Source organism: Pseudomonas gingeri (genome assembly GCF_013386115.1).
GTDB lineage: Bacteria > Pseudomonadota > Gammaproteobacteria > Pseudomonadales > Pseudomonadaceae > Aquipseudomonas > Aquipseudomonas gingeri.
In genome coordinates this window covers 368,706-426,376 of the sequence record NZ_JACAOR010000001.1, presented here as the reverse complement: position 1 = coordinate 426,376, position 57,671 = coordinate 368,706, and the positions used below count along the sequence as shown (strand labels likewise).

The window sequence follows — 57,671 nt, the reverse complement described above, 5'->3', positions numbered from 1 at the left end:
CACGCTGCTGCGGGCGGCGGTCAGCCGTGGGCGGATGAAGGCGGCCGGCACGACATTGCGCAGGCACAGCTGCGACAGGCGTCGCCGGCCGTGCTCACGCAGGCTGATATCGAAAATGAAATGCTCGTCGAACAGCTCCCCGACCCGGGTGAATTGCAGGAGGTCGAAGTAGAACGCCTGGAGTTCGGCGTCCACCCCTTGGGGGTGTTCGTTGAGGTAGTCGCCCATGGCCGAGATACACAGGGACATCGCCTGCAGCAGCCGGGTCGGAGCCTGGGCACTGGCCTGGTAGATCGCGACCTGCTCCTTGTGCAGGGCATTCCACTCGCGGTTGAGCCGTTGCAGCGATTTCTTCAGGGGTTCCGGCGCGTTCTGACGCAACTGGCCGAGGTGGTACTGGTCCAGGCTGGCGCTGTACATCTGGCGCCCGCGCTCCACCAGGTTGTGCGCCTCGTCCACCAGCGTCGCCACCCGCCACTGGTTGGCCTGGGCCAGGCCGAACAGCAGTGCGCTGAAGTCGAAGTAGTAGTTGTAGTCGGCGACCACCCAGTCGGCCCAGCGCGCCATTTCCTGGCTCAGGTAATACGGGCAGATGCCGTGGGCCAGGGCGATCTCCCGCAGGGCCTGGCGATCGAGCAGCGCCACGGCGGCCGCGGCCTGGCGCGCGGCCGGCAAACGATCGTAGAAACCCCGCGCCAGTGGGCAGGCATCACCATGACAGGCCTTGTCCGGATGTTCACAGGCCTTGTCCCGGGCCACCAGTTCCAGCACCCGCAGCGGCAGGCCGGGACTGCTGTCGTGCAGGACCCGCGCCGCATCGAGGGCGAGCTGGCGCCCCGGGGTCTTGGCCGTCAGGAAAAACACCTTGTCCAGTTGCTGTGGCGCCAGGGCCTTGAGCATGGGAAACAGCGTGCCGATGGTCTTGCCGATACCGGTCGGGGCCTGGGCCATCAGGCAGCGACCGGTACTCACCGCCTTGTACACCGTTTCCGCCAGGCTGCGCTGGCCGGGGCGGAAATCGCCATGGGGGAACGCCAGCGCCTGCGCCGCCTGGTCACGGGCACTGCGATGGGCCGTTTCCTGGTCGGCCCAGTGCAGGAACAGCGAGCATTGTCGCTCGAAAAAGACCTTGAGGTCGGCCGCCGTCCAGGTTTCGCGCAGCAGGGTCTCCTTTTCGCTGAGAATGTCGAAATACACCAGCGCCAGGTTGATTTCGGCCAACTGCAGGTGCTCGCAGGCCAGCCAGCCGTAGATCCGCGCCTGCGCCCAGTGCAACTGGCGATGGTTGGCCGGCTGGCTGGCGAGATCGCCGCGATAGGTCTTGATTTCCTCCAGCTGGTTTTGCGCCGGGTCATAGCCATCGGCCCGGCCCCTGACCCGCAGACCCAGGTAATGCCCTTCCAGCGCCAGTTCGGCCCGATAGCCCTCGCTGCGGCGCGCAGCCACGATGCGATGCCCGACGATGCCCTCCAGGGCGGTCGGCGACGGGGTGAAGCGCAGGTCCAGGTCGCCGGTCTTGGCGGTGAATTCGCACAGGGCGCGCACGGCAACGCTGTAGCTCAAGTGACCGGCTCCGACCATTGCACATGGCACACGGCGACCGGCATCTGGTGCTGGTGACAGAATTCCAGCCAGCGTAGCTGGTTGTCCTGCAGGCGATCGCCCGGCCCTTTCACCTCGATCATCCGATAGGTCTTCTGCGCCGGCCAGAACTGGATCAGGTCGGGCATGCCGGCACGGTTGGCCCTGATATCCAGCAGCAGGCGTTCGAACCAGTGTTTCAGGTGAATCGCCGGCAGGCATTCCAGGGCCTGCTCCAGCAACTCCTCGGTCAGCACGTTCCAGAAGACAAAGGGCGATTGCAGCCCCCATTTGGCGACAAAGGTGCTGCGAATGGTCTGTTTGTAGCGCTGGTCCGTCAGTTGCTCCAGGCATTGGGCAAACAGCTCGGCCCGACGCTGGTGGAAATCTTCGCTGTGCAGGTCGGCCGGCCCGCTCTGGAACGGATGGAAAAACGCGCCCGGCAGCGGCGCGAAGATCGCCGGCCAGCACAGCAGGCCGAACAATGAGTTGATCAGGGTATTTTCCACGAAGTACACCGGTGCCTGCGCTTCGTGCAGGTACCGGGCCACCCGTTGCTCGACCGACTCATCCGGTTCATGGACCAGGCTGAAATCCAGCCGTGTCACCGGCGTCGGCGCCTGGCGCGCCAGCGCCGGCAACCCGAGCCGGCGTCGCAGCCGTGGCAGGATCCGTTGCAGGTGCTGTTGTTCCTCGGCACTTTCCGGCGCCGCCTCGGCCGCGCCAGCCAGCGCCATGGCCTGCTCATGCTCTCCGAGGCGTTCCAGCACCCGGATGCTGCGCAGGCGCGCGCCGGGGTACTGGCACCCGCCGTAGATCGCCAGGGCGCCGGACAGATCCTCCAGGCGCTCGCTGTATTGTCCCAGCTGAAACAGCAGCTTGCCTCGCCGCCGCTCCAGCCAGGGGTTGTCGGTCTGCAACTGCCGGATATGCGCCAGCACCCGGGGAATCTCCACTCCCGCCTCCAGGGCCTCGCGGGCCGTATGCAGGTGCAGGTAGCCGTCCACGTCGGCACGGCTGCGCAAGCCACGGGACTCGGCGCAGAACTCGACCTTTTCATAGCTGAAGATGCCCAGGTCGGCCAGCACGAATTCCGACCAGTCCTGATAGAGATTGCCGAAGAACATCAGCCGCAGGCGGTCGCACAGCGCCATGACCTGCAGGCTGTAGAGCCGGTCGGGGAGTTGCGGGCACCACTGGGCAAACGACCGTTGCTCGTCGGCGAACCGCGCGGCAAGGGCCTCCCGCAGGTCACCCTTCCTGGCCCTGGGTTGCGTGATGACGGTCGCGAAGGCCTGCACGACCTCGGCCTTCTGCAATACCGCGAACAAGACGTCCAGCGTCAACGGGCTATCGTCGCGGACCCAACCCAGGGCCAGCAGGGGCAACACCGCCGCGTCGCTGCCGCCGATTTCCGCATAACTCAGCTTGCTGGCGCGAAAGTGCTCGCCCTTGCGCATCACCATGCGCACCAACAGCGCCCGGGAAGCCTTGGGCAAGCGCGAGAACTCGTCGATGAACGCCTGCTCCTGCCCGCTCAGCAGGTCGGCATAACGCTGGGCCAGCCAGTCGAGCACGCGCTGGAAGTTGTTCAGGTAATAAAACGGATCGTCGAGGGGCTGAGTTGTCACGGGCAGGAAGGACCACGGTTATCGAATGCTGGTTATGCATACAGATAACAGCCCTCCCCGCGCCTGGCAAACACAATTGGACAAAAGGCCTGTCGGGCGCCTAGGTCAGGGGCTCGACTCCAGGCGCAAGGCATCGGCCAACGTCCCCAGGGCCTGCTCCAGATGGCGATGACCGTTGGAAGTGGTGCTCAGGCGCAGGCAATCGCGGTGCAGCCCGTGCAGGCTGAATAATTCGCCGGGGGCCATGACGATCTTCTGCTCCAGCAAGCGCTCGAACACCTTGCGCATGTCCGTCGAGCGCGTGGCCCGCGCCCAGACGGTCGCACCGCCCTGGGGCGGGATGAAGTCCAGGCTGTCGGCCAGGCGCTCGCGCAACAGCTGGCTGACCTGCAGCATGCGTTCGTTGAGCAGCCGCCGCAGTGTGGCCAGGTGCTGGTCGATACGCCCGCTGCTGTACAGGCGGGCAATCGCCTTCTGCCGCGTCGGCGACATGCGGAACGAGCGCAGCAGGAAATGCCGCTGCAACTCTACGCCGAGATGCCGGGACAACAGGTAGCCGAATGGCGCTTCGCACCCCATGAAGCGCTCGAAACTGGCGAACACCAGCAGGCGATCCGGGTCGACCAGATCACGCATGCACACGCCCCCGGCCTGGAAGGCCAGTTCGCCATGGCTGTCGTTCTCCAGCAGCCAGACACCGAAATGCTCCAGCAACCGGGCGATCTGCTGGCGCTGCTCCAGGGGCATCAGGCTGCCGTGGGGCATATTGATCCGCGAAGACATCAGCAGCAGCTTGACCGACTGCGTGCGCAGCAGGTGTTCAAGTCCCGCCAGGTCAAAGGCGCCCTGCCCATCCAGGGGCAATTCGATTACATTCACCCCGCCGGCCTGCAACAACCGCAGGATCACCCAGTCGCAAGGCGACTCCACCAGGACCGTCGCCTGCTTCAGGGACAGCGCCGCCATCAGGGTTTCCAGCACACTGCGCAGGTCGGCGCCGATATAGACGTCGTCGGCATGCCAGTAGCGCTGTGCCGAGGTGGTGTAGCGCACCGCCAGTGCCGTGCGCAGCTCCAGTTCGCCAAACGGCTGGAACTGCGGCTGCTGCTGTCGGGGATACTGGCGCACCAGTTCCCGTTCCAGCAGCAACAGCGGATTGTCCAGCGACAACAGCAAGGCCGGTTCATCGCTGCCCAGCACCAGCGTGCCGGGGCGGCGCGAATGCACATACATCTGCTCCAGCAGGTCGGCACCGCCGCTGACGAACGCGTTGCTGGAAACCGGCAACGCGTAATAGCCCGACTTGGCCTGGGAATAGACCCGGCCCTCCTTCTCCAGCAAGGAGTAGGCGTACTGGATGGTCGAAATCGACACGTTCAGCCGTTCGGCCAGGTGCCGCAACGAGGGCAGCTTGACCCGGGCATCGGTTTCCACCTCGTTGATCAGGCTGACCAGGTAGCGGTAGACCGACTGATAGGCGAAGTCCGAGTGCTTGCGTCCTCTGACCGTTCGTGGAACCGCGCCGGGCTCGGTGGAGGTCGAACCGGGTTCGGAAGTTTCTGAAGCTATCAATACCAATCCTTTTAACGTCCCGACAGGACTTCTTTGCAGACTTCACCGTTGTCGGGATTGATGATGTCAACTCGGTGTTTATCCGGATCGCTGGCCCGCACCCGGGCAATCAGCGAGACAGCGGTGCTGAAATCGACCCGGGGCTTCTGATAGAGGTCCTGCAGCAGTTCGAGTGTCAGGCCGCTGACGTCGGTCAGCCATTGCTCGATCTGTTCGTTGCCCGGTTGCGCCGACAAGACCCGGTGCAGGTCGGGCAAAGCCACCAGCATGCCCGGATGGCAGTGGCGCAGGAAAATCTCCAGGCCACGCCCCTGGTTGACGAACGGCGCGAACAGCAGGCAGATCAGTTGTTCTTCGCGCAGGCCATAGGCTTCCTGGGCGTACACCCCGGCCAGGGCCCTGCGGTTGAGGAGTTTTTCCGGGGTGTCATAGGCGGCCACGGCCTGCTCGATCAGGCGCGTCGACATGAGTTTCTTGCGCATCATCACCACCGCCAGTTGCAGGTACTCGGTGATGCCCGCCTGGTAGCTCAGGCCCCGGACGTATTGCGCCTGCAAGCCGCGCATATGCGCCATGAGCAAGGGGTTGGCGCAATCCGACTCGCTGAAGTGGAAGGCCAGGTCGTCGAAGCGGAAACCGAGGAATTCGGTCAGCAACGGCCAGCGCTGCTCGATGTTGCTGCCCACCAGGTCATAGACGCTCAGCAGCATCGGCGTACTGGCGTGGCCGATGGCCGGTCCCGGCGGTTGCGCCGGGGTATCGCCGTAAAGCTCGCGATAATATTCCAGGCTCAGCTCGTTGCAGGTCCGCACGGCCTCGTCGAACTCCAGCGGACCCGCGCCCTGGCGGTTGCGGTCGGGACGTTCGGTCGAGCGCAGCAGCCAGGTCAGGTACTGCTTCTGCTCCCGGGGCGGGTCGCCGATGACCAGCGCACTGATGCCCTTGTCCCAGGCACTGGCACGCTCATGGAAATCCGCCATCGACAGGTAGCAGCTGTTGCAGAACGTCGCCCGGCCATCCCCTGCCGTCAGGTGGCCGTTCATCAGCAGGTTGCGCCGGTTGAGGTCGCGGTTGAGATCGGACATCGGCGTGCGATGGTGAAACGGGCGGACATGTTTATTGTCCACCATCAGCAGTTCCACGCGCGGGTCGTCATAGACGAACAGCGCGCAGTAGCCGCGATGGATATTGTTCATGACGGTGGCGGTCACGCCGGCATGACGCAGGGTGGCGATACGCAGGTTGAACGTGGCCGGCGAACGCCCGGCGATGCTCAACTGGGCGGCACGCAGGAAAGCCAGCGTATAACTGCTGTCCTTGCCGCCACCATGGGGCACCATGACCTTGAACTCACCGATACGCTCGATGCCGCCCGCGGCCACGATCAAGCGCTGGATCAACAACTGCAGTGCGATACGTTCGGCACGGCTGAAGTAACTCATCAACCGCTGTAGAACCTGTTGATATACATAGTTCATTGCCTGCTCGTGAATAGAGCTCATAGCCTTTACACCTGGATTGGGTTCAGTGTCGGGCAACCGGCGCTCGTCATTATCAACGCGTGCTATGTTCAGGAGCGTATTCGCCGTCCGCTATCGAACAGGTCGAACCACAACAAGAGTATTACCCCAGACCTGTAACATCCACAGCAAGGATAGGTGAGTGTGACCTGAGTCACTGATTGCCGGTCAACTTTGGGAGATCCTTGCGGCGATAAGAACTTCCTAGGAATGTTCTTACACTTACCTACAACTATTGATCACACAAACAAATTCAATGAGAAAGAGCCCCTCACCGTGAGCCCCCTTGTTTGCGCCAACTCCCCGCGAACGCCCTGACTGAAGCTTGTGCAACTGCATCGCACCGGTACAACAACTGAAACTCGACCATGACTCATTCCTTGAGCTGAAAGTTACCCGTTAATTATCAGTGCTTACAGGGCGATTAACAGATACAGAATTTGGAAAAAAACCGGTTCAGTTGGTGAAAGACTCAATTTCCACCGGCAACTTTCGTACAAAAAGTTCAATAATTTGTTGGACAAAATAAAAAGCCCCGTATCAGTCGACTGATACGGGGCTTGATGATTGCGCGGGTTGAATCAGGCGGGATCGACCTGCAATGCCACCCGTCCACGGCATGGACAAGCGTCCATGTAACGATGCGCCTCGACAAACTCGTCGAAAGGAAATGCGCGGATTTCCAGCGGCGGCAGGACACGGTCCGCCGTCAATTGGTTGATGTCCCGCAGTGCCCGTTGCACCGCTGCCTCGTCCTGGACAATGCCCAGTTCCGGCTTGCCGGTGAAGTTGCCGATGCAGTGCACGAAGAACTGGATGTTCTTCTGGAACGCCGCACAAGCCGGGAATGGCGTCTGGTTGCCACCCTGCAGGCCATAGAGCACCAGGCTGCCACGCGGCGCCAGGACATCGCCGAGCATCGACATCTGCGGCCCGCCGAGGCCGTCGAAGACCATGTCGACGCCACGACCGTCGGTGTACTTGTTGATCTGCATGAGCAGGTCCTGCTCTTCGGTGACGATGACTTTCTCGGCACCCAGGGCAATCAGGAAATCACGCTCTTCGGCAGTCTTGGTCGCGGCGATCACTTTCACGCCCAGGGCCTTGCCCAGTTGCACGAAGGACGGCCCGGCGCAATGGCTGGCGTCGGTGATCAGGGCAAACTGCCCCGGCTTGACCCGCGCCAGGTCAACATAGGCAAAATAGGCGATCAGCAACGGCGTGTAGTGGACACTGGCCTGGACCGGCGTCAGGACATCCGGGTAGCGGGTCAGGGCCGAACGCGGCAGGACGATCAGTTCACCGTATACCGGGTAGTCGTTGGGGCTCTGTGCCGGGAAGCTGGCGACCTTGTCACCGATCGACAGATCGTCCACGCCATCACCGACGGCCGTGACCACACCGGCCATTTCATGACCGATACCGGCCGGCAGGCGGGCATGGGACGACGCCAGGTTCTGCCGCCAGAGGACGTCATACCAGCTGATGCCAATCGCTTCGACACGCACCTGCACTTCGCCCGGTGCAGGCAGAGTGGCCGTATGCTCTTCGCATTTGAGCACCTCGGCCGGACCAAACTTGTGAAAACGGATCGTGCGTGACATCGCAAACCTCGCCAAATGAACCTCTAATGACACGAACTCTATCCGGGCTTTCCCCTGAAGACTATCCGTGCCCATTAATAGTCGACATGCCTGTCATTGATTGGGGGGGCATTGTACACAATGTCGGCAAGCGGGGCTGAAGACGGCAGGAAAGGCGGTTTTTTCCCGCAGAAAAAAAACCGGACCCCGGGTTTCAGCGGCTGCCATGGCCCTGACTCATAAAAGGAAAGTTCATTTTTCCAGTGCGAATCAGGCGCCTTTGCCCGTAAGATTCACCTCATTCGTTATTGACCGACCTGTGAAGCGAGCCCGATGAACCGTAACGACCTGCGCCGCGTCGATCTGAACCTGCTGATTGTCTTCGAAACCCTGATGCACGAACGGAGCGTAACCCGGGCGGCGGAAAAGCTGTTCCTCGGTCAGCCGGCCATCAGTGCGGCCTTGTCGCGCCTGCGCAGCCTGTTCGATGACCCGCTGTTCGTGCGCACCGGCCGCAGCATGGAGCCTTCGGCCCGCGCCGTGGAGATCTTCGCCCTGCTCTCGCCGGCGCTGGATTCGATTTCCACCGCGGTAAGCCGCGCATCCGAGTTCGACCCGGCGACCAGTACCTCGGTGTTTCGCATCGGCCTGTCCGACGACGTCGAGTTCGCCCTGCTGCCGCAGTTGCTCAAGCGCCTGCGGGCCGAAGCCCCGGGCATCGTGCTGGTGATCCGTCGCGTCAACTACCTGCTGATCCCGGCCAAGCTGGGTTCCGGCGAGATCTCCATCGGGGTCTGCTACACCACCGACCTGCCGGCCAACGCCAAGCGCAAGGTGCTGCGGCGCAGCTCGCCGAAACTGCTGCGCGCCGACAGCATGCCCGGCCCGCTGTCGCTGGACGACTTCTGTGCACGGCCTCATGCGCTGGTATCCTTTGCCGGCGACCTGAGCGGCTTTATCGATACCGAACTGGAAAAACTCGGGCGCAAGCGGCATGTGGTGCTCGCGGTCCCGCAATTCAACGGCCTGAGCACCCTGATCAGCGGCACCGACATCGTCGCCACCGTGCCGGACTACACCGCCGACGCCCTGACTGCCGCTGGCGGGGTGCGCGCCGAGGACCCGCCGTTGCCGGTGCAGAGTTTCGAACTGCACATGGCTTGGCGCGGTTCCCAGGACAACGACCCGGGCGAACGCTGGTTGCGCTCGCGGATCCAGATGTTCTGCGGGGATCCGGACAGTCTCTGACGCTAAGGTGCTCGCCCACCCATGGAGGATACGCATGACGATTCGCGCAGTGGTTTTCGATTTCGGCGGTGTCTTGTTCGACTGGAGTCCGCAGCACCTGTACCGCCAGCTGATCGCCGATGAACAGGAAAGGCAGTGGTTCCTGGACAATATCTGCACCCAGGAATGGAATACCGAGCAGGATGCCGGCCGCACGCTGGCCGAAGCCACCCGCACCCTGATTGCCCGACATCCGCGACACGAACCCCTGATCCGGGCCTATTACGACCGCTGGCACGAGATGTTGCGCGGGCCGCTGCCCGGCGGCGTGGCTATCCTGGAAGCCCTGCATGAGGCAGATATGCCATTGTTCGGCCTGACCAACTGGTCGGCGGAAACCTTTCCCTATGCCCGCGCCAACTATCCCTTCCTGCAGCGCTTCCGTGACATCGTGGTGTCGGGCGAAGTGAAGCAGATCAAGCCCGACGCGCGGATCTACCAGCTGAGCCTGGGTCAGGTTCGTGCGCATCTGCCGGATATCCAGCCGCGAGAGCTGGTGTTTATCGACGATGTCGCGACCAACGTCGAGGCCGCCATCGCCCTCGGCTGGCAAGGTATTCATCACGTGTCCGCAGACGCCACCCAACAGCGCCTGCGGGAACTGGGCGTGCAGTTCTGAAGCGATCCGTCAGGCGACACTGCCGATAAACGGCAATGCCAGATACAGCTTGATCACGATGGCATTGGCGATATCGATAAAAAACGCCCCGACCATGGGCACCACCAGGAAGGCGATCCGCGACGGGCCGTAGCGCTGGGTCACCGCCTGCATGTTGGCGATCGCCGTGGGCGTTGCCCCCAGGCCGAAGCCGCAGTGCCCGGCGGCCAGGGCCACGGCATCATAGTTGCGGCCCATCACGCGGAAGGTGACGAAGATGGCGAACAGCGCCATCAATACCGCCTGGGCCGTCAGCAGGATAAAGATCGGCAAGGCCAGCGCCGCCAGGTCCCAGAGTTTCAGCGACATCAGCGCAATGGCCAGGAACAGCGACAGGCTGACATTGCCCAGCACCGATACCTCGCGCTCGAAAACCTCATGCCAGCCCAGCGCCGACAGACCGTTGCGCAAGACCACGCCGACAAACAGCACACAGACGAACGTCGGCAATTCCAGGGCCGTGCCCTTGATCAGATCGCTGAGGAAGGTACCGGCCAACAGGCTGATGGCAATCAACGCCAGTGTCTCTATAAAGGAGCCCGGCGTGATCATCCGCTCGCGCTCGGGCTGCTCGAAGCCCTTCGGCACGCCCAGGACCGCCTTTTCCTGGGGCACCCCCTGGGTCTTTACGCGCTTGAGCAGCAACCTGGCCACCGGTCCCCCGATCAGGCCACCCAAGACCAGGCCGAAGGTCGCCGAGGCCATGGCCAGCTCCGCGGCGGACATCACGCGATATTGCTCGGCGAACACCGAACTCCAGGCCGCGCCGGTGCCGTGACCGCCCGACAAGGTGATGGAACCGGCCAGCAAGCCCATCAGCGGATCCAGGCCGAGCGCGGCGGCCAGTGACACGCCCAGGGCGTTCTGCACCACCAGCAAGCCGACGACCACCAACAGGAAAGTCCCGAGCACCCGCCCGCCTTTCTTCAGGCTGGTGAAATCGGCGTTGAGGCCAATGGTGGCGAAGAAAGCCAGCATCAACGGGGCCTGCAGCGAGGTATCGAAGCCCACCTTGAAGTCGAACGCTACCCGCAGGAGCAACAGCACCAGCGCCACCACCAGGCCGCCGGCAACGGGTTCGGGAATGTTGTAGGTGCGCAGGAAACCGACGCGGCTACAGAGTCCACGGCCCAGCAGCAACACCAGGGAAGCGGCCACCAGCGTGCCGTAGAAGTCGAGTTGAACCATATGGAGAATCCTCGGTAATTATTTTTGTCTGCCCCTGCCGCGGGCAAAGTCGGGCCCTCCCGACAACTCGCGTGTCGGGGTCTGAATCAGCATTTTCGTGTCGCTGAATTGTACTGACCCGTATCGCCAGCGATGTAGGCCGTGTTCCCATCCATCATCGGATAATTCTGAATATTCGGATCGGCCGGCGTAGGATCAGCGCCGTGACGCGCTGTTGCATTCCCGGCAACAGTGATTTGCGCTTTCTGTAATGGATAGGCTGCTAACGGAAGGCGCATGCTAGTGGGCTGGATTCGGTTTGATATCATTCCGGATGATAGTTACCTTCGCTTCATTCGATTCGTGTGCGATCAACGCCCACAGCATGATCCGCCCATCTCAATAGATTGGCGGACTCCCCCCATGGAACAGTCACTTAAACTTTTGCGCTTCCCCCTGGCTGCCCTGGCAGTCGTCGTGATGAGTGCCTGCGGCAAAGCGCCCGTGGCGGCAGGTGGTGCGATGCCGGCAACCAAGGTCAGCGTGGCCAAGGTCATCGAACAGCCCGTCAATGAATGGGACGAGTTCACCGGGCGCCTCGAAGCCCCGGAAACCGTGGAAATCCGCCCGCGGGTTTCCGGCCAGATCGATCAGGTGGCCTTCACCGAAGGTGCGCTGGTCAAGAAAGGCGACCTGCTGTTCCAGATAGACCCCCGCCCCTACCAGGCTGAAGTCCATCGCCTGGAAGCCCAACTGCAGCAGACCCGCGCCACCGCCAGCCGTACCGCCAACGAGGCCGAGCGTGGCAAGCGCCTGCTGACCAGCAACGCGATTTCCGCCGAACTGGCCGACACCCGCACCAGCACCGCCCAGGAATCCAAGGCCGCGGTCGATGCGACCCAGGCGCAACTGGACCTGGCTCGCCTGAACCTGAGCTTCACCCGCGTCACCGCGCCCATCAGCGGCCGTGTCAGCCGTGCCGAAATCACCGCCGGCAACATCGTCACCGCCGATGTCACGCCGTTGACCAGCGTGGTTTCCACCGACAAGGTCTACGCCTACTTCGACGCCGACGAGCGGGTCTACCTCAAGTACACCCAGCTAGCTCGCCAGGGCAAGCGTGGCGCTACCACCCCGGTCTACCTCGGTCTGTCCAATGAAACCGGCAACCCGCACCTGGGTCAGATGAACTTCGTCGACAACCAGGTCAACCCACGCACCGGCACCATCCGCGGTCGCGCCGTGTTCGACAACACCGACGGCAGCTTCACCCCCGGCCTGTACGCCCGCCTGAAGCTGGTCGGCAGCGGCACCTACGCCGCCGTGCTGATCAACGACGAAGCGGTCGGTACCGACCTGGGCAAGAAGTTCGTGCTGGTGATGGACGCCGACAAGAAGACCGCCTACCGCTCGGTCGAGCTGGGTCCGAAAATCGAAGGTCTGCGGATCGTGCGCAGCGGCCTGAACAAGGATGACACCGTCATCGTCAAAGGCCTGCAACGCGTGCGTCCGGGCTCGCCGGTGGATCCTGAAGTGATCCCGATGGCCAGCAAGGAAACCCTCGCCGCTCTGGCAGAACAACGACAAGCCCTGGAAGCCAGCAACCTGCAGCAGGTTGCGCCGGCCAAAGGCGCTCCGGCCCAGGCTAACAAGCTGGCCGCAGCGACTCCACGCGGTTAAGGGATACACACGATGAATTTTTCCCAGTTCTTCATATCAAGACCGATCTTCGCGGCGGTACTCTCGCTGCTGATCCTGATCGCCGGTGCGATCTCGCTGTTCCAGTTGCCGATCAGCGAATACCCGGAAGTGGTTCCGCCGACCGTGGTGGTACGCGCCAACTTCCCCGGCGCCAACCCCAAGGTCATCGGTGAAACCGTGGCCGCGCCCCTGGAACAGGCCATCACCGGCGTCGAGAACATGCTCTACATGTCCTCGCAGTCCACCGCCGACGGCAAGCTGACCCTGACCATCACCTTCGCCCTGGGCACCGACCTGGACAACGCGCAGGTACAGGTGCAGAACCGCGTGACCCGGACCGAGCCGAAACTGCCGGTCGAAGTGACCCGTATCGGTATCACCGTCGACAAGGCCTCGCCCGACCTGACCATGGTTGTGCACTTGACCTCGCCGGACAAGCGCTACGACATGCTCTACCTGTCCAACTACGCCTTGCTCAATATCAAGGATGAGCTGGCCCGCCTGGGCGGTGTCGGTGACGTGCAGCTGTTCGGCATGGGCGACTACTCCCTGCGGGTATGGCTCGATCCGAACAAGACCGCCTCGCGCAACCTGACCGCCACCGATGTGGTCAACGCCATTCGCGAGCAGAACCGCCAGGTCGCGGCCGGTCAACTGGGCGCGCCTCCGGCGCCTACCGCCACCAGCTTCCAGATGTCGATCAACGCCCAGGGCCGCCTGGTCTCCGAAGAAGAGTTCGAGAACATCGTGATCCGTGTCGGCGACGACGGCGAAATCACCCGTCTCAAGGACATCGCCCGGGTCGAGCTCGGCTCCAGCCAGTACGCCCTGCGCTCGCTGCTGAACAACCAGCCGGCGGTGGCGATCCCGATCTTCCAGCGTCCAGGCTCCAACGCCATCGAGATTTCCAACGAAGTGCGCGCCAAGATGGCCGAGCTGAAGAAGGACTTCCCCGAAGGCATGGACTTCAGCATCGTCTACGACCCGACCATCTTCGTGCGCGGCTCCATCGAAGCGGTGGTGCACACCCTGTTCGAAGCCCTGATCCTCGTGGTCCTGGTGGTGATCCTGTTCCTGCAGACCTGGCGTGCCTCGATCATTCCGCTGGTCGCCGTACCGGTATCGCTGATCGGTACCTTCGCCATCATGCACATGTTCGGCTTCTCGCTTAACGCGCTGTCGCTGTTCGGCCTGGTACTGGCGATCGGTATCGTGGTGGACGACGCCATCGTGGTGGTGGAAAACGTCGAGCGGAACATCGGCCTGGGCCTCAGCCCGATCGAAGCCACCAAGCGTGCCATGCGTGAAGTGACCGGTCCCATCATCGCCACGGCGCTGGTGCTCTGCGCGGTGTTTATCCCGGCGGCCTTCATCTCCGGCCTGACCGGCCAGTTCTACAAGCAGTTCGCCCTGACCATCGCCATCTCGACCGTGATCTCGGCGTTCAACTCCCTGACCCTGTCGCCGGCCCTGGCCGCGGTATTGCTCAAGGACCACCACGCCCCGAAAGACCGCTTCTCGAAGGTTCTCGACGCGCTGCTGGGTGGCTGGCTGTTCCGTCCGTTCAACCGCTTCTTCGACAAGGCCAGCCATGGTTATGTCGGCACCGTGACCCGTGTCATCCGGGTCAGCGGCGTCGCCCTGGTGCTGTATGCGGGCCTGATGGTCCTGACCTGGCTCGGCTTCTCCAGCACCCCGACCGGCTTCGTGCCAGGCCAGGACAAGCAGTACCTGGTGGCCTTCGCCCAACTGCCGGACGCGGCCAGCCTGGACCGTACCGAAGACGTGATCAAGCGCATGTCCGACCTGGCCCTGAAACAGCCTGGCGTGGAAAGCGCGGTGGCCTTCCCCGGCCTGTCGATCAACGGGTTCACCAACAGCCCGAACGCCGGCATCGTGTTCGTCACCCTCAAGCCGTTCGACGAGCGCAAGGACCCGAGTGAATCGGCCGGCGCCATCGCCGGTGCCTTGAACGGCAAGTTCGCCGGGATCCAGGAAGCCTACATGGCGATCTTCCCGCCACCGCCGGTACAAGGCCTGGGCACCATCGGCGGGTTCCGACTGCAGATCGAAGACCGGGGCAACCTGGGCTATGAAGAGCTGTACAAGGAAACGATGAACATCATCACCAAGAGCCGCAGCGTGCCGGAGCTGGCCGGGTTGTTCACCAGCTACACCGTCAACGTGCCGCAGGTGGATGCCGCCATCGACCGCGAGAAGGCCAAGACCCACGGCGTGGCCGTCAGTGACATCTTCGACACCCTGCAGGTCTACCTGGGTTCGCTGTATGCCAACGACTTCAACCGCTTCGGTCGTACCTATCAGGTCAACGTCCAGGCCGAACAGCAGTTCCGCCTCGAGTCCGACCAGATCGGCCAGCTGAAAGTACGCAACAACAAGGGCGAGATGATCCCGCTGGCGACCTTCATCAAGGTCAGCGACACCTCCGGGCCGGACCGCGTGATGCACTACAACGGCTTCATCACCGCCGAAATCAACGGCGCCGCGGCACCGGGCTACAGCTCCGGCCAGGCCCAGGCGGCCATCGAGAAACTGCTGAAGGACGAACTGCCCAACGGCATGACCTACGAGTGGACCGACCTGACCTACCAGCAGATCCTCTCGGGCAATACCGCACTGCTGGTGTTCCCGCTCTGCGTACTGCTGGCGTTCCTGGTACTGGCGGCACTGTATGAAAGCTGGAGCCTGCCGCTGGCGGTCATCCTGATCGTACCGATGACCCTGCTGTCGGCGATTGCCGGGGTGATTGCCTCCGGTGGCGACAACAACATCTTCACCCAGATCGGCTTGATCGTACTGGTGGGCCTGGCGTGCAAGAACGCGATCCTGATCGTCGAGTTCGCCAAGGACAAGCAGGAAGAAGGCCTCGATCCGCTGAGCGCGGTACTGGAAGCCTGCCGCCTGCGTCTGCGGCCGATCCTGATGACCTCCGTCGCGTTCATCATGGGTGTGGTCCCCCTGGTGTTCTCCAGCGGTGCCGGTGCCGAGATGCGTCATGCCATGGGTGTGGCGGTGTTCTCCGGGATGCTCGGCGTGACCTTCTTCGGTCTGCTGCTGACCCCTGTGTTCTATGTATTGATCCGCCGCTCTGTCGAGCGTAGTGAAGCTCGCAAGGCAGCCCGGGCCCTCAAGCTGGAGGCGCAACAATGAGCAGTATGAAGGCCTTTCTCCCGAGCCTGCTGGTACTGGCGCTGAGCGCCTGTGCCGTCGGCCCGGACTACAAGACTCCTGACACGGCGGCGGCGAACATCACCGCCGCCACCGATGGCAGCGCCGGCCAGAAGAATTTCGACCGCGCCCGCTTCGAAGGTATCTGGTGGCAGCAGTTCGACGATCCGACCCTCAACAAGCTGGTGACCCAGTCCCTGGCCGGCAACCGTGAGTTGCGCGTCGCCTTCGCCCGCCTGAAAGCGGCGCGGGCGATCCGCGATGACGTCAGCGATGACGCCATGCCGACCATCACCAGCCGGGCCAGTGCCGATCTGGGCAAGGGCCAGGTACCGGGCCAGACCGAGAGCCGGGTCAATAGCGAACGCTATGACCTGGGCCTGGACATGGCCTGGGAGGTCGACCTGTTCGGCCGCATCCAGCGCAGCCTGGAAGCCGCCGACGCCGACCAGCAGTCGGCCGAAGCCGATCTGTACCAGTTGCAGGTGACCATGATTGCCGAGCTGGTGGATGCCTACGGGCAACTGCGCGGTGCGCAATTGCGGGAAAAGATCGCCCTGGCCAACCTGAAGAACCAGCAGGAATCCAAGGGCATCACCGAAAGCCTGCGTGACGCCGGGGTCGGCGACCAGCTCGATGTGGTCCGTGCCGATGCCCGCCTCGCGGCGGTCGAAGCCAGCGTGCCGCAACTGCAGGCCGAACAGGTCCGCGAGCGCAATCGCATCGCTACCCTGCTCGGCGAGCGCCCGGATACGCTGTCGGTGGACTTGAGTCCGAAGGACCTGCCGGCGATCTCAAAGGCCCTGGCTATCGGCAATCCGGGTGAGCTGCTGCAACGCCGTCCGGATATCCTCAGCGCCGAGCGCAAGCTGGCCGCCGCCACCGCGCGGATCGGCGTGGCCAAGGCCGACCTGTTCCCACGGGTCAGCCTCAGCGGCTTCCTCGGCTTTACCGCCGGACGGGGTTCGCAGATCGGCTCGTCGGCCGCCAATGCCTGGGCCCTTGGCCCGAGCATCACCTGGCCGGCATTCAACCTGGGCAGCGTGCGGGCCCGCCTGCGCGGCGCCAATGCCGAAGCCGAAGGCGCCCTGGCCACCTACGAGCAGCAAGTGCTGCTGGCCCTGGAAGAATCGCAGAACGCCTTCAGTGACTACGGCAAGCGCCAGCAACGCCTGATCTCGCTGATCCGCCAGAGCGAGTCGAGCCGCACCGCCGCCGACCTGGCCGCGATCCGCTACCGCGAAGGCACCGTGGACTTCCTGGTACTGCTCGATGCCCAGCGCGAACGCCTGGCCGCCGAAGACAGCCAGGCCCAGGCCGAGACCGACCTGTATCGCGGCATCGTCGCGATCTACAAGGCCCTGGGTGGCGGCTACGCGCCGCAGACCGTCGCCAGCAACTGATTCAAACTCTCCTGGTTGGATGCCCCTCCAACCGCTTCGGCCCCGCGCCCCTTCGGTCGCGGGGCTTTTTTTCGTCCACGAATAACAGCTAAGGATAGTGTTACAAGATATTTCTTCAGCTCCGAAATGCTCTAACCAACTGTCATTTCTGACAGTTACCGGGGCGATGAACCGAGGGGTACGGTAAGGACGCGCATAGATCGTGCGCGCGCACTCATCATCGCAAGGAGAAGCGTTATGAAACTCCCCTCTCGTCTTGTTACCTCACTCGGCTTGGTGGTCGCGAGTGTCAACCTCGCCACGGTGGTCCAGGCTGCCACCTGGAACGATAACGTCAGCAATTCCACTGTTCTCAGCAGCCGCCTCACCGCAGGCAACGACTATCATTATTTTGTGGGCAAATCCATGTCGGTGAGTTTTTACGAGTCAGCGCTGGTGGACACTCTGTCTGGCGGGGCAACGGCTCTCCCGCCTTTGTTCACCTCCGCCAGTGGAGACCCGGGGGCCTGTGCCGCCGGTGCAATCAGCAATGCCCCGGCAAGCACGGCCGTGATCGTCGGTACCTGTGAAGACAGTCTCGAAGTGAATCAGGCGGTCAAATGGTCGGTCAACAATCTCACCGCGCCCCCTCAGCAACTGCAACCGCTGCCCCTGCTCGCCGGCCTGCGCCTGGTACCCGACGTGCAGACCGAGGCCGCGGCCGTCAACCTCGCGGGTGTCGTGACGGGCATCAGCATCAGCCCCACCGGTGAAGCCACGCCGGTGGTGTGGAGTTCCACCGGAGCCGCGAACAGCCTGCTGCCACCGCTGCTCGGCTCGGTCAGCAACTGCAGTCCGGCGGACATCAGTGATGCGGCAACGCCAGCGATTATTGGCAATTGTCCGGCCGGTACCGGTGGTTCGGGGAAAAATCGCGCCGTGCTCTGGGCCAATGCCAGCTCCGGCTATACCGTGCTGCCTGTGCCCAGTGGGGCCAGCTACTGCGTCGCCAGTGAGATCAATCTGAGCGGAAAAATCCTCGGTACCTGTTATTACGTACCCGATACCTATAAAACCGTGCAGTGGCCGGCCGGCGGTGCCAGCGCGCCGACGGTGATGCTGACCATCAACGGCAACACCTCGCTGCGTAACTCCGGGGTCGCCATGAATGCGTCAGGGCAGATCGCCGGTAACCGGCTGAAATCCGGGGGCTTTACTACCGGGTTCTTCTGGGACCCCGCCACCGGTACCAACGGGATTCCGGTCCCACTCCTGGCCGGTAGCGCCAGAGCCACCGCCAAGGCCATCTCCGACAACGGCATCATCGTCGGTTGCGGTGAAGTGGCGGGCGTCAGCGAAGCCTTCACTTACCACAGCTCCGGCGGCACCCTCCTGGCAATCAGCCCCCTGGGAGCCGGTGGCAACGACTGTGCCGACGCCATTTCTCCCAATGGCGCCTATACCGCCGGCGTCAGTGAAGACGCCAGCGTCAGCGAGCAGGACGATGGGGTTATTTTCAACAACTAGCACAAAGGCCGTTCTGGCTTCCATTGAAGCGCATCGGCTTGATCCGGAGGAATACTGAAATGACTGCTATCGCTCTTTGCCCATCGGACTGTTCCCGTCACGCCAGGGCGTTGCGTACCCGGCCCCGCAAAAGGGGATTTGCCGTGGCCATGCTGATCGCGATGGGCGTAGCCTGCCCGTTGATCGCCACCTCCAGCCACGCCGCGCCCCTTTGCCGGTACACCTGTAGCACCAACGTTGCCGTCAGGCCCACCGGTTATTCCGCGGGCTTCCATGCCGGCTACACCGCGGGACAGGTGGACGGCTATGCAGCCGGGCGCAATACCTATGCCGCCGGCTACGCGGCGGGCTACAACTACGGCTTCGCTGTCGGTTACAACCGCGGCCAGAACGCCAACACGCCACCTTACGGCCAGATGCGTTACTGAAACCGATCAGGTGGTCGTGACATCCTTGCCGGACTCCCACCGAGCAGCCCCGAGCGCCTTTGGCCTCGGGGCTTTTTCCATCGGCGGCTTGGCCTTTTCGGGGCATCTCGGGATATGCTCGCGTCCAGGGGACCAGCCTGATGGCCATATGCCCCTTCAAGACTGAAGGTCTAAAGGGGTTGGACAATGTCACAGTCAGTCTTCAAGTTGTTCCTGACCAATCGCCTGGCGGCGCTGGCCGGCGCCGACTCGTTGCGGGCCATTCGCGAAGGGCTGCTCTGGCTGTTGCCGTGCCTGCTGGTTTCGGCCGCCTTCCTCGTGCTGTCGGTCTGTGCCCGGTTGCTGGGTGCGCCGGATGAGCTGGTGGACTTCCTCGCCGGGCTGCACGAGAAGATCAGCGGCACCCTACCCTTGCTGGTCGCCGCCTCGATCGGCTACATGCTCGCGATCCGCTACCGCTTGCCGCAGGTGCCGGTGGCGTTCCTGTGCCTGACCCATGTGGTGATCGCGATCTACCTGCTGCAGGACTACCCCCGCGCGGCCGCGACGCTGGTGCTGTTTATCGCCATCGCCTCGCCGCTGGTCAACGTGCCGATCATTGCCCGGCTCTACCGCCAGCCCTGGCTGCGGCTGGTACGGGAAAACGTGGTCGGCTACAACGTGCGCGACAGCATCAATGTGGTGATTCCCGGCCTGTTGACCGCGGCGGTGCTGGTGATGGTGCTGTCGCTGCTGCTGGAGATCCCCAGCGTCGCCCAGATGCAGGTGCTCTTCGACCTGACGGCACTCGACCATCCCTATGCCTATGGGCTGCTGATCAGCGCGACCAACTCGATGCTGTGGTTCTTCGGCATCCACGGCGCCCATGCCATGCAGCCGCTGTTCGACGTCCTTGACCTGGCGGTGACGGTCAACCAGCTCAACGTCGCCGCCGCCGAGCCGGCCCGCTATGCGCTCAACAGCGGCCTGCTGGGCTGCTTCGCCTTCACCGGCGGCTCCGGTGCCTCGCTGTCGCTGATCGTTGCCATCCTGCTGTTTTCCCGCGACCGCTCCCTGCGCCTGCTGGCCCTGGCCGCGACGCCGTTGTCGCTGTTCAATGTCAACGAGATCCTGCTGTTCGGGCTGCCGATCATCCTCAACCCAAGGCTGTTCCTGCCCTTTCTCATCGCGCCCATGCTCAATACCGTGCTGGCGGTGGCGGCCGTGCAGGCCGGCTGGGTCGCTCCGGTGGTGACCGGCATGCCGCTGACTTCGCCGGTGCTGCTCAATGCCTACCTGAGCACCAACGGCGACTGGGCGGCCGTGGTCCTGCAACTGGTACTCGTCGCCGTCGGCTGCCTGGTGTACGCGCCGTATGTGATTGCCCTGCATCGCCAGCAGGCCGAAGAACAGAACATCTACATCAGGTCCTTCGACACTACCTTTCGCAGCCTGGAGGAAAAGGGCCGGTTGTTCGAGCTCGACCCGGTGGTCGCCGCGCACCGCAACGAGGCCCGGCGCACCGAGGAACTGGAACGTATCCGGCTCATCAGCGAATACGAATTCCACCTGGAATTCCAGCCACAGATCTCCAAGGTGAGCGGCCTGTGCATCGGTTGCGAGGCCTTGATGCGTGCCCGTGACAAGGACGGCCGTGCCCAGCAGCCCTGGGAGTTTCTCAGATGGCTGGCCCAGGCCAACCTGATGGCCGATGTCGACCTGTGGGTCGCCTCCCAGGCGCTGGAGCAATATCGGCGCTGGCAGAAGATCGGCTTCGAACTGCCAATGACCATCAATGTCACGGCCGCGACCCTGAGCACGCCCGAGCACGGCGAACGCCTGCTGGAGATTCTCGCCCAGGCCCACGGGCGGATTTCCGTCGAGTTGACCGAGGATGCGCTGGTCGGCGACGTGCAGTTGATCCACCGCCTGATCGAAGGCCTGCACGGCTTCGGCGCCAAACTGTATATCGACGATTTCGGCACCGGCTATTCGGCCCTGAGCTACCTGCACCAGTTCAGGATCGATGGCATCAAGATCGACCGCAGCTTTGTCGTCGCCCACCGTCATGCCAATGGCGCACGGGTTCTGAGCGGCATGCTGCGGCTGTGCGAAACCCTCGACCTCGACATCATCGTCGAAGGCGTGGAAACCCGGGAGCAGTACGACGCCTTGCAGTCCTCCCGCGAACTGGTGATCCAGGGCTGGTATTTCAGCAAGGCGATCAACGCGACACAGATGCCCGCATTTGTTCTGCAGCGCCAGGAACTGGCTGCCGGCGAAAGGCTGTTGATATTGCCGAACAACGCATGAGCACCTCGATGATAGACAGCCTCGATCAAGCTGTCGGGCAGAGCGATTGGACAAGCAGGCCGGCGGCTTCTAGTCTGGCTCGGCGTAACCCCCGCGCTGCTGCCAGTCCCTTCCCATGATCGTGCGTCCCAAGCCGAACCTGATCGGCATCCTGTTTTCCCTGAAAGGCTCGATTGCCAAGCGGATTGCCCTGCGCAGCCTGCTGGTGACATTGCTGGCCTCGGTCATCGTGCTGGTGGAAACCTGGCACCCGGCCTACTTTTCCAAGGTCAACGCCACGCCGTTCACCCTGCTCGGGCTGTCGCTGTCGATCTTCATGAGCTTTCGCAACAATGCCTGCTACGACCGCTGGTGGGAGGGCCGCAAGCAACTGGGGCAGATGATCATCGAGGTGCGCTCGCTGATCCGCGAAAGCCAGGTGTTCACCGACACCGCCGAGCGCCAGGCCCTGCTGCACGACCTCTGCGGCTTTGCCCATGGCCTGATCGCCCGCCTGCGCCTGGAAGACGAGCACGCCGCCGTGCGCGAGTGGGCCACGCAGCCGCCGCCGCAGAACCATCCGAATGTCACCGACCACCTCTTGCAGCAAATCGGGGCGCGCTGCTCGCGCCTGGCGCAACAGGGCCAGCTCGGCGAATGGCGCTATACGGTCTTTGCCGCCCGGCTGGCCAGCCTGAGCCAGGTCCAGGCCAGTTGCGAGCGGATCAAGCACACTCCGCTGCCCTTCCCCTATACCCTGTTGCTGCACCGCACCATCTATCTGTTCTGCATCCTGCTGCCGTTCGCCATGGCCGAACCCCTGGGCTGGTTGACGCCGGTGTTTACCGCGATTGTCAGCTACACCTTTTTCGGCCTCGACGAGATCGGCGACGACCTCGAGGACCCGTTCGGTTTCGACGAGAACGACTTGCCGTGCAATGCGCTGCTGCGCACGGTCGAGCGGGAGATTCTCGCCAGCCTCGGCGAAACCGAGCTGCCACCGCCCCTGGAACCCATCGAGTACGTGCTCAACTGATCGCGGGTTTGACTCCGAAGCGCTCCTGACCGAAGCTGGCGGCTCTGGGAAAAGCCTGCCAGCTCACGGACACTGCATGACCAAGCCCCGCCGTTACCTGATCATCAGCCTGCTTGCCTTCCTGATCCTGGGCCTTGCCTGGCACTGGATGCGCAGCCCGACCGCGGTGCCCGCGAAAACCCCGCATGTCAATTACGGCCGCGCCCTGGAACAGGCGCACAACGGCCAGCCGGGCGCCGCGCGGGTGCTCTACCAGCAACTGGCGCGCACCGACCTGTCGGATATCCGCCGGGCCGCGCTGCATGCCGAACTGCCCAACTATCCCAGTCCCCAGGCATTGAAACTGGCCGACGCGGATTTGCAGAGCCCTTCGGCGCTGGTCCGCGAGGCGGCGATCCAGAGCATCGTCGGCCTGGTGCCGGGAGCGCAGCGCAGCCTGTTGCTCGGGCCGGTGCTGGAGGACAGCGAACAGGAGGTACGCTTTGCCGCGGCCAACGCCATGCTTGGCTTGTCACCGGACGACCAGGGCCTGTATTTCGGCCCGCTGCAACAGGTGGTCGACGAATATGAACGCACCCTCAAGGCCCAGCCGGAGAGTGCCGATGCCCAGTTCCAACTGGCCCGCCTGTACCTGCACGAAGGGCAACTGGACGAGGCCCAGCAGTCGCTCGAACGCATGTCGCAGTTGGAGCCGAACAACCTCAGGGCAGTGGTCGCGCGCGTCGAACTGCTGGACAAGCGCGGCCAGCCGGACCAGGCCCGGCAACTGCTGGCCCGGCAACTGGAGGTGCAACCACAGTCGGCCTATCTGCAACATGCCCTGGGCATCTGGCTGCTGCACCATGGCCAGACCGAGTATGCCCTGCTGGGCCTGGCCAAGGCCGTGGAGCTGGAACCGGACAACACCGAATACCGCTACAAGCTCGCCACCACCCTGCACGACCTGCACCAGCTCGAAGCGGCCCAGCGCCAGCTCGAAGAGCTGGTCCAGCGCCATCCGGCGAACCGCAAGGCCCGCGTGCTGCTGATCAGCTACTGGAAGGAAAGCGGCCAGTTGCAGAACGTGCAGATCCTGCTGGCGCAGCTGGAACAGCAGAATCCCGACGATCCTGCCCTGCAGCAGGGATTGTGAAGCGCCAGCAAAAAGACTGAACACCTCGTGAATCCGGAGGTCAAGTGAACAGGCGGCGTCAAAAGGTCACGCGCCTGGACACCGCCACCTCCCAGTCACATGAGGCGATTCCTTGACTACATCAGTAGCGTCGATCACGACCAAAGCCGCCACTGGCATCGAAGGGCTGGACGATATCCTGTCCGGCGGCCTGTCCCGCGGGCATGTCTTCCTGCTCGAAGGCGAACCCGGCACCGGCAAGACCACCGTGGCCCTGCACTTTCTCCTGGCCGGTGCCAAGGCCGACGAGCGCTCGTTGTATATCACCCTGTCGGAAACCGAGCGCGAACTGCGCCAGGGCGCGCACTCCCATGGCTGGACGCTGGACGAAAACATCGAGATTTTCGAGCTGACACCGCCGGAAAGCCTGCTCAACGCCGACCATCAGCAAAGCCTGCTGTATTCCTCGGACCTGGAACTGGGCGAGGCCACCCGGCAGATATTCGAAGTGGTCGAACGGGTCAAGCCGACCCGCGTGGTCCTCGACAGCCTCTCCGAAATCCGCCTGCTGGCGCAGAGTTCGCTGCGTTACCGTCGGCAGATCCTGGCGATCAAGCACTACTTCGTGCGGTATGACGCCACGGTCCTGCTGCTCGACGACCTGACCACCGAGTCTCTCGACAAGACCGTGCACAGCGTCGCCCACGGCGTTATCCGCCTCGAGGAACTGACCCCCAACTACGGTGCCGAACGGCGCCGGGTCCGGGTGGTCAAGTACCGGGGCCAGAAGTACCGCGGCGGCTATCACGACTTCACCATCAGCGGCGATGGCGTGCATGTGTTTCCCCGCCTGGTGGCGGCCGAACATCGCGGCCAGTACGTGCGCCGGCAACTCACCAGCGGTATCGCCGAGATGGATGCATTGCTCGGCGGCGGCATCGAAACCGGTTCCAGCACCCTGATCCTCGGCCCTGCCGGCACCGGCAAGTCGCTGATCGCCATGCTCTTCGCCGCCGCGGCGGTGGCCCGCGGGGAAAAGGCCGCGCTGTTCATTTTCGACGAGGAACTGGGCCTGCTGTTCGAGCGCATGAAGAATATCGGCATCGACCTCCAGGCCCTGCGCGAGACCGGCAACCTGTGGATCGACCAGGTCGATGCCGCCGAGCTGTCTCCCGGCGAGTTCTCCCACCGGGTGCGGCGCTGCGTGGATGAGCGCGGCATCAAGACCGTGGTGATCGACAGTATCAACGGCTACCAGGCCGCCATGCCGGAAGAGAACGCGCTGATCCTGCACATGCATGAACTGCTGCTGTACCTCAACCGCCAGGGCGCAGCGACCTTCATGACCGTCGCCCAGCACGGACTGGTCGGCGACATGCAGGCACCGGTGGATATCACCTACCTGGCCGATACCGTGATCCTGCTGCGTTACTTCGAGGCCCTGGGCAAGGTTCGCCGGGCCATCTCGATCATCAAGAAGCGTACCGGGGCCCATGAATCGACCATCCGCGAGTACCGCATCAGTGGCCGTGGCATGACCATCGGCGAGCCCCTGGAAGCCTTCCAGGGCGTGTTGCGCGGCGTGCCCACCTATCTGGGTGAGGGCCTGCCGTTGCTCAAGGACGGAGGCTTGTGACCCTGCCGGACGCAGTTTCCGAGCGAGCGATCATCCTGGCACCCTGGGGTCGCGACGGCCAGATCGCGCGGATGATTCTCGCCGAGGCCGGCTTCCCCGGCGTGATCGCCACGAGCCTGGCGACCTTGTGTGGCGAGCTGGAGCGTGGCGCCGGCCTGTTGATCGTCGCGGCCGAGGCCCTGCACGAGACGGACCTGGAGCCACTGTTGCAGCACCTGCAGGAACAACCGGCGTGGTCGGACCTGCCCATTGTGCTGATGACCCATCACGGCGGCCCTGATCGGTCGCCCTCTTCCCGCCTCGGCGCGCAACTGGGCAATGTCAGCTTCCTGGAACGCCCCTTTCACCCGGTGACGCTGATCAGCCTGGTGACCTCGGCCATTCGTGGGCGCCGCCGACAGTACGAGGCCCGTGACCGACTGATCGACCTGAGCCAGAGCGAACGGCGCCTCAAGGACACCCTGGAGACCCTGGAACAGCAGGTCGAGGAGCGCACCGCCCAACTGCGCCATAACGAAGAAGCGTTGCGCCAGTCGCAGAAGATGGAGGCGGTCGGCCAGTTGACCGGCGGCATCGCCCACGACTTCAACAATATGCTGACCGGCATCATCGGCAGCCTGGAACTGCTCAAGCGGCGCCTGGCCCGCGGGCGCCTGGAAGATCTCGACAGCCTGATCGACCTCGGCGTGACCTCGGCCAACCGCGCCGCCGGCCTGACCCACCGCTTGCTGGCGTTCTCCCGACGCCAGTCACTGGATTCCAAGCCGGTGAACATGAACGAACTGGTCAGGTCCATGGGCGAGCTGCTGCATCGCAGCCTCAATGAAAGCATCGACCTGCAGATGGTCCTCGGCGAACCGCTGTGGACCGCCGAAGCGGACCCCAATCAACTGGAAAGCGCCCTGCTCAACCTGGTGCTCAATGCCCGCGACGCCATGCCCGATGGCGGGCACCTGCAGGTGGTCACCTTCAACCAGACACTGGACCCGGTCTTCACCGAAACCGAGGGCCACCTGGCGCCGGGGGACTATGTCGTGCTGCAGGTCCGCGACAGCGGCTGCGGCATGCCGGAGAGCGTGATCAGCCGGGCATTCGACCCGTTCTTCACGACCAAGCCCATCGGCCAGGGGACCGGTCTCGGCCTGTCGATGATCTACGGGTTCAGCAAGCAATCCCACGGCCATGTGTCCATCGACAGCACGCCGGGCCAGGGCACTTCGGTCAACCTCTACCTGCCCCGCTACCAGGGCAGCGCGGCGGCCCAGGACGACGCGGTGCACCTGTTGCAGGCAGCGCACGCCGAAGACGGCGAAACCGTGCTGATCGTCGAGGACGACCCGGCGGTACGGGTATTGGTCTGCGAGGTGCTGAGCGAACTGGGCTATGCCTTCGTCGAAGCCGCGAGTGCCGACAGCGCCATGCCGATTCTCGACTCCGGCCAGCGCATCGACCTGCTGATCAGCGATGTCGGCCTGCCAGGCATGAACGGCCGGCAACTGGCGGAGATCGGCCGGCAATTGCGGCCCGGGCTCAAGGTGCTGTTCATCACCGGTTATGCCGAACATGCCGCGGTGCGGGGCGGTTTTCTCGACCCCGGCATGCAGATGATCACCAAGCCCTTCACCTTCGATCTGCTGACCGCCCGGGTGCGGGAGATGATCAATGCCTGACGGCCTCTGCGGGAGCGGATTTCAGGCCAGCAGGCGCTGGATCTGCTCCTGTAGCTTGTCGAGGTCGAAGGGCTTGGCCAGGATCGGCGCGGTCCGGGTGATCGGGCTGTCCGTCTCGAGAATCTCCGCCGGATAGCCGCTGATGAAAATCACCTTCAGGTCCGGGCGCAGCTTGACCGCCGGCTCCGCGATATCGACCCCGGAAACCCCGCCGGGCAGGCGGAAGTCCGTCACCATCAGGTCCAGGTTGGGCTTGGTCGCGAGGATCTTGAACGCTTCCTCGCCGTTCGCCGCCTGCAGGACCCGATAGCCCTCGCCGGCCAGATAGTGCGACAACACCAGCAGGATCGAGGGCTCGTCCTCGACGATCAGGACGACGTCTTGTGCATCTTCACTCATGGAAAGCCTTCATTCTCAAGATTGCTGCCAATACGACCATCCCCCCGCCGAGAGGTTGCGTCGTTCTACGGGTTTTCCTGCAACGGCAGACAAACACAGAAGGTGGCGCCTTCGCCAAGGGTGCTCTGCAGCTTGATGGTACCGCCATGGGCGTTGACGATCTGTTCGGAAATGAACAGGCCCAGCCCGAGACCGGCGGCCACATGGCTGGCCGAAACCCGCTCGAACTGCTGGAAGATGCGTTTCTGGTTGTCCTCGCTGATACCGATGCCACGGTCGCGCACTTCAACCCGCGCCTCGCCATCCTGCGCGTAGACCCGTACATCGATCGGGCTTTTCGCGCCGTAGCGCAAGGCATTGGTCAACAGGTTGGAGATCACCTGTTCGATACGGAACTCGTCCCAGCAGCCTACTATCGGCTCCGCGGCCTGGAAGTTGAGGGTCGACTCGGCGGCCTCCACCTGGGGGGCGAAGCCTTCGAGCAACTTGGCGACCAGTTGGGAAAGATCGAAGCGGCTGGGACGGATCGACAGCTTGCCGGTGCGGATGCGTGACACATCGAGCATGTCCTCGATCAGCCGGATCAGGCTCTTGATCTGTCGCTCGTCGCGCTCGACCATGGCGTGCATCTTGTCCAGGCTGAAGGCGGCCGCGTTGTCCTTGGCCAGGTGCATCTTGCGCAACTGGGTTTCGAGGATCAGCCCGTTGAGCGGCGTGCGCACCTCATGGGACACGATCGACATGAAGTCATCGCGCATGCGGATCGCGTGCCGCAGCTCTTCCTGGGTCGCCCGCAGCTCCTTGAGCAGCGCCTCCTGTTCGTGGCGGCTCTGCTCCAGGGCCTCGACCTGCTGCTTCATGGCCTTGCTCTGGCGATACAGCTCGACGAAGACATTGACCTTGCTCTTCACCGCATGGGTGTCGAGGGGCTTGTAGAGGAAATCCACCGCACCGCTTTCATAGCCCTTGAAGGCATAGTTGAGCTCACGCCCGGCGGCACTGACAAAAACGATGGGAATGCTCCGGGTCTTCTCGGTGCCGCGCATCAGTTCGGCCAGCTCGAAGCCGTTCATGCCCGGCATCTGCACGTCGAGAATGGCCATGGCGAACTCGTGCTGCAACAGCAGCGACAGCGCTTCATCGGCCGACAAGGCCTTGTAGACGATGCGGTCCTCACGCTTGATCAGCGCTTCCAGCGCCAGCAGATTTTCCGGCAGATCGTCGACGATCAGCAGTTTGGCCTGGATAGTAGTTAGCATGCGATTCGTTCCAGCTCGACAAGCAGACGGCCGATGCCGCGCAAAGGGAGAATATAGTCAGGTTCGTGCAAGGCCAAGGCGGCTTCGGGCATGGTCGCCACCCGCGCTTCGTGCGGGTCCTGCACCACGGTCAGGCCACCCCGGGCCTTGACCAGGGCCAACCCGCGGGCGCCGTCATGGTTGGCGCCGGTCAGCAGCACCGCCATCAGGCGCGCTTCATAGGCATCGGCGCAGGACTCGAACAGGTAATCGATGGAGGGACGCGAGTGGTGCACGCGCTCCTCGCGACTGAAGGAAAAACTGCGGTCGCGCTCCACCGACAGATGATAACCGGGCGCGGCGAAATACAGGGTTCCCGGACTCACCGGCTCCTTGTCGTCAGCCTCCTTGACCGGCAGCCGCAGGCGCCGGGAGAAAACCTCGGCCAGTTGGCTGCGACGCTGCTCGGGCATATGCAGCACGACAATGATCGGCAGGCCGAAACCGGCCGGCAGCTCACCGAACACGGTCAGCAGGGCCTCGACGCCGCCGGCCGAAGCGCCGACCGCAATGGCGTCGACACGCTGTCGCTGGGTGAACTCAAGGGCCAGTTCGCTCATAGCTTGCGATAGATCCGCTCTTGCTTGATCAGGGGTTCGAACTGCTTGCCAAAGGGCGAGAAATCCAGGGTTTCCTTGCTGCCAAGCACCAGGAAACCACGATGGCAGAGCGATTCATGAAACAAACCAAAGGCACGATCCTGAAGCTTTTTATTGAAATAAATCAATACGTTGCGACATGAAATTAATTGAGTTTCAGAGAATACGCTGTCGGTGGCCAGGCTGTGATCGGCAAAGGTCACGTTCTCACGCAGGGTCTTGTCGAAAATCGCATAGCCATAGGCTGCCGTGTAGTACTCGGAAAACTCCCGCTGGCCGCCGGCCTGCAGGTAGTTCTGGGTATAGGCACGCACGTTGTCCAGGGAAAAGATGCCTTGCTTGGCCTTTTCCAGGGAGCTGGGGTTGATATCGGTGGCGTAGATGATCGTGCGCTCCAGCAAGCCCTCTTCCCGCAGCAGGATCGCCATGGAGTAGACCTCCTCGCCCGTGCTGCAACCGGCGATCCAGATCTTGATCGATGGATAGGTCTTGAGCAGCGGCACCACTTCCTGGCGAATGGCCAGGAAGTGGCTGGGATCGCGGAACATCTCGCTGACCGGTATGGTCAGGAACTGCAGCAGTTGCATGAACGCCGTCGGATCGTGCAGCACCCGTTCCTGCAGGGCGGAGATGGTCGCGCAGTCGAACTGGCGCAGGGCATGGTTGACCCGGCGCTTGATCGATGCGCCGGAATAGTCGCGAAAGTCATAGCTGTATTTGAGGTAGATAGCCTCGATCAACAGACGCAGTTCGATATCGAAGTTTTGCTCCACTAGATCCTTTCCATTTTCGGCAGCCACACGCGAATCAGCGAGAACAGGCGATCCAGGTCGATGGGCTTGGCCAGGTAATCGTTGGAGCCGGCCTGCAGGCAGCGCTCCTGATCGTCCTTCATGGCCTTGGCCGTGATCGCGATGATCGGCAGCTTGCGCCAGCGCGGTTCCTTGCGGATCTCCACGGTCGCTTCGTAGCCATCCATTTCCGGCATCATCACATCCATCAGTACCAGGTCGATGTCATCGACTTCGTTGAGTTTTTCAATCGCCTCGCGGCCGTTACGGCCGATCTCGACGATCGCGCCCTTGTGCTCCAGGGCACTGGTCAGGGCGAAGATATTGCGCACGTCATCGTCCACCAGCAGGATCTTGCGACCCTCGAAGACCTTGTCGCGGCTGCGGGCGGTCTTGAGCATGCGCTGACGTTCATGGGACAACTGCGATTCGACTTTGTGCAGAAACAATGTCACTTCATCGAGCAGGCGCTCCGGCGAACGGGCGCCCTTGATGATGATCGAACGCGAATACTTGCGCAGGTCGGCCTCTTCGTCGCGGGTCAGGTTGCGCCCGGTATAGACGATCACCGGCGGGAACGAACGGATGTCTTCGGTGGACATGCGCTTGAGCAACTCGTTGCCGAGCATGTCCGGCAGCTTGAGGTCGATGATCATGCAGTCGTAGACGTTCTCGCGCAGCAACTCCAGCGCATCCTGGGCCAGGCCTACCGCGGTGATCTCGATATCTTCGTCACCGATCAGCCGCGCGATGCTGTCGCGCTGCAAGTCATCGTCTTCGACCAGCAGCACACGCTTGACCTTCTGGGTCAGCTTGGCTTCGAGCCGGGAGAAAATCTCCTTGAGTTCGTCGCGGGTGGTCGGCTTGACCGCGTACCCCATGGCCCCCATGTGCATGGCGGCTTCGACGCGGTCCTCGACGGAGATCACGTGCACCGGGATATGCCGGGTCGCCGCCTGTTCCTTGAGGCGTTGCAGCACGGTCAGGCCGGAATGATCGGGCAGGCGCATGTCCAGCAGGATCGCATCCGGGATGAACTGCGCCGCCAGGGCGAAACCTTCATCGGCGCCATGGGCGACCAGACACTGGTAGCCCAACTCATGGGCCAGGTCGTAGAGAATCTGGGCAAAGCTCGGCTCATCCTCGATCACCAGGATGCAGCGCGTGCCGAACGGCGCCTTGTCACGATCGTCGGCAAACCGCGCAACCGGGACTTCAATCGCCACGGGAGGCTCGCTGCGCACGCTGGCGACCATGACCGACGGCACATGCACCGGGGCCTGGACCACCGGGGCGCCCTCATCGGCTTCGACATAACGTTCCGGCAGTGCCAGGGTGAACACACTGCCCTGTCCCGGCTCGCTGGCGACGCTGATGGAGCCGCCGAGCAAGGCGGCCAGGTCGCGGGAAATCGACAAGCCCAGGCCGGTGCCGCCATAACGGCGATTGGTAGTGCCATCGGCCTGGCGGAACGCTTCGAAGATGCTTTCATGCTGCTCGGGGGCAATGCCGATTCCGGAGTCGCGCACGGTAAAGGCAACCCCCACGCCCGGCTGGCGCGAGACACTCAGGCTGACCAGGCCTTTTTCGGTGAACTTCACCGCATTCGACAGCAGATTCTTCAGCACCTGCTCCAGGCGCTGGCGATCGGTGAACAACATCACCGGGGCGCCATCCTGGATCTCCACGGTGAAATCCAGTTGCTTTTCACCGGCCAACGGCTGGAACAGGTCGCGCAGCCCCTCCACCAGGCGCGCCACACTGGTGTTCTCCGGGCGCACTTCAAGCTTGCCGGCCTCGACCTTGGAAATGTCGAGAATGTCGTTGATCAGGTTCAACAGATCGTTGCCGGCGGAATAGATCGACTCGGCGAACTTGACCTGTTCGTCGGTGAGATTGTCCTGGGGGTTCTCCGCCAGCAGCTTGGCCAGGATCAACGAGCTGTTGAGCGGCGTACGCAACTCATGGGACATGTTGGCGAGGAATTCGGACTTGTACTTGCTCGACCGCTGCAACTCCTCGGCACGCTCTTCCAGCTGAGCCTGGGCCTGGTTCAACTCGCCGTTCTTGCGGTCCATGGCGTCGCGCTGCTCGGCCAGGGCCAGGGCCTGCTCGGCCAGTTGCTCATTGGTCTGCTCCAGTTCGGTCTGCTGGGTCTCCAGGTGAACCTGGGACTCCTTGAGCACCCGTGACTGTTCTTCCAGTTCTTCGTTGGCGGTCTTCAGTTCTTCCTGCTGGACCTGCAACTCTTCGTTGAGCTGCTGGGTCTCGGCCAGGACTTCCTGCAGGCGCTGGCGGTAGCGGGCCGCTTCGATGGAGGTGCCGATATTGTCGGCGATCAGGTCAAGCAGCTCGATGTCACGCTCGTTGAGCTCCCGCAGGAAACCCAGTTCGATCACGCCGTTGACCCGTTCGTCGTTGGTGGTCGGCACCACCAGTACGCTGCGCGGCGAGCCTTCGCCGAGTCCGGAGCTGACCTTGAAGTAATCGCCCGGCACTTCGTCAAGGCGGATCAGCTGCCCCTGGGTCGCGGCCTGGCCGACAATCCCTTCGTCGGTGAAGATTTCCTGCTCCTGCTGTTCCTGTTCGCGAGAGAAACCATAACTGGCCACGCGCCGCAGGCCACCATGGTCTTCGCGCACATAGAGCGCGGCCACGGCGGTCCCCAGGTACTGCGCGCAGAACTGCAGGATATTGCGTCCCAGCAGGTTGAGGCTCAGTTGGCCGAGCACCTGCTCGGCCAGTTCGGTCTGGCCGCTGCGCAGCCATGCCTGTTTCTCCAGGCGCTCGGCACTCCTTAGTTGTGACGCGAGATTTTTACTGTAACTATCTGAAAGACTTAATAAATCTTTTCGACCAACATAAGCCAGCAAAGCACTCAAGCCCAGCACGAAGACCAGGTAGAGGCCAATGGTCCAGAGGGTGGTGCGACTGACATCCTCGTTGCGCGTAAGGCGCAACTGCTGCTCGGTAGCGACGGCACTGTCATATTCGTTGCGAATCTCGTCGCTCAGGCGCTTGCCGCGCCCGGCCTGTACCGCGCCCCGATAGTCACCGTTGGAACGCTGCAGGTCGATCATCGACTGCGCGTATTCGGTCCAGGCCCCTTGCAGCGCCTCGATGCGCCGGAACCGGTCGACCTGCTGGGGGTTGTCCGCCACCAACTGCTGCAGTCCGCGCAGCTCGGCGATGATCTTCGGCTTGGCGACCTCATAGGGATCGAGGAAATGCTCATCGCCGGTGATCAGGAACCCGCGCATGCCGGTTTCCAGGTCGACGGACAGCTTCATCGCTTCGTTGGTGGTGTTGATCACTCGATCGGTGTGTTCGACCCACTGGATCACCGAGAGCAGATAGGTGATCAATGAGATGAAAAACACCGCACTGAGTACACCGACACCCAGCGGCAGGCTGACGTTGCGACTCAGGAGTTTGCGAAAGCTCTGCTCATCAACCGAAGACGGTGAATTCATTTCGGGCCTCGGACGAAGTGTTGAAAACAAAGGAGTTTGCCGTAATTCCGCGGAAAAGATCTATTTTTCTCACAGCGTAGAAGGCAATTTCAGACCTCGCACTGCCCTCTACCAAGGAGAACCGCTATCCTGGCTACTTTGTACAGCCGCCTTTTTTTGTACAACGACGGGAACTTGTGCGGATCGGCGGCTTACTGATGCAAGAAGCGAGCATTTTTCACCCTCCTGCCGCCTTCATTTTTTTTGGGAAGCCCACTATGTGCGCAGCAAACTCCACCATCCTCGTTGTCGAGGACGACACCATTGTCCGCATGCTGATTGTCGATGTGCTGGAGGAACTGGAGTTCAAGGTGCTGGAAGCCAGCAGCAGCGACCTCGCGCTGCAGATCATCAACGACACCGCCTTGCCGATCGACCTGCTGATGACGGATGTCGGGCTGCCCGGCATGGATGGCCGTGAACTGGCGGCAGCGGCGCGCGAGGTCCGGCCGGGGTTGCCCATCCTGTTTGCCAGCGGCTACGCCGAAAGCATCGAGGTGCCGGCCGGCATGCACCTGATCGGCAAGCCGTTCTCCATCGACCAATTGAGAAATAAAATTAAAAATATTATCCAATAAATTGATTTTATTAGAATTTTTATTCTAGAAATCACTTTAAGTTCCGTTTTCCACATCACTCGGCCTGCACCGGCGCACCCCGTGGCCGCATCGGGTTTTATTGACGTACCGGGTAATCGCATGCTTTCCTACCCGCCTTGTTCTGGGTGCCCTTCACAGGGTGAAACGGGAAACCGGTGCGTCGGCCGATCTTTATCGAGCCTGGCAAATCCGGTGCTGCCCCCGCAACGGTAAGCGAGAGAAGCGTCAGATCCACTGTGCCGCCAGCGGCATGGGAAGGCGACGCTTGAAGGTCCGAGCCCTGCTCGAATCCCTCGCAAGCCCGGAGACCGGCCCGGAAATATCGAATAACAAACCTGCGGTGGGCAGGCGCTGTTGAAACCTCCGGGCACCCGCTCGCCGAGGTTTTTTCGCGCTTGGCCGCCTGCTGACATTTCAGAGGGAAGGGCCATGTCGATCACCACCACCAGCCACTCGAGCGCTGCCACAACCACCCAGAGCCAACGTATCGTCGCCGCCATCGGCGCCAGCATACTCGGCGCACTGCTGGTCTATTTCGCCGGTTTCTCGCATATCGAAGCGGTCCACAACGCCGCCCACGATACCCGTCACAGCTCTGCCTTCCCGTGCCACTGAGCCCTGGCCCGACCATAGCCCGACTATAAGAGAGTACCGACATGATCAAGCGTATCGCCCAGACCGCCGGCTTCACCGGCCTGCTGGCGGCGTTGCTGCTGACCCTGCTGCAAAGCTTCTGGGTCGCCCCGCTGATTCTCCAGGCCGAGACCTACGAGAAAGCACCCGCCAGCGAAGCCCATGAACATACCGACGCCGCCATGGCCGGTCATACCCATGATGAGGAAGCCTGGGAGCCGGAAGACGGCTGGCAGCGCGTGCTCTCCACCACCGGCGGCAACCTGGTGGTCGCCGTCGGCTTCGCCCTGATGCTGGCGGGCCTCTATACCCTGCGCGCACCGAACCGCACTTCCCAGGGCCTGCTCTGGGGCCTGGCCGGTTACGCGACCTTCTGCCTGGCGCCCACCCTCGGCCTGCCGCCGGAACTGCCCGGCACCGCCGCGGCGGACCTGCTGCAGCGGCAGATCTGGTGGGTCGGCACCGCCGCTTCCACTGCTGTCGCCATTGCCCTGGTGGTTTTCGGCAAGCACTGGGCACTCAAACTGCTGGGCGTGGCGATTGTCGTGGTGCCCCATGTGATCGGCGCCCCGCAGCCGGAAGTCCACTCCAGCCTCGCGCCCGAAGAACTGGAAGCGCAGTTCAAGATCGCCTCGCAACTGACCAACGCGGCGTTCTGGCTGGCCCTGGGCCTGATCAGCGCCTGGTTGTTCCGCCGCAAGACCGACGACCATTACCCGGCATGAGTGCAACCGGGACGACGCCAACCCTCGCGGTTGGTTTCGGCTGCCGGCAAGGCTGCAGCGCCGCGACCTTGCTGGCATTGCTCGAACAATCGCTGCTGGCCCACCAGATCGACCTCAAGGCGATCAAGGGGTTGGCAAGCATCGATGGCAAGCGGCATGAGCCGGGGCTGCGCGAACTGGCGCAACGCCTCAACCTGCCGTTGCTGTTCTTCAGCGCCGATGAACTGGCACCTTATGAACCACGACTGAGCCATCGCTCCAGCCTGGCCTTCGAACGGACCGGCTGCCATGGCGTCGCCGAAAGCGCCGCGCTGGCCCTCGCCGAGCAACTGGGACAAGCCACCGCGAGCCTGCTGATTTCCCGCCGGAAACACCCGCTGGCGACCTTTGCACTGGCCTGGACCGGGCAAAACCCTCGATAATCCCCTTCTCCTGCATGAACGCTGTTCATGTGAAGCCTTGCGCAGCCCCGTTCAGAGAGTGTCATGACCGTCTATTTCATCGGTGCCGGCCCCGGCGATCCGGAACTCATTACCGTCAAGGGCCAGCGCCTGATCCATCGCTGCCCGGTGATCATCTACGCCGGTTCGCTGGTGCCCGAAGCCGTGCTGGAAGGCCATAGCGCCACGCAGGTGGTCAACAGCGCCGAACTGCACCTGGAACAGATCATCGACCTGATCAAGGCGGCCGACGCCCTGGGCCAGGATGTCGCCCGGGTGCACTCGGGCGACCCCTCGCTGTATGGCGCCATCGGCGAGCAGATCCGTCACCTGCGCGAACTGGGCATTGCCTATGAAATCATTCCCGGCGTGACCGCGACGGCCGCCTGCGCGGCGCTGCTCGGTGTCGAACTGACGCTGCCGGATATTTCCCAGAGCGTGATCCTTACCCGTTATGCCGACAAGACCGCCATGCCGGCCGGCGAAGAACTGGGCAGCCTGGCCCGGCACGGGGCAACCATGGCGATTCACCTGGGGGTCAATCACCTGGCCAGGATCATCGAGGAACTGCTCCCGCATTACGGCGCGGACTGTCCGATCGCGGTGATCCATCGCGCCACCTGGCCCGACCAGGATTGGGTTCAGGGCACGCTGGCGGATATCCTGGCCAGGGTCGAGGCCAAGGGCTTTCGCCGCACGGCGCTGATCCTGGTGGGACGCGTGCTGGCCAGCGACCACTTCAGCGAGTCTTCGCTGTATCGTGCCGGTCATGCCCATCTTTACCGGCCTTGATGACCAGGAGGAAACCGATGTCCGAACAGCTGTTTTCCGGTGCCAAGCTGGCGCTGATCTGTGGCGACCAGTTGCTGACCTATCTGCGCGACATGAAGGACAGCATCCCCTACCCCGGTCACTGGGATTTTGCCGGCGGCGGTCGCGAAGGCGATGAAACCCCGAGCGAATGCGCCCTGCGAGAGCTGGACGAAGAGTTTTCCCTGCGTATCGGCGCCGAGCGCATCGAATGGGCGCGACGCTATCCCAGCGTCACCCAGCCCGATACCCAGTCGTGGTTTCTGGTCGGGCAACTGCAACGGGCGGAAATCGAGGCGATCCGCTTTGGTGACGAAGGCCAGTACTGGCGGATGATGTCGATCACCGAATACCTGGAGCACCCACTGGGCGTGCCTTATCTGCAGGAGCGGCTGCGCCATTATCTGCAGAGCCGTGTGGTGGCTTGACAGTTTTGGCGGCAGGACGGGCCTCTGCGCGGGCAAGCCCGCTCCCACAGTGCTGTGGTGTGCGGCAGATTAATGAGCGACCACTGATTGTGGGAGTCGGGCTTGCCGGCGAAGGCGCCGGAGCGGTCGCAATCGATCACGCAAAAAAAACGGTGCTCACGGGCACCGTTTTCTGTTCAACCGGACGCAGCGAACGCCCTGCTACCGGACTCAGTAGTAGGCGTTTTCTTTCTGCGTATGGTCGGTCACGTCGCGTACGCCCTTGAGCTCGGGAATACGTTCGAGCAAGGTCCGCTCGATGCCTTCCTTCAGGGTTACGTCGGCCTGGCCGCAGCCCTGGCAACCACCACCGAACTGCAGCACAGCGATACCGTCCTCGACCACGTCGATCAGGCTGACCTGGCCGCCATGGCTGGCCAGACCCGGATTGATCTCGGTCTGCAGGTAGTAGTTGATACGCTCGTTGACCGGGCTGTCGGCGTTGACCATCGGCACCTTGGCGTTCGGCGCCTTGATGGTCAGCTGGCCGCCCATGCGGTCGGTGGCATAGTCGACCACCGCATCGTCGAGAAAGGCTTCGCTGAAGGAATCGATCCAGGCAGTGAAGCTTTTCAGCCCCAGCGCGGTGTCTTCAGGCTTTTCCTCGCCCGGCTTGCAGTAGGCAATGCAGGTTTCGGCGTACTGGGTACCCGGCTGGGTAATGAAAACGCGGATGCCGATCCCCGGGGTGTTCTGCTTCGACAGCAGATCAGCCAGATAATCGTGGGCGGCATCGGTAATGGTTATGGCGCTCATGGAATCTCCTCACAGACTTGCCGCCAGTTTACGCCAATCGGGCCGCCGGACAAAGTCCTAGTATTTTTGTCGGGAAAGAAGCCGCCACCACGGGCGCAGCCACGCCCTCGGGGGTGCGCGGCGATCCCCGCCCCTCAGAGATTCTCGTAGCGGTTCATGTCCAGTACCCCGGCATTGATCGGGTCGGTTTCCTGCAGGTAGGTGGTCAGGTCATGGAAATACTGCCAGAACTGCGGATGACTGCGGCGAATCCCCCAGCGCTGGACGATCTGCTCGAACCCGGCGGCATCCTTGACCTGCTCCATCGCAGCGACAAACGCCGGCACCTGCTCGGCGGGGATATTGAACATGAAGTTGGGATAACTGCTGAGGATCCCGGGGTAGAGGGTCACGGTGTCCAGGCCCGGCTGATAGCGGTAGGCCTCGCCGAGCATGAAGGCCACGTTGCTGTGGGCACGGTTGCGCAGCAGGCTGTAGACCTCGCGCTTGCCGTCGCGGGTCTCGATACGCAGCATCGTCGCTTCCGGCAACTGGTCGATGACCTTGAGCCCGGCCGCCGGGCGCGAGGTCAGGCGGCTCAGGGACTGTTCGGCCTCCTGCAATGCCGGGGCGATATTGGGCCGCGAACAATAGGCGCCGTCACAGCGGTTGATCGGGTCGGGATGGGCATTGAGATCACCGTAGCGGGCCAGCAACTGCCTGGCGAAATCGAGTTTCGGGTCCTTTTCATCGAGTTTCAGGGCGCTGGGCTTGTCGTCGTCGATGTTCTCGTAGTCCAGCCACATCTTGAGCTTGCCACTGTTCTGGTACCAGTCGTCGAGATAGGCATCGCGAGAATCCGCAGGCATCAGGCGCAGGAAGTTCTGCTCGGCGCCATTGCGGATCAGGTCGAAGTATAGCCGGGTCTGCGCCTGGTGCGAGACATTGCCGAACACGTCGAAGTTGACCGCCAGCTGGTAATAGGTGCGCTCCAGCAACGGGTAGTCGAACAGCCACATCGTCTGCGGCACCTCGCCGATCAGCCCCTTGCTGACGGTGGCGCTGTCGAAGTGGCGGAAGATGCTCAGCAAGGCGTTGTCATTGCCGGCCCACAGGCTCGACCAGCTGGGCGCCGGCGCGGCGGCGTAGGCCTCGGTACGCAGGGCTTCGTATTCGTTGCGCTTGTCGCGATAGGCCAGCCACAGGCTCAGCACGCTGCCGACATCGTCGTTCTGCCCGGGCATCGCCAGCAGTGGCGTGGCCGCGCCACGATAGCTCGGGTCGGTGATATAGAGGTCGTGCTCGGGCGCCTGGAACAACGCCCAGAAGTTGTCGCGAATCACATCGGTCGCGATCTGCCCGCGACAGACCGGTCCACGGATAAAGGTATCGACGAAGTACTCGGCGTTATCGAGCATGAACTGGTAGCGCGCCGCCGCCGGAATCGCCTCGAAGGTCTCGAACGGGTTGGCCCGACGCTGCGGGCCGTAGCCCGGCAAAGCCGTGACCTGCCAGTTGCCGCTGTAGAACAGCGTCTTGATCCGGGCCATCTTCGCCGCGCTCAGGCCGTAGGTGATATGGGTCTTGTAGACGATCACCCCCTGCACCGGCCATAACCGGTAATACACCTGGGTGCCCGGATCATCGTTGGGTCGCCGGGTATTGATCAGGTCGATCGGCTGGCCGCTCGGCGTGCGTGAACGCACCCACTGGAAAAAGTGTCCCGGCTCGCCGCCTTCGAAATAGATATGGGCCAGGAACCAGTGCTCATAGAGCCAGCGCGCCACCAGGCTTTCCCGGGCACCCGGCGCATTGAGCAGGTTTTCCCATTGGGCGATCTGCAGCGACTCCCTGGCACTCGGCGCCAAGGCCTGGGCATCCATCGGCGCACCGGCGGCCAGCCAGCGTTGCAAGGTCTGGTATTGCTGGTCGGTCAGGCCGGTCACGGCCAGGGGCATGCCTTCTTTCGGATGGGCACCGGCGTACGCGTCGAACTCAGCGGGCAACGGGCACATATTCTCGCGATTGAGGCCCAGTACGATATCTTCCGGCAGCTTGGTGTTGGGTTGCAACGGTGTCCGGTGGCCCAGCTCGAGCATGCGCGCCATCAGGGCCGCCTGGCTGCCCTGGGCATCCAGCACCGAATAGAACTTCTTCTGTCGCCAGGCAAGCGGGGTCTGGGCGTCGATGTACAGGCGGGTCGGATGCGAGGCCTTGCTGCGGTCGCCGTTGTAGACAGGGATCTTCGACGCGCCGCGTGCCGCCCCCTCGGCACTGCCCAGGTTGAGCTGGCAGGCCGCGTCGTAGCAGGCATGGCAGGCCACGCACTTCTCGGTAAAGATCGGCTGGATGTCGCGAGTATAGGAAAGGGCCGGGGCCGGGCTCTGCGCCTGAGTGACACTGCTGAGCAACAGCAGTAGGAAAGCGCTGATAAAGCGGTACGACATGGCCCTGATCCTGAAAATAAAAACGCACTGATTCTACAGGGTCATCGCCGTTTAAACATGAGCGATATTCATGCAAAACCCTGGCATGCTCTAAAAGCGCACAGGTTTGCTATTATCGCGCCTCTTCTGTGTCCGTCTTTCCAGGTAGTCCCATGTCCGATCGCAGTGTTCGCCTACACGCTCTCCAGCAAGCCCTCAAAGAACGCATCCTGATTCTTGACGGCGGCATGGGCACGATGATCCAGAGCTACAAGCTCGAAGAGCAGGATTATCGCGGCAAACGCTTCGCTGACTGGCCCAGCGACGTCAAGGGCAACAACGACCTGCTGGTCATCACCCGTCCGGATGTGATCGGCGGCATCGAAAAGGCCTACCTGGACGCCGGCGCCGACATTCTGGAAACCAACACCTTCAACGCCACGCGCATTTCCATGGCCGACTACGGCATGGAAGACCTGGCCTACGAATTGAACGTCGAAGGCGCACGACTGGCACGCAAGATCGCCGACGCCAAGACCCTGGAAAACCCGGCCAAGCCGCGTTTCGTCGCCGGTGTACTCGGCCCGACCAGCCGCACCTGCTCGTTGTCGCCGGACGTGAACAACCCCGGCTACCGCAACGTGACCTTCGATGAACTGGTGGAAAACTACACCGAGGCCGCCCGCGGCCTGATCGAAGGCGGCGTCGACCTGATCCTGATCGAGACCATCTTCGACACCCTCAACGCCAAGGCGGCGATCTTCGCCGTGCAAGGCGTTTTCGAGGAACAGGGCTTCGAACTGCCGATCATGATTTCCGGGACCATCACCGACGCCTCCGGCCGCACCCTGTCGGGGCAGACCACCGAAGCCTTCTGGAACTCCGTGGCCCATGCCAAGCCGATCTCGGTCGGCCTGAACTGCGCCCTGGGTGCCAGCGAATTGCGGCCATACCTGGAAGAACTGTCGAACAAGGCCAGCACCCACGTCTCCGCGCACCCCAACGCCGGCCTGCCGAACGAATTCGGCGAGTACGACGAGTTGCCGGAACAAACCGCCAAGGTCATCGAGGAATTCGCCCAGAGCGGCTTCCTGAATATCGTCGGCGGCTGCTGCGGGACCACCCCCGGGCATATCGCGGCCATCGCCAAGGCCGTTGCCGGCTACGCACCGCGGGTCATCCCGGACATCCCCAAGGCCTGCCGTCTGTCCGGCCTGGAACCGTTCACCATCGACCGCCAGTCGTTGTTCGTCAACGTCGGCGAGCGGACCAACATCACCGGTTCCGCGCGCTTCGCCCGGCTGATCCGCGAAGACAACTACACCGAAGCCCTGGAAGTCGCCCTGCAGCAGGTGGAAGCCGGCGCCCAGGTGATCGACATCAACATGGACGAAGGGATGCTCGATTCGAAGAAGGCCATGGTGACCTTCCTCAATCTGATCGCCGGTGAACCGGATATCTCCCGCGTACCGATCATGATCGACTCCTCCAAGTGGGAAGTGATCGAAGCCGGCCTCAAGTGCATCCAGGGCAAGGGCATCGTCAACTCCATCAGCATGAAGGAAGGCGTCGAGCAGTTCATCCACCATGCCAGGCTGTGCAAGCGCTACGGCGCCGCGGTGGTGGTGATGGCCTTCGACGAAGCCGGCCAGGCCGATACCGAGGCGCGCAAGAAGGAAATCTGCAAGCGCTCCTACGACATCCTGGTCAACGAAGTCGGCTTCCCGCCGGAAGACATCATCTTCGACCCGAACATCTTCGCCGTTGCCACCGGCATCGAAGAGCACAACAACTACGCCGTCGATTTCATCAATGCCTGCGCCTATATCCGTGACGAGCTGCCCTATGCGCTGACCAGCGGCGGCGTGTCCAACGTGTCCTTCTCGTTCCGCGGCAACAACCCGGTGCGCGAGGCGATCCACTCGGTGTTCCTGCTGTATGCGATCCGCAACGGCCTGACCATGGGGATCGTCAACGCCGGCCAGCTGGAGATCTACGACCAGATCCCGGCGGAACTGCGTGATGCCGTCGAGGACGTGATCCTCAACCGCACCCCGGAAGGCACCGACGCCCTCCTCGCCATCGCCGACAAGTACAAGGGCGACGGCAGCGTCAAGGAAGCCGAGACCGAGGAATGGCGCGGCTGGCCGGTCAACAAGCGCCTGGAACACGCGCTGGTCAAGGGCATCACCACCCATATCGTCGAAGACACCGAAGAATCGCGCCAGTCCTTCGCCCGCCCGATCGAAGTGATCGAAGGTCCGCTGATGTCCGGCATGAACATCGTCGGCGACCTGTTCGGCGCCGGGAAAATGTTCCTGCCCCAGGTGGTGAAGTCCGCCAGGGTGATGAAACAGGCCGTGGCCCACCTGATTCCGTTCATCGAACTGGAAAAAGGCGACAAGCCGGAAGCCAAGGGCAAGATCCTCATGGCCACGGTCAAGGGCGACGTCCACGATATCGGCAAGAACATCGTCGGCGTGGTGCTGGGCTGCAACGGCTACGATATCGTCGACCTCGGCGTGATGGTGCCGGCGGAGAAGATCCTGCAGGTGGCCAAGGAGCAGAAATGCGACATCATCGGCCTCTCCGGGCTGATCACCCCGTCGCTGGATGAAATGGTCCACGTCGCCCGGGAGATGCAGCGCCAGGATTTCCACCTGCCGCTGATGATCGGCGGCGCGACGACCTCCAAGGCCCACACGGCGGTGAAGATCGAACCGCGCTACAGCAACGATGCGGTGGTCTATGTCACCGACGCCTCCCGCGCCGTGGGCGTGGCGACGCAGTTGCTGTCCAAGGAACTCAAGGCCGGCTTCGTGCAGAAGACCCGCGAGGAGTACATCGAGGTCCGCGAGCGCACCGCCAACCGCAGTGCCCGCACCGAGCGCCTGAGCTACGCCGCGTCGATCGCCAAGAAGCCGCAGTTCGACTGGAGCAGCTACCAGCCGGTGAAACCGACCTTCACCGGCGCCCGGGTGCTGGACAATATCGACCTCAAGGTCCTCGCCGAATACATCGACTGGACACCGTTCTTCATCTCCTGGGACCTGGCCGGCAAGTTCCCGCGCATTCTCGAGGACGAAGTGGTCGGCGAAGCCGCCACCGCGCTCTATGCCGATGCCCGGGAAATGCTCGACAAGCTGATCAACGAGAAACTGATCAGCGCCCGCGCGGTGTTCGGCTTCTGGCCCGCCAACCAGGTGCAGGACGATGACCTGGAACTCTATGGCGAAGACGGCCAGCCCATTGCCAGGCTGCATCACCTGCGCCAGCAGATCATCAAGACCGACGGCAAGCCGAACTTCTCCCTGGCCGACTTCGTCGCGCCGAAAGACAGCGGCATCACCGACTACGTGGGGGGCTTCATCACCACCGCCGGGATCGGCGCCGAGGAAGTCGCCAAGGCCTACCAGGACAAGGGCGACGACTACAACTCGATCATGGTCAAGGCCCTGGCCGACCGCCTGGCCGAGGCCTGCGCCGAATGGCTGCACCAGCAGGTCCGCAAGCAATACTGGGGTTATGCCAGGGACGAAGCGCTGGACAACGAGGCGCTGATCAAGGAGCAGTACAGCGGTATCCGCCCGGCTCCCGGCTATCCGGCCTGCCCGGACCACACCGAGAAAAGCACGTTGTTCACCCTGCTGGACCCGGACGCCAGCGAAGGCAAGGCCGGCAAGAGCGGCGTGTTCCTCACCGAGCACTATGCGATGTTCCCGGCGGCGGCGGTCAGCGGCTGGTATTTCGCCCATCCGCAGGCGCAGTATTTTGCCGTGGGCAAGGTCGACAAGGACCAGGTGGAAAGCTACACCGCGCGCAAGGGCCAGGACCTGAGCGTCAGTGAGCGCTGGTTGGCGCCCAACCTCGGCTACGACAACTGAGTCCACCGGGGATCGTCTATGCTCTCCACACACAGACCTGTGTGGAGGGCTTTATGGACGACCCGATCGACAACAAACCCCCGACCTTCTGGCAGATGCTGCACAGCGTGATGGCGGCAGCCTTCGGCGTGCAAAGCGGGAGAAACCGCGCCCGCGACTTCACCCACGGCAAGCCGAGTCATTTCGTTATCCTGGGCATCCTGTTCACCGCCGTGTTCGCGCTGACGCTGTTCGGCATCGTCAAACTGGTGCTGCTCTTCGCCGGCGTCTGACAACGTGCTCCTGGCAACCGCCGGACTACAGCCAGCATAGGATATTTTCAGGGCAGCACGGTCTTCAGCGAAAAGGGATAACGGTAGTTGTCCGCCTGGCCGCGGGCGCTCAGTTTCCTGAAATTGACGTGGTAGTCATCGGCGGCGCCAAGGTTCAGCAGGCGCTTGGCCTGTGCCTTGTCGATCAGTTCAAAGACCTGTATCTGACGCTCCCGCCCACCGTGACGGGCGAAGTCGATGCCGTCGGCATCGTCGCGCAGCAGCACCATCGCCCAGCCACCCAGGGTGAAATGCCCGGCCAGCAGCACGCTCAGGCGTCCGTCGATGCGTGCCTGGAGAATCTGCGGCGAACTGTTGACCGCACTGAACAGGACATCCCGCCCCGGCTGGCGCCCGGCCTTTTCAAAGGCCTCCATGGCACCCAAGGCCATCTCGTCATTGGCGGACCAGACCAGCGAGGCCTGCGGATAGCGGCGAATCATCTGCCCGGCCTGATCGAAGGCCCGCTGGCGGCTCCACTCGCCATACACCAGTTGCCGCAAGCGGACCTCGGGATGCTCGGCCAAGGCCCGGCGCATGCCTTTCTCGCGCAGTTGCGAGGCCGGGGTCAGCTTCATCCCGGCAAAGGCCAGCAGCTCGATGGGTTGGCCGGGGGCCTGCAAGGTGCGCAGGCGGATCAGTTCCTGGAGCATCAGGTAACCGCCCTCCTCGTCGTTCTGCACCATGCTGCCCAGCAATTCCGGAGCAGCGCCCAGGTGCTGGCTCTGCTCGCGCGTCAATGCATTGTTGACCAGGAACAGCTTCACCCCGCTGCCCTGGGCCATGCGCATGATCTGCGGCGCGATGTACTGTTCGTTGACGAACAGCAGGTAATCGGGCCGCTGCGCGGCTTGCAGGATGTCGTGGGCCTGGGCGATGCTGGTCTGAGGGTCGCGCTCGGCATAGCGCACCTCCAGTTGCAGGCCGAGATTGCGCGCCGCCGCCTGCATGAAGTCGCTGTAGCTGCGCCAGAAGGGCTCGGAGGAGTAGCCGGGGTTGAGAAATACCACGGTGGTGGCCTGGGCCACGGCCCAGAACGGCAGGCTCAGGATCAACAGCCCCTTGCAGAGAGTCTTCAGCATGTCACCGCGCCCCGGAAATAAGCGGCGCATGATAGCAAGCAAAGTACCTGGAGACCGAGACAGATCGTCGAAACTGTCCGACGATTCGTGCCAGAAAGGGAGGTCGCGCAGACACGAATGCCCTCCCCTGTGGAAGCGGGCTTGCTCAAGACAGGCGTCAACGATAACCCAGGCCCCCAGCAGACAGACGGCACCCTTGTGTTTATCGCCGGAACGCCACCGGAAACAAGCTCGCTTCCACAGTGACGGCTGATTGCGTTTCAGTGCGGCGGCAGGGAATGCCGCGCTATTTGTGGCTGACCCAGAACACCGCGGTGCCTACCACCAGGATGATCAGAAACAGGATCGCCCAGGCATCGACCGTACTGTCGCTTTTCCTTGCTTTGGTTGAATTGCCCATCGCATCGCCTCTTGTCGGTTTTATCGGTGATTGCTCGAAGACTCATCGATAGTTAAGACGACAATTGCCCCTATCACAACCAAGGTCTTTGCCAGGCAACGCTGCTTATCGATTCTGGTTATGTTCATATTCAAAAACATCACTTTTGCGCATAAATGCAAACTGCTATCTTGCGCCGGCTCCTTGCAGGAGTGCGCGGCCGTGCGCGCGGAATTGTTCAGGTAACGTGACTGCGCTTGTGCCTTCGCGGGACCTATAAAAGCCTGAAAACAGGATCAATATGTACGTATACGACGAGTACGATCAGCGGATCATCGAGGACCGCGTCAAGCAGTTCCGTGATCAGACCCGACGCTATCTGGCAGGTGAACTGAGCGAAGAAGAGTTCCGCCCTCTGCGCCTGCAAAATGGCCTTTATATCCAGCGTTTCGCCCCGATGCTGCGGGTAGCCGTGCCCTACGGCCAGCTGACATCGCGCCAGACGCGAATGATGGCCAAGATCGCCCGCGACTATGACAAGGGCTATGCCCATATCAGCACCCGGCAGAACGTCCAGTTCAACTGGCCGGCGCTGGAAGACATCCCCGATATCCTCGCCGAACTGGCCACCGTGCAGATGCACGCGATCCAGACCAGCGGCAACTGCCTGCGCAACGTCACCACCGACCAGTTTGCCGGGGTCGCCGCCGATGAGCTGGTCGATCCGCGCCCGTGGTGCGAGATCGTTCGCCAGTGGACCACCTTCCACCCGGAATTCGCCTACCTGCCGCGCAAGTTCAAGATTGCGATCAACGGTTCGACCTCCGACCGTGCCGCCATCGAAGTCCACGACATCGGCCTGGAGCCGCTGTACAACGCTGCCGGCGAGCTGGGTTTCCGCGTGCTGGTCGGCGGTGGCCTGGGCCGTACCCCGGTGGTCGGCGCCTTTATCAACGAGTTCCTGCCCTGGCAGGACCTGTTGAGCTATCTCGATGCCATCCTGCGGGTCTACAACCGCTACGGTCGTCGTGACAACAAGTACAAGGCGCGGATCAAGATCCTGGTCAAGGCCCTGACCCCCGAGGTCTTCGCCGAGAAGGTCGAGGCCGAGATGGCCCACCTGCGCGGCGGCCAGACCACCCTGACCGAGGCCGAAGTGCAGCGCGTCGCCAGGCACTTCGTCGATCCGGACTACAAGGCGCTGGACGACCAGGCGGCACAACTCGCCGAGCTGGATCGCCAGCACCCCGGCTTCGCCCGCTGGCGTACCCGCAATACCCTGGCCCACAAGAAGCCCGGTTATGTCGCCGTGACCCTGTCGCTCAAGCCCACCGGCGTTGCCCCGGGCGATGTCACCGACAAGCAGTTCGAGGCCATTTCCGACCTCGCCGACCGCTACAGCTTCGGCCAGCTGCGCACGTCCCACGAGCAGAACATCATTCTTGCCGATGTCGAGCAGAGCCAGCTGTTCACCCTCTGGGGCGAACTGCGCGAGCACGGTTTCGCCACGCCGAACATCGGCCTGCTGACCGATATCATCTGCTGCCCGGGCGGCGACTTCTGCTCCCTGGCCAACGCCAAGTCGATTCCGATCGCCGAAGCCATCCAGCGCCGTTTCGACGACCTGGACTACCTGTTCGACATCGGCGAGCTGGACCTGAACATCTCCGGTTGCATGAACGCCTGCGGTCACCACCACGTGGGCCATATCGGCATTCTCGGGGTGGACAAGAAAGGCGAAGAGTTCTACCAGGTGTCCCTGGGCGGCAGCGCCAGCCGCGACGCCAGCCTGGGCAAGATCCTCGGCCCGTCCTTCGCCCAGGACGACATGCCCGACGTGATCTCGAAGCTGATCGACGTGTACGTGGAACAACGTACCGAAGACGAGCGCTTCATCGACACCTATCAACGTATCGGCATCGACCTCTTCAAGGAACGCGTCTATGCAGCGAATCATTAAGAACAACGAGGTCATCGACGAAACCTGGCACCTGCTGCCCAAGGACGCGACCCTCGACGGCATTACCAACTGCGACGACCTGATCGTGCCGCTGGCCCTGTGGCGCGAGCACGCCCACGCCCTCAAGGCCCGCGACGGCGGCCTGGGCGTGTGGCTGGACGCCGATGAGGAAGCCGAGGAAATCGGCGATGACCTGCAGCATTTCCAGGTGATTGCGCTGAACTTCCCGGCCTTCACCGACGGCCGCAACTACTCCAATGCCCGCCTGCTGCGTGACCGCTACGGTTACAAGGGCGAATTGCGGGCCATTGGCGATGTCCTGCGCGACCAGTTGTTCTACCTGCGCCGCTGCGGCTTTGATGCCTATGCCCTGCGAGCCGACAAGGACCCCTACGAAGCCCTCGAAAGCCTCAAGGACTTCTCGGTGACCTACCAGGCCGCCACCGACGAACCGCTGCCGCTGTTCCGTCGTCGCTGAACCCGCTCGACCCGGGCGTCCATCCGGCGCCCGGGCCGGTGCTCATGAGTCCAGTTCCTCTTCTGGAATCCTCTCCAGCGTTTCCCGGGTCAGCGCCAGCGCCTCGCTGGCCTGCGCCTCTCGCCAGGCCTTGAGCTCATCGCCCATCTGCGCCTCCAGTTCGATATCGATGAACTCATGCCAGTGCGGGCTGCTTCGGCTGGTACGCCGGGCGTCCAGCGCGGAAACAACGGCCTGGTACTGCTCATCGATGTCCTTGAACCGCGCGGGGTTATGCTCCTTCAGGTAGTCGACCCAGAACTCGCGATCCGCCAGGGCCTTTGCATACGCCGGGCTTTCTTCCCGAGCCAGTACCCTGGAACAGGCCGCGTCCAGGTTCTGCTTCGTCACCCGGGCCAATTCGGTAAAGGTCATGTGCCCGGGCTGGCCCGGCAAATCCAGTCGCTCCCTCAAGCCAATGCGATAGGCCAGCCTCACCTCCGCCGGATCGACCTGGGCCGCGCTCGAGACCTTCAGCCGTGCCTCGATATCCGCCTGGGCCAGGGCCTCGACCTCGTCCAGGCGCCACAAGCCCCGGGCCAGCTTCAGCAGATTCCGCTCGGTCACGGCCGGAGTGCCCGCGGCCATTGCCCTCGCCTGATGCACCAGGACCCTGACCTCCATGTCGCTGAACACCAGCTCCGCGCCATCGGAGCAGGTCTGCGGGTGGGAGGCCGAGACAAACAGCTCTTCGCGCAGTTCACTGTATTGACTGGCCGCATCCACCACCTGCCAGACACGCAGGCTCAGATCCTCGCGGGCCTCGCGGTATTCGGCGGTGACACTCAGGTCCGCCAGCAGCTTGAAGAAGTCTTCGGAGCCTTGCTGGCGGTGCAGCAACTGCCATTGCTGCTCCTTGAGGTTTTTCTGCTCAACCGATACCGCCTCCAGCCAGTGGTCGCACTCGCGCAGCGACGGCGTCCGGCGCACGGCATGAGGGCGCGGCCGGCCCGGGATATCGATACCGAAGTTGATGCCGGTTTCACGCTGGTAACGTTGCAATCGCTGCATGCCCTCGGCCGAAAGCGCCGGATTTTCGTGCAGATGGGTAATCCGGTTGATGGCGGCGGGCCAGGAGTAAACCTCCTCGGGGATCGTCGAGATACGATTGTTGCGCAGGTCCAGGCGTTGCAGGTTACGCAACGCCGCTGCCCCGGATGGCCAGCGATCCAGTTCGGCATGACGCAGCAACAGGGTCTCCAGCTCGCTCATCCGGCTGATATCGGGCGGCAGGAGCAACGGGTTGTCCGAGAGGTTGAGGAACTTCAGCCGGGTCAGGCCCGCCAGCACCGCGGATGCCTGGGCGTTCAGCACGATCTGGTTGCCTGGCAGGTGCAGGTGGGCCAACTCGGACATGTTCTCCAGTTCCACCGGCAGGCTGCTCAGATGGTTGAAGCCCATGGACAGCCAGCGCAACTGCCGGAAGCGCGACAGGAACGACACCTCAGTGCTGGCAAGGGCCATGTCGTTCATGAACAGAAAGCCCACATGACTGAAGTCGGCAGTGATCGCCGGCAAGTCGCCGACACGCATGCCCAACAGGTCCAGTTCGTAGAAGTTCTGCCCGCCCAACAGGTGGCGGTTGGACTGTTTCCGCCAGCAGGCGAGGATCGCGTCGGCTACCCGCTGTTTGTTGTCGAGGGCCACGGGAGCGACTTGCAAGGTGCCCCGGACACGCCTCCAGGTCTGGCGCTGCACCCATTTATCCAGCGTGGCGAACAGCGCTTCATACTCCTCGCGCAGGCGTTCGAGCTCCACCAGGCAGGCCGATTCGGGCAGGTGCAGAGAAGTGAGAAAACTCCCCACCTCTTGCGAGGATAAACCCGGATACAGGTCACGCACACGCCCGATCAATCGCTCGGAATAGCCGAGGATCCTGCTGCCATCGCTCATCGGGTAGCCGATACGCCCCGAGGCCAGGCGCATCGGTGGCCTGAACCAGCGGCTGAACGGTGCCAGCCCCAGCGTCTCCTGGGCGGCATAGGGATCCAGGCAAATCTGGGCGACAATCTGTTCCTTGAGCCAGCCTCCCCGCTTCGCGCCGCTGAGGCCCAGGGCAATGCGATCAGGCTCCGCCAAGGTCCGTACCATGGCATCGAAGATGTTGTACGCACTCCCCAGGAACGTTCCCGAATGATCGAAGGCGTTGTATTCCCGTCCGACCTTGAGGATCACCCGCGGCGTGACGATGTCCGGATCCCCCACCCTTTCGAGGGTCTCGCTGGTGAAGCGCTGTTTGCGCAACTCGATACGCAGCCCCCTGGCCGGCCAACCCGGCAAGCGCCCGAGCGTATGTAGCGCGAGGCGGTCCGCCTGGACATATTGCGGGGCCAGCAGATACCAGCTCTCGCACACACGGTTAAGCTTCAACTGCTTGAGATACCAGCGGATTTCCTCCGAAAACCGCAGCGGCACGCGCTCGCTCAAGAGGTCGAGTTCGGCGCTGTTGGCATGGGCGATCAACTCCCGGGCGGCACTGCCCGGCAAGCCGGGGAACACCCCGAGAATGCGCTTGACCCGCGCGTCATCGGTTTTTTCGCTCGCCGCATACAACTCGTCGAACAACCATTGCCGCCGCTGCCCGGCCCATTGCCGAAGATTCTGGTTCAAGACCCGGACCCGCGCGCCATTGTCCGTCAGCTCGGCACCGAGCAACTGGTAGCGCTCGGACTCGCTCAACATGTGCAGCGTCGACCTGAGCAGGTCACCATTCTTGAGCTGTGACTCGATGATCTGCAGCGAGGAAAACTGCTCGGAGGTCCGCCGACCGTATTCCTCCATGATGTCCCCCAGGTCGTTGAGCACCTGGATGACACGGTTTTCCGGCCAGTCGGGCAGCGATGTCAGCACCCGCAGGCGCAGATCACCCTGCTCCACCGTGCGTGAAATGGCATCGGGCACCTCACCGATAAAATCGCTGATGGCCTGGTCGATCCTGAAGCGCTTGATGGTATCGAGCAACAGCGCGGGCACCGGCTGATTGTCCGTCAGGGCCTTGCGCAGCACGCTCTCCTGGGCGGAGCACAACTGACGGATCTGCAGACGCACGTGATCGCCGAGGCCGACCATGGGCTCGCCGAGGCGGCGGAACAGTTGCTCCACGGGCCAGTCCGCCACCCGTTCGTAAATCGTCCGCCAGGACCCCGTGCGATTGAAGCGCAGTGGCACGGCATGGAACTGCCCGCCTCCCGGATGTTCAATCTGCCATTGCAGGCGAGCGCGGTCATACCGCACGGCATAGAGCTTTTCCGCCAGCGGCAGATAGAGGTTGTCCTGGTACGGATACAGGCCCATCTCATTGGCCTGGAGGTCATCCGGAAGACGGACATCACGCTCATAGGGCTCAAGGTCGGCCTTCCACAACCGGCGCCCGCCCTCCGGCGCCTCAACGGGGATCAGGGAGTCGACCGAGGGCGGGGCCAGGCTCCTGAACACGGCCTTGCCGCCCTTCATGACCGCGGCCCCCGCCGCCAGTACGGCGATGTCCTCCACCACCCCCAGCAGATAGCCGAGGGCCTCGCGCTTTTCCCCGATCCGCCAGGCTGAAAAGCCGTCATAGACTTCCACGACCATCTTCACCACGGCCGCCGCCAGGATGATTTCGCCGATCACCGGCACGAACGACAAGGCCAGGGTCAGCAGGCTCAGGCCGGCTTCGCGGTATGCGTCCAGGCGCGCCTGGCGCACCCGGGCGTCGACGTCGGCCGTGGGAACCGCCAGATGTCGGGCGTGCGCCTTGATCTGCTGGTAGCGCTGTTGCTGGAAGCTCGCGAACAGGTCGCCGTCGATGGGTATTTCGCTTAACGGGATATATTGGAAAATCGCCGGCAGGGGCGGCCACTGGCGGTCCTGGGAAAGCAGCGTGGCCTTGAGGGTGCCAAAGAACCGCAGCCGGTATTTCTCGGGGATGAAGCGGGCGAAAAACTGCTGGTAGGACGGATCCCGGAGTTTCAGGGTCAGATCGTGCTCAAAGAGGACAAAGTGACTGTAGCGCTTCAATGGCCCGCGCGGATCATCCGGGATATAGGCAATGCAGGGCAACGTCGAACCGTCGACCAGTTGCGCGCCGATGACCACCCAGCCGCTCAACTCGATATCGAACATTTTCATCCGACTGCAATGAATCAGTTCGCCCCCCAGCTTCAGGCCCGTCTGCCCCTTGACCAGTCCCCCGAGCAAACCGTAGGTCGACGCGGTGATCTCTCCCTTCATGTAGGCGATATCGGCGGTCACCGCCAGTGTCTGCTTGTCATACTCGGCAAAATGCTGCTTTACCGAAGAAGCACCGTTGGCCGACGACTCGGGAGGGTTGAACACACTGTCGATATGCGTCTGATACAAGGCGCCCAGGTCCAGGTTCCGACAAAGCCAGGCAAAATCCTCGGGCGCCAGGGACCGTTTTCTGCCAGCAGCCTGCCCCGGGAACTGGATAATGGCCTTGCCTTCCAGCGCCCCCCGCTCGGCCTCGCTGGCCTCGAAGTTCTGCAAGGCCGCCTCCAGCAGGGTCTGGCTATGGGCGAAGGTAAAGAGCTTGTCTTCGAAGATACTGGACAGGTAGGTCGCATCGACCCTGACAAACCGCACATCCTGCAAGTCGTGGTCGCCGTTGACCTGTCGCTCCAGCGCCTGGGCCAGACGGGGCATGCAGAACGCGTCGATCTTCTGCAACTGCGCCATGATCCGCCGGATTTCATGTCGCGACGTCTCCAGGGCCAGCAGGTGCTCGCGAAACAACAGGCGTATTTCCGGAGCCGCCTGATAGAGCCAGCGGGGAATCTTCTCCTTGATCATATCGAAATGAATGCCCGCCGCGGCAGGGGCCGGGTCGGGCTCGATGACATCTGTTTCTTCCATGGCAATCAACCTGGATATCCATTAGAGATTCCAGCGTATTGATCGCCTGGCGGGAAAGGGGGTACTTATAGCTGGTGCGACGGCTTCCATCGGTGCCTACCGCTGGAAGCCGACAAGCCGGGTTCTACCAGAAACGCTGCTGGGTCAGTCGGTTCCAGGCGTTGAGCAGCACACGGTCGATCGAGCCGCTGGCGGCCAACCCGACACGCTCCTGCAGGCTCTTGCGTTCGGCGTAGTGCAGGTGGAACAGCTCGGCGGCCTTGGCGCGCTCGGCCAGGTACTCGTCGCTGGTGCGCAGTTCGTCGACCAGTTGCTTGTCCAGCGCGGCAATACCCAGCCAGACCTCACCGGTGGCCACGTCATCGATGGCCAGCTGCGGACGGTAACGGGAGACGAAGTTCTTGAACAGCTGGTGGGTGATATCCAGATCTTCCTGGAACTTCTCCCGGCCCTTGTCGGTGTTCTCGCCGAACACTGTCAAGGTGCGCTTGTATTCACCGGCGGTCAGCACTTCGAAGTCGATATCGTGCTTCTTCAGCAGCTTGTTGACGTTGGGCAGCTGTGCCACCACGCCGATGGAGCCCAGCACGGCAAAGGGCGCGCTGATGATCTTCTCGCCGATGCAGGCCATCATGTAGCCGCCGCTGGCCGCGACCTTGTCGATGCATACCGTCAGGGGCACCCCGGCCTGGCGGATACGAGCCAGTTGCGAGGAGGCCAGCCCGTAGCTGTGGACCATGCCGCCGCCGCTTTCCAGGCGCAGCACCACTTCGTCCCGTGGCGTGGCCAGGGTCAGCAGGGCCGTGATTTCGTGGCGCAGGCTTTCGGTCGCCGAAGCCTTGATATCGCCGTCGAAGTCCAGCACGAACACCCGCGGCCTGGCCTCCGGCTGTTTCTTCTGTTTCTTGTCGTCCTTGCCCTGCTGCTTGCGCAGCGCCTTGAGCTGGTCCTTGTCGAGCAGGGTCTGTTCCAGACGCTCGCGCAGGCCCTTGTAGAAATCGTTGAGCTTGCTGACCTGCAACTGGCCGGCGGACTTGCGCCGCCCCTTGCTGCGCAATGAAGCCGCGACGACCAGCACCACGACTATGGCGATGACCAGGGTGACGGTTTTAGCCAGAAAACTTGCGTACTCTGCAAGAAACTCCACGGTGACTCCTTAAAAACGAGGCGACCCCCGGCTTTGGGGGCATGACACTTCAAGCATACCGTCGGGACCGCCGTGCGGCCAGCCGCCGTCATGCCGGGAAACAAGTCTCTAACAAACATTTCAAACGAGCGTATGTTTTTTCATTGACAGGCTTCCGGCATCCTCATAACCTCGCCAGAACTTCAACGTACCGGGACGACACGGACGTGGGCAGTATCTACCTGATTCGACATGGCCAGGCCTCCTTTGGTGCCGACGACTACGATGTGCTGTCGCCGATCGGCGTGCGCCAGGCACAGGTCCTCGGCCAGCACCTGGCCGAACTGGGCCTGAGCTTCGACCGCTGCCTGGCCGGCGACCTGCGTCGCCAGCAGGACACCGCGACCCTGGCCCTGGAACAGTTCGCCACTGTCGGCGTGCCGGTACCGCCGCTGGAGATCGACCCGGCCTTCAATGAATTCGATGCCGACGCGGTGATCCGCGCCCTGCTCCCCGGCCTGCTGCCGGACGAACCCGAAGCCCTGCATATCCTGCGCAACGCGGCGCAGAACCGTGGCGAATTCCAACGTATCTTCGCCCTGATCATCGAGCGCTGGCTCGACGGCAGCCACGACCCTTCCGGCCTGGAAAGCTGGCTGGAGTTCGTCGACCGTGTCCAGGGTGGCCTGCAGCGGATCCTCGACAGCGCCGACAATACCCGCAAGATCGCCGTATTCACCTCGGGCGGCACCATCACCGCCCTGCTCCACCTGATCACCCGGATGCCCGCGCGACAGGCGTTCGAGCTGAACTGGCAAATCGTCAACACCTCGCTCAACCAACTCAAGTTCCGTGGTCGCGAGGTGGCCCTGGCTTCCTTCAACAGTCAAACCCACTTGCAACTGCTGAAGGCGCCGGAACTCATCACCTTCCGTTGAGAACCGGCCAACCGTGACCCTTGGGGTCGCTGTAATCACCCATAAAAGGATCGAACCATGACTTCTGTAGCCGATGCCGTACAAGCAATGAAAGCCAAATTCAACCCAGCCGCCGCTGCCGGCCTGGACCTGGTGTTCGGTTTCCGTATCGACGACACCAAGAACTTCTCGCTGGTGGTCAAGGACAGCACCTGCGAACTGCTGGAAGGCGAAAACCCGGACGCGCAAGTGACCCTGGTGATGGACGGCGAGACCCTCGAAGGCATCGTCAGCGGCGAAACCGACGGCATGCAGGCCTTCATGGGCGGCAAGCTGCGCGCCGAAGGCGACATGATGCTGGCCATGAAACTGAGCGAGCTGTTCCCCTCCTGATAGGCCCATTGCAGGAGCGGGCTTGCCAGCGATAGCGACCTGACAGCCGACATCTTCGTCGCCTGAAACACCGCCATCGCCGGCAAGCCGGCTCCTACAGGGTATTCGACTCAGCCAGCCCTCACTTGCTGGCGACCTTGTCATCCTTCTTCACGGTCTCTTCCAGCGAGAAACGGCCCAGCGGGTTCTGCTGGAAGTTCTCGATGTTCTTGCGCGAGATGTTGATGTACGGGCTGTAATACAGGTCGATCCAGTTGACATCGGCCTTGGCCATCTTCTGCAGGTCGATGTACATCTGCTTGCGCTTGACCGGATCGCTCTCGACACGGGCCGCCGCCACCAGTTCCTTGACCTTCTCGTTCCGGTAGCCGGTCATGTAGTTGTTGTTGGTGTCGTGACCGAGGACGAAGGTGGTCTTCTGGTCGGCGTCGAGAATGTCGTTGGTCCAGTACATCACCGACAGGTCGTAGGCCCCGTCGATCAGCATCTGCCAGCTCTGCGTCGGGTCGACTTTCTGCAGGTTGGCGGTGACCCCGACCTTGGCCAGTTGCTGCTGGACCATCACGGCGATCTGCTCGTCCGCCTCGTTACCGGCATTGACCACATAGTTCAGCTTGAGGTTCGAGGCCCCGGCTTCGCTCAGCAGCTTTTTGGCTTTCTCCGGATCGTAGGGGCGTTGCAGGTTGTCCGCGTAGTGGTACTGGCCGCCCTTGGGAATGTAGGAGTAGGCCACGACGCCCTTGCCGAAGGTGACGGTGTCCACCAGCGACTTCTTGTCGATCGCATAGTCCAGGGCCTCGCGCACCTGCGGCTTGGCCAGTTCGCCATGGGCGTGGTTGATCAGCAGGTGGTCTTCGCGGGTCGAAGGGTCCAGGTGCACCACCAGGTTCTTGTCTTTCTGCAAGGTATCGACCCGCGAGAACGGCACGAAGATCGCCGAGTCCAGCTCGCCGGCCTGGACCTTGAGCATCCGCGTGTTGTCATCCGGGATGGAAATCCACTCCACGCCATCCAGGCTGACGCTGCCGGCCTGCCAGAAGTCCGGGTTCTTCTCCAGGACCACGCGATCGCCGCGAATCCACTCCTTGACGGTAAAGGCTCCGGACACCACCGGTTTCTCGGCGTAGGCATCCTCGCCCATCTTCTCGATGGCCTTTTGCGACAGCACCGAGGCGGTCGGCGAGGCCAGTTGCGAAACGAACGGCACCGACGGGGTCTTGAGGGTCACTACCAGGGTCTGCGGGTCCCTGGCCTCGGCCTTGTCGATCAGCTTGTAGGAGTCGCTCCACAGTGACGCCTTGTTGTCGCGGATGCGCAACAGGCTGAAGGCCGCGTCGCTGGCAGTGATCGCCGAACCGTCGGAGAACTTCGCCGGGCGCAGCTTGAAGGTGTAGGTCAGGCCGTCGGGCGAGGTCGTCCAGCTTTCAGCCAGGCCGGGCTCCAGCTGGGTGCCGGCCTTGTCGACGCGCACCAGGGTGTCGTAGACGTTGGCGAACACCCAGGTATCGCGGTTCTGCGCACTCTTGATCGGGTCGAAGGTGGTGCTGTCTTCCCGGCAACCAATGGTCAGCACGCCCGCGGCTTGCGCCACGCCCGCCGCCAACGAGCAGACGGCCAGGGCGGCCGCGCTCAACAGTTTCAAATGCCTGGATCTCATGCGTATAACTCCCTGTTAATCGATGGTGGGTTTGGGGTTTGCGACAGCGGTTCTTCGAGCACGCAGCTGTAGCGCTGGTGCGCGAGGTAATGGGTCGGCGGCGCTGCCTCGGCACAGCCGGGCCGGGCGAGACGGCAACGCGGGTGAAAGGCGCAGCCGCTCGGTGCGTTCAGCGGGCTCGGCGGTTCGCCGGGCAAGGGTTCGGAA

General features: G+C 62.8%; 42 protein-coding genes and 1 riboswitch (2 of these 43 cut by a window edge). Of the genes, 24 read left to right on the top strand and 18 right to left on the bottom strand.

Translation table 11 applies throughout. The features are described from left to right. From HX881_RS01870 to HX881_RS01850, 5 genes are all read right to left on the bottom strand, one after another. A protein-coding gene (locus tag HX881_RS01870; protein WP_177082387.1) for an ATP-dependent DNA helicase crosses the window boundary here: on the bottom strand, positions 1–1,563 show its 5' portion. 687 nt of this gene lie to the left of the window's left edge; the window shows 1,563 of its 2,250 coding nt (coding positions 1–1,563); it begins with the start codon at positions 1,561–1,563; the stop codon falls past the left edge of the window. After that, positions 1,560–3,212 carry a VRR-NUC domain-containing protein gene (locus HX881_RS01865; protein WP_177082385.1) on the bottom strand — a complete coding sequence of 551 codons (1,653 nt, stop codon included), beginning with the start codon at positions 3,210–3,212 and terminating at the stop codon, positions 1,560–1,562. Before HX881_RS01865 ends, HX881_RS01870 begins: the two co-directional genes overlap by 4 nt. A gap of 105 nt (positions 3,213–3,317) precedes the next feature. Then, on the bottom strand, positions 3,318–4,784 hold the full coding sequence (locus tag HX881_RS01860) for an aminotransferase-like domain-containing protein (RefSeq protein ID WP_177082383.1): 1,467 nt from the start codon (positions 4,782–4,784) through the stop codon (positions 3,318–3,320). A gap of 11 nt (positions 4,785–4,795) precedes the next feature. Continuing rightward, positions 4,796–6,286: a hypothetical protein gene (locus HX881_RS01855; RefSeq protein ID WP_177082381.1), complete on the bottom strand. Its 1,491-nt coding sequence runs from the start codon at positions 6,284–6,286 to the stop codon at positions 4,796–4,798. Positions 6,287–6,885: 599 nt separating this feature from the next. Next, on the bottom strand, positions 6,886–7,908 hold the full coding sequence (locus tag HX881_RS01850) for a zinc-dependent alcohol dehydrogenase family protein (RefSeq protein ID WP_017127248.1): 1,023 nt from the start codon (positions 7,906–7,908) through the stop codon (positions 6,886–6,888). 312 nt (positions 7,909–8,220) lie between these two features. Here HX881_RS01850 and HX881_RS01845 point away from each other — a divergent pair, with 312 nt between their 5' ends. Then, a complete protein-coding gene (locus tag HX881_RS01845; RefSeq protein ID WP_017127249.1) occupies positions 8,221–9,135 on the top strand; it encodes a LysR family transcriptional regulator in 915 nt (304 codons plus the stop codon). Between the two features lie 34 nt (positions 9,136–9,169). Further along, positions 9,170–9,793 carry an HAD family hydrolase gene (locus HX881_RS01840; protein ID WP_177082379.1) on the top strand — a complete coding sequence of 208 codons (624 nt, stop codon included), beginning with the start codon at positions 9,170–9,172 and terminating at the stop codon, positions 9,791–9,793. Positions 9,794–9,802: 9 nt separating this feature from the next. Here the strand turns inward: HX881_RS01840 and gltS are convergent, their stop codons facing one another. After that, the gene (gene gltS, locus HX881_RS01835; protein WP_177082377.1) at positions 9,803–11,020 is read right to left on the bottom strand and encodes a sodium/glutamate symporter; all 1,218 of its coding nucleotides are present in this window, start codon (positions 11,018–11,020) and stop codon (positions 9,803–9,805) included. Positions 11,021–11,422: 402 nt separating this feature from the next. On the opposite strand from gltS, the gene mexE reads away from it, so the two are divergent. The 10 genes from mexE (at position 11,423) to HX881_RS01785 (ending at position 26,950) form a co-directional block, all read left to right on the top strand. Continuing rightward, positions 11,423–12,679 (top strand): multidrug efflux RND transporter periplasmic adaptor subunit MexE, encoded by a 1,257-nt coding sequence (mexE, locus tag HX881_RS01830; RefSeq protein ID WP_177082375.1) that lies wholly within the window; start codon positions 11,423–11,425, stop codon positions 12,677–12,679. Positions 12,680–12,691: 12 nt separating this feature from the next. Then, the gene (locus HX881_RS01825; RefSeq protein ID WP_177082373.1) at positions 12,692–15,871 is read left to right on the top strand and encodes an efflux RND transporter permease subunit; all 3,180 of its coding nucleotides are present in this window, start codon (positions 12,692–12,694) and stop codon (positions 15,869–15,871) included. After that, positions 15,868–17,292 (top strand): efflux transporter outer membrane subunit, encoded by a 1,425-nt coding sequence (locus HX881_RS01820; protein WP_177082371.1) that lies wholly within the window; start codon positions 15,868–15,870, stop codon positions 17,290–17,292. The genes HX881_RS01825 and HX881_RS01820 overlap by 4 nt, the downstream gene beginning before the upstream one ends. 237 nt (positions 17,293–17,529) lie before the next feature. Further along, positions 17,530–18,798 (top strand): HAF family protein, encoded by a 1,269-nt coding sequence (locus tag HX881_RS01815; protein WP_177082369.1) that lies wholly within the window; start codon positions 17,530–17,532, stop codon positions 18,796–18,798. A 59-nt stretch (positions 18,799–18,857) separates the two neighbouring features. After that, complete coding sequence (locus HX881_RS01810) at positions 18,858–19,226, top strand: hypothetical protein (RefSeq protein WP_177082367.1); 369 nt, start codon at positions 18,858–18,860, stop codon at positions 19,224–19,226. A gap of 186 nt (positions 19,227–19,412) precedes the next feature. Further along, on the top strand, positions 19,413–21,518 hold the full coding sequence (locus tag HX881_RS01805) for an EAL domain-containing protein (RefSeq protein ID WP_177082365.1): 2,106 nt from the start codon (positions 19,413–19,415) through the stop codon (positions 21,516–21,518). A 115-nt stretch (positions 21,519–21,633) separates the two neighbouring features. Further along, positions 21,634–22,533 (top strand): bestrophin family protein, encoded by a 900-nt coding sequence (locus HX881_RS01800; protein WP_177082363.1) that lies wholly within the window; start codon positions 21,634–21,636, stop codon positions 22,531–22,533. Between the two features lie 76 nt (positions 22,534–22,609). After that, positions 22,610–23,665 (top strand): tetratricopeptide repeat protein, encoded by a 1,056-nt coding sequence (locus HX881_RS01795; protein WP_017127258.1) that lies wholly within the window; start codon positions 22,610–22,612, stop codon positions 23,663–23,665. A 112-nt stretch (positions 23,666–23,777) separates the two neighbouring features. Further along, positions 23,778–25,280 carry an ATPase domain-containing protein gene (locus tag HX881_RS01790; RefSeq protein ID WP_017127259.1) on the top strand — a complete coding sequence of 501 codons (1,503 nt, stop codon included), beginning with the start codon at positions 23,778–23,780 and terminating at the stop codon, positions 25,278–25,280. Further along, positions 25,277–26,950, top strand: a complete 1,674-nt coding sequence (locus HX881_RS01785) for an ATP-binding protein (RefSeq protein WP_103032952.1) — start codon at positions 25,277–25,279, stop codon at positions 26,948–26,950. Before HX881_RS01790 ends, HX881_RS01785 begins: the two co-directional genes overlap by 4 nt. Before the next feature lie 21 nt (positions 26,951–26,971). On the opposite strand, the gene HX881_RS01780 is transcribed toward HX881_RS01785, so the two are convergent. From HX881_RS01780 to HX881_RS01760, 5 genes are all read right to left on the bottom strand, one after another. Further along, the gene (locus tag HX881_RS01780) at positions 26,972–27,349 is read right to left on the bottom strand and encodes a response regulator (RefSeq protein ID WP_017127260.1); all 378 of its coding nucleotides are present in this window, start codon (positions 27,347–27,349) and stop codon (positions 26,972–26,974) included. Between the two features lie 65 nt (positions 27,350–27,414). Then, positions 27,415–28,608: a hybrid sensor histidine kinase/response regulator gene (locus HX881_RS01775; RefSeq protein WP_017127261.1), complete on the bottom strand. Its 1,194-nt coding sequence runs from the start codon at positions 28,606–28,608 to the stop codon at positions 27,415–27,417. Next, positions 28,602–29,207 carry a chemotaxis protein CheB gene (locus HX881_RS01770; protein ID WP_017127262.1) on the bottom strand — a complete coding sequence of 202 codons (606 nt, stop codon included), beginning with the start codon at positions 29,205–29,207 and terminating at the stop codon, positions 28,602–28,604. The genes HX881_RS01775 and HX881_RS01770 overlap by 7 nt, the downstream gene beginning before the upstream one ends. Next, the gene (locus HX881_RS01765) at positions 29,204–30,019 is read right to left on the bottom strand and encodes a CheR family methyltransferase (protein ID WP_017127263.1); all 816 of its coding nucleotides are present in this window, start codon (positions 30,017–30,019) and stop codon (positions 29,204–29,206) included. The genes HX881_RS01770 and HX881_RS01765 overlap by 4 nt, the downstream gene beginning before the upstream one ends. Continuing rightward, positions 30,019–33,510 carry a response regulator gene (locus HX881_RS01760; RefSeq protein ID WP_177082361.1) on the bottom strand — a complete coding sequence of 1,164 codons (3,492 nt, stop codon included), beginning with the start codon at positions 33,508–33,510 and terminating at the stop codon, positions 30,019–30,021. The genes HX881_RS01765 and HX881_RS01760 overlap by 1 nt, the downstream gene beginning before the upstream one ends. A 257-nt stretch (positions 33,511–33,767) precedes the next feature. Here HX881_RS01760 and HX881_RS01755 point away from each other — a divergent pair, with 257 nt between their 5' ends. The 6 genes from HX881_RS01755 (at position 33,768) to HX881_RS01730 (ending at position 37,184) form a co-directional block, all read left to right on the top strand. Beyond that, on the top strand, positions 33,768–34,127 hold the full coding sequence (locus HX881_RS01755) for a response regulator (protein WP_177083183.1): 360 nt from the start codon (positions 33,768–33,770) through the stop codon (positions 34,125–34,127). A gap of 127 nt (positions 34,128–34,254) precedes the next feature. Further along, positions 34,255–34,479, top strand: a riboswitch (cobalamin riboswitch). 98 nt (positions 34,480–34,577) lie between these two features. Further along, positions 34,578–34,763 carry a CbtB domain-containing protein gene (locus HX881_RS01750; protein WP_017127266.1) on the top strand — a complete coding sequence of 62 codons (186 nt, stop codon included), beginning with the start codon at positions 34,578–34,580 and terminating at the stop codon, positions 34,761–34,763. A gap of 41 nt (positions 34,764–34,804) precedes the next feature. Then, entirely contained in the window at positions 34,805–35,506 is a 702-nt protein-coding gene (locus HX881_RS01745; RefSeq protein WP_017127267.1) for a CbtA family protein, read from the top strand. Further along, positions 35,503–35,928 (top strand): cobalamin biosynthesis protein, encoded by a 426-nt coding sequence (locus HX881_RS01740; RefSeq protein WP_177082359.1) that lies wholly within the window; start codon positions 35,503–35,505, stop codon positions 35,926–35,928. The genes HX881_RS01745 and HX881_RS01740 overlap by 4 nt, the downstream gene beginning before the upstream one ends. Positions 35,929–35,991: 63 nt before the next feature. Continuing rightward, positions 35,992–36,738 (top strand): precorrin-4 C(11)-methyltransferase, encoded by a 747-nt coding sequence (cobM, locus tag HX881_RS01735; protein ID WP_177082357.1) that lies wholly within the window; start codon positions 35,992–35,994, stop codon positions 36,736–36,738. A gap of 17 nt (positions 36,739–36,755) precedes the next feature. Further along, complete coding sequence (locus tag HX881_RS01730; protein WP_017127270.1) at positions 36,756–37,184, top strand: NUDIX hydrolase; 429 nt, start codon at positions 36,756–36,758, stop codon at positions 37,182–37,184. A gap of 210 nt (positions 37,185–37,394) precedes the next feature. Here HX881_RS01730 and nfuA read toward each other — a convergent pair whose 3' ends face one another. Then, on the bottom strand, positions 37,395–37,979 hold the full coding sequence (gene nfuA / locus HX881_RS01725; protein WP_017127271.1) for a Fe-S biogenesis protein NfuA: 585 nt from the start codon (positions 37,977–37,979) through the stop codon (positions 37,395–37,397). A 134-nt stretch (positions 37,980–38,113) separates the two neighbouring features. After that, entirely contained in the window at positions 38,114–40,405 is a 2,292-nt protein-coding gene (locus tag HX881_RS01720; RefSeq protein WP_177082355.1) for a fatty acid cis/trans isomerase, read from the bottom strand. Between the two features lie 152 nt (positions 40,406–40,557). Between HX881_RS01720 and metH the strand changes: the two genes are divergently transcribed. Together metH and HX881_RS01710 are read left to right on the top strand one after the other, a co-directional pair. After that, positions 40,558–44,268: a methionine synthase gene (gene metH / locus HX881_RS01715; RefSeq protein WP_177082353.1), complete on the top strand. Its 3,711-nt coding sequence runs from the start codon at positions 40,558–40,560 to the stop codon at positions 44,266–44,268. A gap of 53 nt (positions 44,269–44,321) precedes the next feature. Further along, positions 44,322–44,540 carry a DUF2970 domain-containing protein gene (locus HX881_RS01710; protein ID WP_177082342.1) on the top strand — a complete coding sequence of 73 codons (219 nt, stop codon included), beginning with the start codon at positions 44,322–44,324 and terminating at the stop codon, positions 44,538–44,540. 47 nt (positions 44,541–44,587) lie between these two features. Here the strand turns inward: HX881_RS01710 and HX881_RS01705 are convergent, their stop codons facing one another. Continuing rightward, positions 44,588–45,661, bottom strand: coding sequence for an ABC transporter substrate-binding protein (locus HX881_RS01705; RefSeq protein ID WP_017127275.1), 1,074 nt, complete (start codon positions 45,659–45,661; stop codon positions 44,588–44,590). Between the two features lie 680 nt (positions 45,662–46,341). Here HX881_RS01705 and HX881_RS01700 point away from each other — a divergent pair. Continuing rightward, a complete protein-coding gene (locus HX881_RS01700) occupies positions 46,342–48,000 on the top strand; it encodes a nitrite/sulfite reductase (RefSeq protein WP_017127277.1) in 1,659 nt (552 codons plus the stop codon). After that, positions 47,984–48,478 carry a DUF934 domain-containing protein gene (locus HX881_RS01695; protein ID WP_017127278.1) on the top strand — a complete coding sequence of 165 codons (495 nt, stop codon included), beginning with the start codon at positions 47,984–47,986 and terminating at the stop codon, positions 48,476–48,478. The genes HX881_RS01700 and HX881_RS01695 overlap by 17 nt, the downstream gene beginning before the upstream one ends. A gap of 42 nt (positions 48,479–48,520) precedes the next feature. Here HX881_RS01695 and HX881_RS01690 read toward each other — a convergent pair whose 3' ends face one another. Together HX881_RS01690 and sohB are read right to left on the bottom strand one after the other, a co-directional pair. Then, positions 48,521–53,371, bottom strand: a complete 4,851-nt coding sequence (locus HX881_RS01690) for an NEL-type E3 ubiquitin ligase domain-containing protein (RefSeq protein WP_246356424.1) — start codon at positions 53,369–53,371, stop codon at positions 48,521–48,523. Between the two features lie 124 nt (positions 53,372–53,495). After that, on the bottom strand, positions 53,496–54,518 hold the full coding sequence (sohB, locus tag HX881_RS01685; RefSeq protein WP_017127280.1) for a protease SohB: 1,023 nt from the start codon (positions 54,516–54,518) through the stop codon (positions 53,496–53,498). A 206-nt stretch (positions 54,519–54,724) separates the two neighbouring features. Here sohB and HX881_RS01680 point away from each other — a divergent pair, with 206 nt between their 5' ends. After that, positions 54,725–55,435 (top strand): histidine phosphatase family protein, encoded by a 711-nt coding sequence (locus tag HX881_RS01680; RefSeq protein WP_017127281.1) that lies wholly within the window; start codon positions 54,725–54,727, stop codon positions 55,433–55,435. A gap of 57 nt (positions 55,436–55,492) precedes the next feature. Beyond that, positions 55,493–55,807, top strand: a complete 315-nt coding sequence (locus HX881_RS01675; protein ID WP_019409572.1) for an SCP2 sterol-binding domain-containing protein — start codon at positions 55,493–55,495, stop codon at positions 55,805–55,807. A gap of 121 nt (positions 55,808–55,928) precedes the next feature. Here HX881_RS01675 and HX881_RS01670 read toward each other — a convergent pair whose 3' ends face one another. Together HX881_RS01670 and HX881_RS01665 are read right to left on the bottom strand one after the other, a co-directional pair. Continuing rightward, entirely contained in the window at positions 55,929–57,464 is a 1,536-nt protein-coding gene (locus HX881_RS01670) for an ABC transporter substrate-binding protein (protein WP_042935826.1), read from the bottom strand. Then, positions 57,461–57,671: the end of an ABC transporter ATP-binding protein gene (locus tag HX881_RS01665; protein ID WP_177082338.1), read on the bottom strand. 803 nt of this gene lie beyond the right edge of the window; only the last 211 of its 1,014 coding nucleotides appear in the window; its start codon lies off the right edge, out of view; it ends in the stop codon at positions 57,461–57,463. Before HX881_RS01665 ends, HX881_RS01670 begins: the two co-directional genes overlap by 4 nt.

Coding starts and splice junctions, on each gene's coding strand:
- HX881_RS01855 (WP_177082381.1), bottom strand. CDS start 6,286: ATGAGCTCTATTCACGAGCAGGCAATGAACTATGTATATCAACAGGTT.
- HX881_RS01850 (WP_017127248.1), bottom strand. CDS start 7,908: ATGTCACGCACGATCCGTTTTCACAAGTTTGGTCCGGCCGAGGTGCTC.
- HX881_RS01845 (WP_017127249.1), top strand. CDS start 8,221: ATGAACCGTAACGACCTGCGCCGCGTCGATCTGAACCTGCTGATTGTC.
- HX881_RS01840 (WP_177082379.1), top strand. CDS start 9,170: ATGACGATTCGCGCAGTGGTTTTCGATTTCGGCGGTGTCTTGTTCGAC.
- gltS (WP_177082377.1), bottom strand. CDS start 11,020: ATGGTTCAACTCGACTTCTACGGCACGCTGGTGGCCGCTTCCCTGGTG.
- mexE (WP_177082375.1), top strand. CDS start 11,423: ATGGAACAGTCACTTAAACTTTTGCGCTTCCCCCTGGCTGCCCTGGCA.
- HX881_RS01825 (WP_177082373.1), top strand. CDS start 12,692: ATGAATTTTTCCCAGTTCTTCATATCAAGACCGATCTTCGCGGCGGTA.
- HX881_RS01820 (WP_177082371.1), top strand. CDS start 15,868: ATGAGCAGTATGAAGGCCTTTCTCCCGAGCCTGCTGGTACTGGCGCTG.
- HX881_RS01815 (WP_177082369.1), top strand. CDS start 17,530: ATGAAACTCCCCTCTCGTCTTGTTACCTCACTCGGCTTGGTGGTCGCG.
- HX881_RS01810 (WP_177082367.1), top strand. CDS start 18,858: ATGACTGCTATCGCTCTTTGCCCATCGGACTGTTCCCGTCACGCCAGG.
- HX881_RS01805 (WP_177082365.1), top strand. CDS start 19,413: ATGTCACAGTCAGTCTTCAAGTTGTTCCTGACCAATCGCCTGGCGGCG.
- HX881_RS01800 (WP_177082363.1), top strand. CDS start 21,634: ATGATCGTGCGTCCCAAGCCGAACCTGATCGGCATCCTGTTTTCCCTG.
- HX881_RS01795 (WP_017127258.1), top strand. CDS start 22,610: ATGACCAAGCCCCGCCGTTACCTGATCATCAGCCTGCTTGCCTTCCTG.
- HX881_RS01780 (WP_017127260.1), bottom strand. CDS start 27,349: ATGAGTGAAGATGCACAAGACGTCGTCCTGATCGTCGAGGACGAGCCC.
- HX881_RS01775 (WP_017127261.1), bottom strand. CDS start 28,608: ATGCTAACTACTATCCAGGCCAAACTGCTGATCGTCGACGATCTGCCG.
- HX881_RS01770 (WP_017127262.1), bottom strand. CDS start 29,207: ATGAGCGAACTGGCCCTTGAGTTCACCCAGCGACAGCGTGTCGACGCC.
- HX881_RS01760 (WP_177082361.1), bottom strand. CDS start 33,510: ATGAATTCACCGTCTTCGGTTGATGAGCAGAGCTTTCGCAAACTCCTG.
- HX881_RS01755 (WP_177083183.1), top strand. CDS start 33,768: ATGTGCGCAGCAAACTCCACCATCCTCGTTGTCGAGGACGACACCATT.
- HX881_RS01750 (WP_017127266.1), top strand. CDS start 34,578: ATGTCGATCACCACCACCAGCCACTCGAGCGCTGCCACAACCACCCAG.
- HX881_RS01745 (WP_017127267.1), top strand. CDS start 34,805: ATGATCAAGCGTATCGCCCAGACCGCCGGCTTCACCGGCCTGCTGGCG.
- HX881_RS01740 (WP_177082359.1), top strand. CDS start 35,503: ATGAGTGCAACCGGGACGACGCCAACCCTCGCGGTTGGTTTCGGCTGC.
- cobM (WP_177082357.1), top strand. CDS start 35,992: ATGACCGTCTATTTCATCGGTGCCGGCCCCGGCGATCCGGAACTCATT.
- HX881_RS01730 (WP_017127270.1), top strand. CDS start 36,756: ATGTCCGAACAGCTGTTTTCCGGTGCCAAGCTGGCGCTGATCTGTGGC.
- nfuA (WP_017127271.1), bottom strand. CDS start 37,979: ATGAGCGCCATAACCATTACCGATGCCGCCCACGATTATCTGGCTGAT.
- HX881_RS01720 (WP_177082355.1), bottom strand. CDS start 40,405: ATGTCGTACCGCTTTATCAGCGCTTTCCTACTGCTGTTGCTCAGCAGT.
- metH (WP_177082353.1), top strand. CDS start 40,558: ATGTCCGATCGCAGTGTTCGCCTACACGCTCTCCAGCAAGCCCTCAAA.
- HX881_RS01710 (WP_177082342.1), top strand. CDS start 44,322: ATGGACGACCCGATCGACAACAAACCCCCGACCTTCTGGCAGATGCTG.
- HX881_RS01705 (WP_017127275.1), bottom strand. CDS start 45,661: ATGCTGAAGACTCTCTGCAAGGGGCTGTTGATCCTGAGCCTGCCGTTC.
- HX881_RS01700 (WP_017127277.1), top strand. CDS start 46,342: ATGTACGTATACGACGAGTACGATCAGCGGATCATCGAGGACCGCGTC.
- HX881_RS01695 (WP_017127278.1), top strand. CDS start 47,984: ATGCAGCGAATCATTAAGAACAACGAGGTCATCGACGAAACCTGGCAC.
- HX881_RS01690 (WP_246356424.1), bottom strand. CDS start 53,371: ATGGAAGAAACAGATGTCATCGAGCCCGACCCGGCCCCTGCCGCGGCG.
- HX881_RS01675 (WP_019409572.1), top strand. CDS start 55,493: ATGACTTCTGTAGCCGATGCCGTACAAGCAATGAAAGCCAAATTCAAC.
- HX881_RS01670 (WP_042935826.1), bottom strand. CDS start 57,464: ATGAGATCCAGGCATTTGAAACTGTTGAGCGCGGCCGCCCTGGCCGTC.